The organism is Streptomyces sp. TSRI0281 (assembly GCF_001905125.1).
In the GTDB taxonomy this organism is placed as follows: Bacteria; Actinomycetota; Actinomycetes; order Streptomycetales; family Streptomycetaceae; genus Streptomyces.
The window spans coordinates 455,660-511,455 of sequence record NZ_LWLE01000001.1; the positions used below are offsets into that span (position 1 = coordinate 455,660).

A 55,796-nucleotide genomic window follows, 5' to 3' on the forward strand; every position below is an offset into this window, starting at 1 on the left:
CCCAGCGGGTGGCGACCTTGGCGAACAGCCGGAACGTGCCGCCGTACGCGTCGTTCGGGATGACGACATGGTCGCCGGGGGTCAGCAGCGTACGGAGCAGGCAGTCCTCGGCGGCGAGGCCGGAGGCGAAGGCCAGACCGCGCCGGCCGCCCTCCAGGGCCGCGAGGTTCTCCTCCAGGGCGGTACGGGTCGGGTTGGCGCTGCGGCTGTACTCGTAGCCGCCCCGCAGCCCGCCCACGCCGTCCTGCTTGTACGTGGACACCTGGTAAATGGGCGGAACTACGGCGCCGGTGAGGGGATCGGCGGTGTTCCCCGCGTGAATCGCGAGGGTCTCGAAGCTGTGCTGGTCGCTCATGAGGCCCGAGCGTAGTTCGTCACGAGGGCACGCACGGGTCACTGCGCCGTCCGGGGACAATGGAGCCATGGAGATTCTGTGGTTCCTGCTCGCGCTGTGCATGCTCGCCGCCGTGATCGGCCCGATCATGCTGCGCCGTCGCGGCGGCATCCGCCAGGTCGCCCCCGGTTCACCGGACGCGGCCGACCCGGACACGTACGGCTTTGTCCGCCAGGAGGATCTGGACGTCCGGATGCCGGGTCCCGACCAGGACCTGCTCGATGTCCTCGACGTCGTGCAGCGCACCCAGGACTGGCGGGCCGCGGCCCAGCTGCTGGCCGGTACGCCCAAGGAGGGCGAGGTGCGCTGGCAGCGGGTGCAGGCGTTCGCGGGCGCGGCCTCGCTGGAGCTGGCGCGGCAGCCGGGCGTGGGCGGGGCGTGGCTGCGCTCCTGGCGTGCGGAGTCCCCGAAGGACGCGGGCGGGGCGGCGGTGCACGCGGAGTTCCTGGTGCAGCAGGCGTGGCGGTCGTCCACCACGGGGTCGGACGACTTCCGGATCATCCTGGAGGAGGCCCGTACGGTCTGTGGCGAGGCGGCCCTGCTGGCGCCCGGCGACCCGGTGCCGTACCTCGTCGAACTGGCCGTGGCCCGTGGACTGGGCTACTCCCACGAGCAGTTCGACCAGCTCTGGGCGAAGATCATCGACCGGGGTCCGGCGCACATGGGGGCGCATATCGCCGCGCTGCACTTCTGGTGCGAGAAGTGGCACGGTTCGCGTGAGGAGGCCGAGCGGTTCGCCACCACGGCCGCCGCCCGCGCCCCGCAGGGCTCACTGCTCGCCGCGCTGCCGCTGTTCGCGGTGTACGAGCACCTGCCCGAGGTCAATCTGGTCCAGGGCTTCTACCGGGGCGTCGTGGTGGGGAAGGCGGTCGAGGGTGCGATGTTCGCGGTGCACGCGGCCCGTGCGGACGACCCGATGCTGGCCCATGTCCGCCATCTCCTGGTGCTGTTCCTGGTCCGGATGGAGCGCTGGTCGGAGGCGATGAACCAGCTGGTCCACATCGACGGGCACGTGGGCGCGCTGCCGTGGACGCAGGACCCCGATCCGGCCGCCGAGTACACGGTCTACCGGGCGCTCGCGGTCGCCGGGTACGAGGCGAACGGCGGCAGCCCGGCCACCCTGCCGCACTGACCCGCACCTTCCCGGAGCTCCCCCGCACCTCCCTCTCGGACTCCTCCTTTCGGATTGGACCGGTACCCCGCATGGCACGACTGATCCCGCTCGTCATGATCGCGCTCGCCGTCTGGCTGTGGCTCCGGGCGAGGCGGAAGACGGCCGCGTACATGGCGGCGCACGAGTCCGCCGCCGACGCCGGCGCACGGCGCGAGGGCAGGGACCCGTCGGCGGGCGGCCCCTCGGCGGGCGGCCCGGAATCCTGACCGCCGCCCCTTTGTTGTACGAAGCGACCCCGCACCCGGCCCCCGGAGGAGCCCCCGCATGTTCCTGAACAGCCGTACCCCCGAGCTCCCCACCCCCGAGCAGGCCCTGCGCGGCCGGTCCACCCCCGAATTCACGGTCCCCTCCCGCCACACGGTCCTGGGCAATCCGCTGCTGGGTCCGTACCCGGAGGGCCTGGAGACCGCGGACTTCGCGCTGGGCTGTTTCTGGGGCGCCGAGCGAAAGTTCTGGCAGACGGAGGGCGTCTGGACGACCCTCGTCGGCTACCAGGGCGGATACACCGAGAACCCCACGTACGAGGAGGCCTGCTCGGGTCTGACCGGCCACACCGAGGCCGTCCGTGTGGTCTTCGACCCGAAGGTGGTCACGTACGCGGAGCTGCTGAAGCTCTTCTGGGAGTCCCACAACCCGACCCAGGGCTTCCGCCAGGGCAACGACGTGGGCACCCAGTACCGCTCGGCGATCTACACCCACTCCCCCGAGCAGGCGGCGGCGGTGACCGCGTCCCGCGAGGCGTACCAGCAGGTCCTGACCGGCTCCGGCTTCGGCACGATCACCACCGAGATCCTCCCGGCGGAGGGCCGGCCGTTCTGGCCTGCCGAGGCATATCACCAGCAGTACTTGGACAAAAATCCGGCGGGTTACTGCGGGATCGGCGGAACGGGCGTCTCCTGCCCGATCGGGGTGGCTCCGGCGTCGACGGGCGAGTGACCGGGAGCCGGGGTGACCACCGGCCGAGGTGACCGTCGGCCGGGGTGACCACCGGTCGAGGTCACCTCGGTCGGAGTGACCACCGGTCGGAGTGACCGCTCGCGAACCGGACTGCGGCGGCGGGCCTTCGGGCCCGCCGCCGCTTTCGTGCTCAGGGGCCGCTCTGCCGTCGGCGAATCTGCCGTGGGCCGAGAAAACCCCGCGGCCGGTGCGGGCGGGGCAAGGGTGGAGGCAACGCGGCGGCAGCAGCCGCGCCACCCACCGGGAGGACCGCATGTCACCACACCTCGCCCCGTACCCGCGCGCCACCGACGAGGACACGCCCTCGACCCGGTTCGACGACCATCTGGCCGCGCAGCTCCTCACCCAGCGGATCGTCTTCCTCGGCACGCAGGTGGACGAGGTCTCCGCGAACCGGGTCTGCGCGCAGCTGCTCCTGCTGTCGGCGGAGGACCCGCGCACCGACATCAGCCTCTACATCAACAGCCCCGGCGGCTCCGTGACCGCCGGGCTCGCGATCTACGACACGATGCGGCTGATCCCCAACGACGTCTCCACCCTCGCCATGGGGTTCGCGGCGAGCATGGGGCAGTTCCTGCTCACCGTCGGGACGCCCGGGAAGCGCTTCGCGCTCCCCAACGCGCGGATCATGATGCATCAGCCGTCCGCCGGGATCGGCGGGACCGCGGCCGACATCGCGATCCAGGCGGAGAACCTGGAGTTCACCAAGCGGGCCGTCGAGCGGATCACCGCCGAGCACACGGGGCAGAGCGCGGAGACGATCTCCCGCGACGGTGACCGCGACCGGTGGTTCACGGCCGAGCAGGCAAAGGCGTACGGCATGGTCGACCGCGTCGTCGACGCGCTCGACGACGTACGGCCGGCGGGTTCACGACGACGGATCGGACTCTGATCATGGGCCAGTACACGATTCCGAACGTCGTCGAGCGCACCCCGCAGGGCGAGCGGTCCTACGACGTCTTCAGCCGGCTGCTGTCGGAGCGGATCATCTTCCTCGGTACGGAGATCGACGACGGGGTCGCCAACGTCGTCATCGCCCAGCTGCTCCACCTGGAGTCGTCGAGCCCGGACACGGAGATCGCGATCTACATCAACTCCCCCGGCGGCTCGTTCACTTCACTGATGGCCATCTACGACACCATGAGCTTCGTCGCCTCGCCGATCTCGACGTTCTGCGTGGGGCAGGCCGCCTCGACGGCGGCGGTGCTGCTGGCCGGGGGGAATCCGGGACGGCGGTTCGTGCTCGAACACTCCCGCGTGCTGCTGGGGCAGCCCGCGAGCGGTGGGCAGCAGGGGACGGTATCGGATCTGCGCGTGCACGCCGAGGAGATGCTCCGGATCCGTTCCGAGGTCGAGGAGGTCCTGTCCCGGCACACGGACCACGACCTCGCGACGCTCCGCGCGGACATGGACCGGGACAAGATCTTCACCCCGCACGAGGCGGTGGCGTACGGGCTCGCCGACGAGGTGCTCAGCCGGAGAGTCCCGGCGCGCGTCTGACGGCGGGGCGGGCGGCCGGAGGCGGGGGGCGCGGGGCCGGAGGCGGGGGGCGCGGGGGGCTCCCCGGCTTCAGGCCGCCAGGCGCACCTCTCCCCTCGTGGCCCTGGACGGGGCGGCGGCGCGGCCGAGGCGGGAGGTCAGGGGGCGCGCACCGGTCAGACGGACCAGATCGGCCCGGGCCAGACCGAGGACATCCGCGAGGCTGAGACCGAGCGCGTGCGCGGCGGCCGCGAGGACTTCCGACGACGCCTCCTTGCGGCCGCGCTCCACCTCGGAGAGATAGGCCATCGAGATCCGCGCCGCGTCGGCCACGTCCTTGAGCGTGCGCTCCTGGTCCAGTCGCTCGCGGCGCAGGACGTCACCGACGATGTCCCGCCAGAGCGGCTCTCTGGGCGCGGGGGCGGCGGGCGCGGCGGCGTCCGGCCGCGTCGCGGGGAACGGGCGCAGGGGGATGACGCGGGCTTGGTTCGTCGCATGGGTGCTCACCGCTCCAGACTAGGAGCGTCGCGCCCGGCGGGCGAGGTGCGGGCGTTGCGCCCGGGGCGGATCTGCTGTCGGCGAAGTCCCGTGACGCGCGGCCGTCCTGCGGGAAGGGGAAGGCCGTCCTGCGGGAAGGGCGGGCGGACACGGACGCGGGCGCCGTCGTGACGAACGGGCACCGGTCCGGTCGGAGGCCGACCGCACCGGTGCCCGCGGCGTCCACGGTCAGATCAGGCCCTGCGCGAGCATGGCCTCCGCGACCAGCTCGAAGCCCGCGATGTTGGCGCCCACCACGTAGTTGCCGGGGCTGCCGTAGCGCTCGGCGGTCGTGTAGCAGGAGTCGTGGATGTGGCGCATGATCTCCGCGAGCCGCTCCTCCGTGTGGGAGAAGGACCAGGAGTCGCGGGACGCGTTCTGCTGCATCTCCAGCGCGCTGGTGGCCACACCGCCCGCGTTGGCCGCCTTGCCGGGGGCGAACGCGACACCCGCCTCCTGGAGGACCCGGACCGCCTCCGGGGTGGTGGGCATGTTGGCGCCCTCCGCGACGGCCTTCACCCCGTTGCGTACGAGGGCGATGGCGTCGGCCTCGTGGAGTTCGTTCTGGGTGGCGCAGGGCAGGGCCACATCGACGGGCACGGACCACAGGCCCGTGCCGGGCACGAACCGCGCGTGCTCACCGCGGCGTTCGGCGTACTCGGAGACCCGGCCGCGGCCCGCTTCCTTGATCTCCTTGAGCAGGGCGAGGTCGATGCCCTTCTCGTCGACGACATAGCCGTCGGAGTCGGAACAGGTCACCACGGTCGCGCCGAGCTGCTGGGCCTTCTCGATGGCGTAGATCGCCACGTTGCCCGAGCCCGACACGGCGATGCGCTGACCGTCGAGGGAGTCGCCCCGGCTGCGCAGCATTTCGGCGGTGAACATGACGCAGCCGTAGCCGGTCGCCTCGGTGCGTGCCTGGGCGCCGCCCCAGCCGAGGCCCTTTCCGGTGAGGACACCGGACTCGTAGCGGTTGGTGATCCGCTTGTACTGGCCGAAGAGGTAGCCGATCTCCCGGCCACCCACACCGATGTCACCGGCGGGGACGTCGGTGTACTCGCCCAGGTGGCGGTGGAGTTCGGTCATGAAGGACTGGCAGAACCGCATGATCTCGGCGTCGGAACGGCCCTTGGGGTCGAAGTCCGCGCCGCCCTTGCCGCCGCCGATGGGCATGCCGGTGAGGGCGTTCTTGAAGATCTGCTCGAAGCCGAGGAACTTCACGATGCCGAGGTTGACCGAGGGGTGGAAACGCAGTCCGCCCTTGTACGGGCCGAGCGAGCTGGAGAACTCGACCCGGAAGCCCCGGTTCACATGGATGTCGCCGGAGTCGTCCGCCCACGGCACCCGGAAGATCAGCTGGCGCTCGGGCTCGCATATCCGCTCGATGATGCGGGCGTCGACGAACTCTGGCCGACGCGCCAGCACCGGACCGAGTGTTTCGAGGACCTCGCGTACCGCCTGGTGGAACTCGTGCTCGCCCTGGTTGCGCCGCAGGATCTCGGCGTAGAGCGGCTCGATGACACGGTGGTCGGCATCGTGCGGGCGTGAGGGGGCGGGGCTGGCCGGCATCTGATCAAGACCTTCCATGGGTCGGCGACATGCACGTCGACGCCCCCGTCCCGAGGGCTGACGCACGGACCGTTGTACGGCGCAATTGTCCCAGAGCGGTCTGATGATCTACGAAGGCATCCACATACTGGCCGCATACCGGCCCCGGTCGACATATCGACCTTGATCAACCGGTTCGGCCGGCGCCCGGATGACGCCCCCGCCTTCCCGGACCGGAGCGGCCCCGGAGCAGCCGCCCCGGAGCCTCCCCCGGCCGCCCTCAGGATTCGCGCGGCTCGCGCAGCATCCAGAGTCCGGCCCCGGAGCCGATCACCAGGACCCCCGCGACGACGCTCATCGCGATCTGCAGACCGCTTTCCTCCACCGCGAAGTTGATGAACACGTTCGCGACGAGCGAGACGGACAGTACGAGTCGGAGCAGGGCCTTCATGGTGTCCTCCGTTTGGGGTGATACGTCGAGTCTCCCGGCCGGAGCCGGCCGTCACGAGGGAGCCCTCACCCTGGTCCGGGGTGTACCCACCTACACCTCGCCCTTCGGGACGGGGGTGTCGCTCCACCGGAACCAGGCACGGCCGTCCTGGATGTGCAGCAGGAACTCGGCGACCGTCCCGCCCGTCGGCCGGGTCAGGGTCATCGTCCGGTTCACCTGGTCGTGGACCGTCTCCCAGGCTTCGGCGCTCTCGTCGCTCCCGTCCTCGTCCATCCGGTCGAGGAGGACCAGTTCACGCGCGAAGAGGTCGCGTACCTCCTCATGGGCGGGGCCGGCCAGGAACCGGCCGTGCAGCCAGGGGAAGTCGTGCTCGTCGACGGCGATGGCGCCGACCAGGTCCTCGCCCCGCCGTGAGGGCAGTCGCAGCCTCAGCCGCCAGATGGCGTCGTCGTTCTCCATAGCCGTACCCGGCCGCCCTTCGTGCCCGTTCGCGCATACGTTCCCCTCACCGTAAAGGGTGGCCCCGCCCCGTTAGGGTCGGTGCGCATGGGGATCACCGAGAGCGTCCGTACGCACACGCCCGGACCGGTCGCCACGGTGAGCGGCGACGGAAGCCGCGCCCTGTGGCAGGTGCCGCTCGTCGCGACGCTGGCGGTGGTGCCGTTGTACGTGGTGTGGGCGACGGTCCTGGCCACCGGCGGCGGGGATCTGGCGGCGCAGGTCGCCTGGGCCGACTTCGTCTCGCGGCACCCTTCGTCCGCGTACAACCTCTCCTGGTACGGCGGGACGCACCCCGCCAACTACAGCGTGCTGGCACCGCCGTTGATGGGGCTGGTGGGTGTGCGGGCGGTGTCCGTGGGCGCCGGGCTCCTGGGGTCGTGGGCGCTGGCCCGGCTGTGCGTGCGCGGCGGGACGCGGTGGCCACTGGCGCCCGCGGTGCTGGGGTCGTTGGTGCTCTGGTGCAATGTCGCGTCCGGGCGGACGACGTTCGCGCTGGGCGTGGCGTTCGGCCTGGTCGCGCTGCTGTACGTACGGAGCCGTCCGGCGCTCGCGGCGGTGTGCGGGGTACTGACGGCGGCCGCGAGCCCGGTGGCGGGGCTGTTCCTGGTGGTGGCGGGTGCGGCCTACGGGCTCGACCGCCAGTGGCACCGGGCCCTGGCGCTGGTGCTGCTGCCCTTCGCGGTGGTGGCGGTGACCACGGTGCTCTTCCCGTTCACGGGGGAGCAGCCGATGCCCTCCGGGAAGCTGTGGATGCCGCTCGCCACCTGCGCGGCCGTGTGGCTGGCGGCGCCGCGCGAGGGCGGCTGGCGGGTGGTGCGGTTCGCGGGCGCCGTGTACGCGGTCGGCGTCGTCCTGACCTTTCTGGTCTCCTCGCCCATCGGGACGAACGTGGAGCGGCTGGTGGGGGTCGCCGGTCCGCCCGTGCTGCTGGCCGCCCTGGCGGCACGCGGCGCCCTGCCGGCACGCGCCGTCCGGCGGGCGAGGGGCACGGTTCCGGTGCGCGGCGCGGTTCCGGTGGTGGTGCTGGCGGCGGTGCTGGCCGTCAACACCGGCTGGGTGGTGGACAAGACCAACGACGACCTGAAGGTCTCCAACGACGTGCCCGCCTGGGCCGCGCACACCGACGGGGTCGTCGCCGCCCTGCACCGCTTCGGCGCCGGCCGCACCCGGATCGAGGTCGTCCCGGCCCGCAACCACCGGGAGGCCGCCGCGCTCGCCCCGTACGCCTCCATGGCGCGCGGCTGGAACCGCCAACTGGACGTGGAGCGCGGGCGGCTGTTCTACGACGGCACCCTGACCCCGGCGGCCTACCGCGGCTGGCTCGACCGCTGGGGCGTCGGGCTGGTGGTCCTGCACAGCGGGAAACCGGACAGCCCGGCCGCGGCGGAGGCCGAGATCGTACGGCGCGGTACCGACTGGCTGGAGCCGGTGTGGCAGGACGAGGGGTGGCGGATCTACCGGGTCCGCGACGCCGTGCCGCTGGTGTCCGCGCCGGGTGCCGTGGTCCGCGGGGACGCGGCTTCGCTGGTGCTGCGGATGCCTGCGGCCGGTTCGGTACGGATCCGGATCGCGTACTCGCCGTGGCTGCGGGCGGACGGCGGTGGGTGCGTGCGCCGGGACGGCGAGTGGACGCGGCTCACGGTGGACCGGGGCGGTGAGTACCGGCTGGACGCGCGCTACCGGCTGCCGTGGACCGGCGACGGCTGTGGGTGATCCGGGGCCGGAGCCCGGCCCGATACGAAACCGGGGCCCGGCACGGAGCGGAGCCCGGTGGAGCGCACCGTACGGCGGCGGTGGTTCCCGTTGCCCTCCTGACCCCGTTGCACCGCCTTGCCCCTCCTTGCCCTTCTTGCCCCGGAGGCACGGAGGTCGGTGTGCCGGGCCGGGTTGTGCGAGGGTGATCCGATGAGCGAGTTCTTACCCTGCGGGAAGCGCGACACGGCACCTGACGGTCAGCCATGATGCCGTCATGACAACGCCATGGGGGTCACGGAGCGGTCAACGCCCTTGGGGAACAACGCCGTTGTACGCACACGCAGCCGCGCCGCACCAGGCGCGCCCGCACCAGCTCCCCTCGTATCCGCATCCGTATCCCTATGCGCCCGAAGCGCTGAGTCATCCGCATCCGTACCCGCCCGGAGCGCCGGTCCAACCGCCCCGCCTGCCCTCGGCGACCGGGGACATGCGGCGGTATCTGGCGATCGGGCTCGACTCCTACCTCTGTCTGCTGGCGGTCGGGTTGCTGGTCCGTGCCTATCTGAACGCGCCCGGCGCGGGCCGGACGGCCGTACTGCTCGTCGGTCTGGCACTGGCCCTGTCGTTCGTCAACCAGGTGCTGCTGACGATGGCCGTCCGAGCGAGCGCCGGAAAGCTGATCATGGGCGTCCGGGTGATCCGGCTGCCCGACGCGGGGCGGCCGGGTTTCCGCCTGCTGGTGCTGCGCTGGCTGTACGGGCTCCTCTGGCTGCCGTTCCAGCCCTGGCACGGGCTGCGCGCCCGTGTCACCGGTCGGGCCCCCGACCGGCCCGAGGGCGCACGCACGGGTACCGGCGCGGGAGCGAACCCGGGCGCGCGTGCGGGCGCCGGAGCCGGTGCGCTGTGCACCCTGACGGACGGCAGCCCCCACGAGGACCTGGCGGGGATTCGCCAGATCCGGCGCAGGGATCTGCTGTGCTACCGGGCCGCCGTGGCCGCACGGACGGGATGAAGCCGCACCGCCCTGTCGGACCGCACCACCCGGCCGGAGCGCTCCACACCGATGGGCCGCACCACATCGCCGGGCCGGCCCACCCCGACGGCACCCGTCTCAGGCCGAGGCGTTCTCCGTCACGGTGACGCGGCCCTGGCGGATGGTGGCGAGCCGGGGCGCTCTGCGGGCGATCGAACTGTCATGGGTGACCATCACGAAGGTCAGCCCGTGCTCCTTCCACAGTCCGTCGAGCAGTTCCATGATCTCGTCGCGCATGGACTCGTCGAGGTTGCCGGTGGGTTCGTCGGCGAGCAGTACCTTGGGCCGCTTCACCAGCGCCCGCGCGATCGCGACGCGCTGCTGCTGACCGCCGGACATCTCCCCCGGCAGATGGGCGGGCCGGTCGCCGAGCCCCACGGACTCCAGGGCCTCGAAGGCCCGTTCGCGGCGGGCCTTCGCCCCCAGGCCCAGGGGGACGAGAGCGGTCTCGACGTTCTCCTGGGCGGTGAGGGTGGGGATCAGGTTGAAGCTCTGGAAGACGAAGCCGATGGACTCCGCCCGGACCTTGGTGAGCCTGGCCTCGGGGAGCTTCGCCAGGTCGACCCCGTCGAGTTCGACGGAGCCCTCGGTCGGCCGGTCCAGACCGCCGAGCATCTGGAGGAGGGTGGACTTCCCGCCGCCTGTGGGCCCCTGGATGACGAGCCTGCCACCGTCCTCGATGGTCAGGTCGACACCGGCGAGCGCGTCGACGGTGGTCTTGCCGCGCCGGTAGCGCTTGGTGACGCCGCTGAGCTGGTACACGTGTGGACTCCTGCTGTACGTACGGAGGGTGAGGTCGGGAGCGGCACTGCTGGACGGGCGGCGCTGTGCGTATCGGCGGACCGCCGGGCGGGCGGCGCTGTTCGCACCGACCGACCGCGGGGCGGGGGCGCGTCCGGCGCGGGGGCGCTGTCCGTATCGGCGGACCGCTCGACGCTGCGCCGCTACTCGACGCTGCGCAGGGCGTCGGCCGGGCGCAGCCGCGAGGCGCGCCAGCCGCCGAAGGCGCCCGCGATCAGTCCGCCCGCGACGGCCAGCCCGACGGCGGTGACGATGGTGGTGAGGGAGACGGGTGCGGTCAGTGCGATGTCGAGGGTCCTGGCCGCGCCCTGGCCGCCGGGTCCTCCGACGAGCGCGCCGCCCATCCGGCCGCCGCCCCCGCCGCCGGTGGCGCCGAGCTGTGCGGTGAGGGTGGGGCTTATGGCGGTCACCAGGTAGGCGCCGCCGAGCCCGACGGCTATGCCGAGGACGCCGCCCATGAGCCCGTTGACGAGGGCCTCGCCGACGACCTGGCGGGTGACCCGGCCGCTCTTCCAGCCGAGCGCCTTGAGCGTGCCGAACTCCCGTACGCGACGGTTGACGGCGGCGGAGGTGAGCAGTCCGGCCACCAGGAAGGCGGCGACGAGTACGGCGATGGAGAGCCACTTGCCGACGTTGGAGGCCAGGTCGGAGGCGGTGGACAGGGAGCCGGAGACGGTGTCGGCGAGGTCTGCGGAGGTGGTGACGGTGGTGCCCGGGATGTTCTTCTGGATGGTGGACTTGACGCTGTCGATCGCCTGCGAGCCGGTGGCCTTGACATAGACCGTGGTGATCTCGTTCTTGGAGTCCGCGAGGGTCTGCGCCTGCTTCAGCGGGAGGTAGACGTTGGCCGCCGCGTCACCGCTGTCGGCCGTGGAGATACCGACAATCCTGTACGTGGTGCCGGATATCTTCACGGTCCTGTCGACCGCGAGCTTCTTCTCCTTGGCGTACGAGGCGTCGACGACCGCCACGTCGGCGTCGGTCTCGGTGGCCTTGAAGGTACGGCCCGCGGTGATGGTGGAGGAGGTCAGCGGGCCGAGATCCCGCCGGGTGACATCGGTGCCGTACACGGTGAAGGAGTTGACGTCGAAGGAGGCGCCGCCTCCCCTGACCTCGCCCTGCGGCATCCCGCCGCCGCCCTGGCCGCCGCCGGGGCCGGTCCGGCCGCCCTGGGCCTCTCCCGCTCCGTCGGACTGCTTGAACTCACCGCGCCTGAACTGTCCGTCGACCTTCATCACGACCAGGCTCAGCCCGCCGACGGAGTCCGCGACACCGTCCTGCTCGCCGACCTCGCCGACCGTGGTGGCGGCGAGCGTCTGGAGGCCCTGCACCATCACCCGGTCGGTGCTCTGGGTAGTGTCGTCGTCGCTGTCCTTGGCGTCGAACTCGAACCGGGGGCGCTCGGAGGCCGAGCCCGGAGCGGCGGCGGCCTTGGTCACGGTCATGTCCGTGCCGAGCCCGTACAGCGACTGCAGGACCTTGTCCTGTGCCTTGGTCATGCCGGAGGAGACCGAGCTGACGACGATGACCAGCGCAATGCCCAGGGCGAGCCCGGAGGCGACGACGAGCGCCGCCTTTCTGCGGCAGCGCAGCTCGCGCCGGAGGTAGGTGAAGAACATGGCGTGAAGCTATGGAGCGGGCGTGATGGGGAGATAAGGCCGCCATGAGAGCGGGATGAGAACGCCGGGGTGCGCACGCATCCGCCCGCGCTCCGCCGGGGCACGCGGTGCTACGCCCTACGTACGCCGGGGTACGCACGGGCACACCGGGGTTGCGCGGCTCCGCCCGCAGCAGGCCGGGGCACGCCCGGGGACGCCGAAGGCGGCGTACGACCGGATACGCCGAAGGCGGCGGCACCGGGGATCCGTGGGGATCCGGGTGCCGCCGCCTTCGTACGGGGATCGGGATGGAGCGGGAGCGCGTCAGGCGGCGGAGCCCGCCGTCCACTCGGCCCAGCTCATGTTCCAGCCGTTGAGGCCGTTGTCCGGGGTGATCGTCTTGTCCGGGGAGTTCTTGACGACGACCACGTCACCGATGAGCGAGTTGTTGTAGAACCAGGCGGCGGGCTGGCCGGCGTCGCCCGCGCCCTTCACATCGGCGAGGCCCACGCAGCCGTGGCTGGTGTTGGCCGTGCCGAAGATGCCCTTGCCCCAGTAGTTGCCGTGGATGAAGGTCCCCGAGGTCGACAGCCGCATGGCGTGCGGGACGTCCTTGATGTCGTACTCGCCCTTGCCGTCGTCGTCGGTGAAGCCGACGGTCGCACCGTTCATCCGGGTCTCCTTGTACTTCTCGGAGATCACCATCCGACCGTTGTACGTCGGGTTGTCGGGCGAACCGGCGGAGATCGGGATGGTCTTGATCGTCTTGCCGTCCTGGGTGACCGTCATGGTCTTGGTCTGGGCGTCGACGGTCGAGACCTGGTTGCGGCCGATCTTGAAGGTGACGGTCTTCTGCTGGACGCCGAAGACACCGTCCGCGCCCTCGACACCGTCCAGCGCCAGCTTCAGCGTGACGGTGGAGCCGCCCTGCCAGTAGTCCTCGGGGCGCAGGTCCAGGCGCTGCGAGTTGAACCAGTGACCGGCGACCTGCTGGCCGCTGCTCGATGTCACGGTGATGCCGTCCTGGACAGCCTTCTTGTCCGTGATCGCCTTGTTGAAGTTGATCGAGACCGGCATGCCGACGCCGACGGTGGAACCGTCCTCGGGGGTGAAGTTCCCGATGAAGCTGTTGGCGGGCGACACGGTGGTGAAGGAGCTGTTCTCGTGCGCCTCGCGGCCCTTCGAGTCCTTCGCCGTCGCGTTGATCTTGTACGAGGTGGAGCGCTCCAGCTGACCGGCGGGCCGCCAGCTCATGCCATCGGCCGCCAGGGTGCCCTTGACGGCGTCGCCGGCCGCGGTGGTCATGGTGACCTCGGTCAGCTTGCCCTTGGTGACGGTGACCTTGGCGTCGTTGTTGATGCCGGCGTTGGTGGCGGCGTTCTTCGGCTTGATCGTTATCTGCGCCTCGGAGGCGTCCTCGGCGGCCGCCTTGTCCACCTCCTGCGCCTGCGACGTCTTCGAGCTGTCGGCGCTCGCGCCCTTGTCACCGTCGCTACAGGCCGAAAGCACCAGCACGCCGCCGAGCAGTACGGACGCGGCCGCGAGGCCCCTGCGCCGCTTGCTGTCCGTCATCACACGCTTCTCCATCGTTGCCGATTCCCCAAAATCCCCGAACGGGTCCGCCGGACGGCGATTACCCGTCAATGTTCCAAGAACACCCGGAACGGGTGCTCGGTTCCTCATCCGTGACAGATGTGGGGAACACCACTCATCGACGCGGCGGTGGCAGCGGTGGTTCCCGGCCCGCCTGTGCTTGTACGGCCGGGACACAGTGCGGCCCCGGTCCGCGGGTGAGCGGGCCGGGGCCGGTGTCCTCACACGTCAGCCCTGCCGTACCGCGCCGCTGTTCTCGTCTTCTTCCTTCCCATTGTGCGCGACCTCGCCCGCGGCGTCGTCGCCGTCCTCCTCCGGCTCGTGCTCGTAGAGGATGTCCTCGCCGAGGTAGTCCTCGTCCTCGTCGTCGTCCCAGCCCTCCGCGTCGGGGTCGTAGTCGACGGTCTCGCTGCTCCAGGACGCCTGGGCGAGTTCGATCCCCGGTACCTCGCTGACCAGGTCGAACGGGTCCACCAGCGAGGCGAGGGCCTCCGCCGGGTCGGTCCGGACGGTGGCCTCGGCACGGAGGCGTTCCTCGGCGGTGTCCCCCTCGGCGATCCCGGCGACGGGCTCCCCGTACTCGGCGGCGATGCTTTCGAGGGCGGTGCCGGTCAGGGCGTCGGGGTCGGTGATCTCCAGCACCATCTCCACACGAAGACGAACAAATCTGGATGTCTCTGAAGTGCTCATAAGCCGGAGCGTAAGGCTCCTTCCGTCCGCGACTTTCCTCCGACCCGCTGCTTTGCTTAGCATCGGCCCACGGGGCTAACTCATGGTTGTCGCAAGGGGATCGATTCTGTGTCCGTCGCTCGTCGCACACTGCTGACCACCACCGCCGCAGGGACCCTGCTCGGCGCTCTCTGGTTCGTCCCCTCGGCCAACGCGACCGTCGACGGGACGGCGCGGCAGACCGGGGCGAACGGATCCGCACACCTGGCGCCACAGCCCGCGACCGCGGGGGACGACGGCTCCGGCGAGACCCTCGCCGACACCGGCACGGGGGTCGACACCACGCCGTACCTGATCGGTGGTACGGCACTGCTGGGGATCGGCGCGGGTTTCGTCACATACTCGGTGCGCCGCGGCGTGGTACGCCCGGCGCTCTGACCCGGCACCCGCACGAAGGGAGGGCTGCCGCACCGGACGGTGCGGCAGCCCTCCCTTCATGGGTACGGGGACGTGTGCGACGGCGGGTGACGGTGGCCGTACGCGCGTCGGCTCAGGCCAGCGGCCCGGTGACCGGTTCCACGGCCTCCACCAGCTTCCCCTCGCGTACGAAGGTGTCGGCGGCGGCCAGGTCCGGGGAGAGGTAGCGGTCCGGGCCGGGCCCCTGGACCCCGGCGGCGCGCAGCGCGGCGATGGCCGCCCGCGAGGCGGGGGCCGGGGTGAGACCCCCGGCGGCGCGCAGCTCGACGGCGCGGGTCGCCGCGTACAGCTCGACGGCGACGATCCGGGCGAGGTTGTCGACGGCCGTACGGAGCTTGCGCGCCGCCGACCAGCCCATGGAGACGTGGTCCTCCTGCATCGCGGAGGACGGGATCGAGTCGGCGGACGCGGGGACCGCGAGCCGCTTCATCTCGCTGACCAGGGCCGCCTGGGTGTACTGGGCGATCATCAGGCCCGAGTCCACCCCGGGGTCGTCGGCGAGGAACGGCGGCAGCCCGTGCGAGCGGTTCTTGTCCAGGAGCCGGTCGGTGCGGCGCTCGGCGATCGAGCCGAGGTCGGCGGCGACGATGGCGAGGAAGTCGAGGACGTACGCGACGGGGGCGCCGTGGAAGTTGCCGTTGGACTCCACCCGGCCGTCGGGGAGCACCACCGGGTTGTCGACGGCGGAGGCCAGTTCACGGCCGGCGACCACGGCCGCGTACGCGAGGGTGTCCCGGCCCGCGCCGTTGACCTGCGGGGCGCAGCGCACGGAGTAGGCGTCCTGGACGCGGGGCGCGTCATCCTGATGGTGACCGGTGAGGCCCGAACCCGCCAGCACCCGCAGCATGTTGTCGGCGCTGGCGCCCTGGCCCGGGTGCGGGCGGATGGCGTGCAGTTCCGGGGCGAGGACCTTGTCGGTGCCGAGCAGCGCCTCCAGCGAGAGGGCGGCGGTGATGTCGGCCGAGGTGTAGAGGTTCTTCAGGTCGGCGAGGGCCATGACGAGCATGCCGAGCATGCCGTCGGTGCCGTTGAGGAGGGCGAGGCCCTCCTTCTCGCGCAGTTCGACCGGTGCGATGCCGTGGGCGGCCAGCAGTTCGCCCGCGGGGCGCATGGTGCCGTCGGGGCCTTCCGCGTCGCCCTCGCCCATCAGCGTCAGGGCGCAGTGCGAGAGCGGGGCCAGGTCGCCGGAGCAGCCGAGCGAGCCGTATTCGTGCACGACGGGTGTGATGCCCGCGTTGAGCACGTCGGCCATGGCCTGCGCGACCTCGGGGCGTACGCCGGTGTGGCCGGAGGCGACCGTCTTCAGCCGGAGGAACATCAGGGCGCGGACGACCTCGCGCTCGACGCGGGGGCCCATGCCCGCGGCGTGCGAGCGGACGATGTTGCGCTGGAGCTGGGCGCGCAGTTCGGGGCTGATGTGGCGGCTGGCGAGGGCGCCGAAGCCGGTGGAGACGCCGTAGACCGGCTCGGGCTTCGCGGCGAGCGCGTCCACGATCCGGCGGGCGGCGGCCAGGGCTTCCACGGCGGCTGCGGAGAGCTCGACCCGGGCGCCCCCGCGGGCCACGGCGATGACGTCCTCGGCGGTGGTACCGGACGTCCCCACCACGACTGTATGCATATCCATATTCAGAAGCGTACGGACTGAAAGCCCACCTGTCACTAGTGGTCGCCGGGTTGACCCCTTACCGGCCGTCGCGGCCCGGCGCCGGTCAGGGGCGCTGACCGCGCAGCCTGCGCCGGTCGTGGGCGGACTTCGGCGGCGAGTCGGCCAGCCGGATCACCTCGCCGTCGCGCCCGGCCACCACCGGCCCCACCGAGCGCGCCGCCTTGGCCCGGTACTGCGCCGCGTCCGCCAGCCGGAACAGGCGGCGGGCCGAGCGCACCGGGCCGATCGGGTCGCCGGTCGACGCGACCCCGCAGGCCACCCCGTCGCCGAGTTCGAGCACCTCCGCGCGCTCGCACAGCTCCGTGGCGACCCGGACCACGTCGTCCGCGCCGGGCCCCACGGCGAGCAGGCAGAACTCATCGCCGCCGAGCCGGGCCGCGAGGGCGTCCGGCAGCATGGCCCCGCACAGGGACAGCACCGAGCCGAAACGTTCCAGCAGACGATCGCCGACGGCATGGCCATGCGTGTCGTTGACCGCTTTGAGGCCGTTGAGATCGCAGACCACCAGGCTGACGACGGCGCCTTCCGTGCGGTGGCGCTCCACCGCCTCGTCGAGCCGGATGTCGACGGCGCGACGGTTGGCGAGCCCGGTCAGCGGGTCACTGAAGGCGAGTTTGCGGACCTCCTCCAGACGCTCCGTCTGGGCGATCCCGGCCGCGACGACGGCGGCCAGCACGGTCGCGAAGTTCGCGTCGTCCCGGTCGAACACCGGCTCCCCCATCTGGCGCGCCACATACAGCTCGCCCCAGGCCCGCCCGTGCAGCACGATCGGCGCGACCACACAGCAGCCGCGCCCGCGCCGCCGCAGGGCCGCGACCCGCTGACGGCAGTACGGGCGGGCGCCGCGGGCCGGGCCGCCCGCACCCGGCAGACCGTCGGCGGTCTCCACCCACGCGTCGGGCTCACCGCCGCCCGCCCACCGCTCGTGCAGGAACTCGGTGATCTCCGGGAACTGGTGCACCGGGTACACCTCGCCCTCGGGGAACTCCTCCTCCGCCTCGTCACGCCGCCCCGCGTTCACCAGCACCCTCAGCCTGCCCCGGTCGCGCTCCCACACGGAGAGCGCGGCGAAGCTGCCGCCCAGCGCCTCACAGGCCCCCAACGCCGCAGCCCGCCACGATTCGCGCGGGGTGTAGGCAGCCGCCATCGTCTGCGCCAGCAAAACCACGGCCCTCAGGCGCGCATCGTCACCACCCATTTGAACAGCTTATGTAGATTTGTTCCATTTTGATCATCTTGAGGGCTTAACAATCTTCAGCGCGCCCCACCTGACGTCACCGCCGATCACGGAACGTCATGTCGTCACTCCCCGGGCCAGTTCGGCCGGCGCTTCTCGTTGAAGGCGGCCACACCCTCCACCCGGTCCCCGGAGAAGGCCACCGACCGCCAGGCCGCGTCCTCCACCTCCAGCCCCGTCCGCAGATCCAGCCCGTGCCCCAGCCGCAGCGCCCGCTTGGCCGCGCGCAGCCCGACCGGGGAGTTGGCCGCGATCCGGCCGCCGAGCGCCAGCGCCTCCGCCCGGTCCCGGCCCGCGTCGACCAGTTCGTCGACCAGCCCCAGCTCGCGGGCCTCGGCCGCCTCCACCCGGCGCGCGGTGAAGACCAGCTCCGCGGCGCGTGCCGCTCCGACCCGGCGGGGCAGCAGCTGCGTACCGCCGCCGCCCGGGATCACTCCGACCGACACCTCGGGCAGGCCCACCACGGCGGTGCTGTCGGCCACGATCAGGTCGCAGGCCAGGGCGAGTTCGAAGCCGCCACCGAGCGCGAAGCCGTGCACGGCGGCGATCGTCGGCATCGGCAGTTCGAGCACCCCGGTGTACGCGGCCCGCGCGGTGGGGCGCTGCCGCATCAGCTCGGCATCGGTGAAGGAGTTCCGCTCCTTGAGGTCCGCGCCCACGCAGAAGGCCCGGTCATGGCTGGAGGTGAGGACGGTGACGCGTACGTCCCGGTCGGCGCCCAGCGCCTCGCAGGCGGCCCCGAGGGAGCGGGCCATCTCCGTGGACACCGCGTTCATGGCCTTGGGCCGGTCGAGCACCAGCTCGGCGACGTGCTCCTGGCCCTCGTGCCGCCGTACGACGACGAACTCCCCGAACCGCTGCTCCGACGTGACGGTCATGACTGCACCCCTCCGGTTAACGAGCGTTACCGGAGGGATCCTAGACAGGACCGGCCGACACCGTAAGAATGCCCGCGGCGCCGGGCAGCGCACGGGGCGGCGTCGGGACACCGCCCGGCGCGGAGCGCGTCAGCTCCCGCTCTTGCCCCGCCGGGCCAGCAGCCACGGCTCCACGACCCCGAGTCCGCGCACCGGACGCTGCCACATCGGCTGGAGTCCGAAGCGGTACGTGGGCAGGGGCGGGGCGTCCTCGGCCACCCGGCCCTCCTTCTCGGCCAGCCGGGCCCGCTCGGCGTGGGCCGCGACCTCCTCGGCGGCCTGCGCCTCGGACGCGGGCGCGTCACCGGTGCGGGTCAGCTCCTTGGCGAACGCCCCGTCGACCAGCACGGCGTCCTTCGGGGCTATCGAGGTGAGCCGGCTGGCCAGGTTCACCGTCGTACCGAAGACATCGCCCATCCGGGTGGTGACCGTGCCGAACGCGATGCCGACCCGCAGCGCCGGCATCGTCTCGTCCTGCGACATGGCCTCGATCAGCCGCAGCGCTATCTCGGCCGCCGTGCCCGCGTCGTCGGCGGCGAACAGCACCTCGTCGCCCAGGGTCTTGATGAGCCGCCCGCCGTGGGCCGCGACCAGGTCGGCGGAGGTGGTCTCGAACGCCTCGACGAGTTCGCCGAGCTCCTCCTCCTCCAGCCGCCGGGTCAGCCGGGTGAAGCCCACCAGGTCGGCGAAGCCGACGGCGAGCCGCCGGTCGACCATCTCGTCGTCGTCGGCCGCCTGCACGACCCGGCCGGTGGCCGCGGCGAGCTGACGCCGCCACACATAGACGAGGAACTCCTCCAGCTCCGGCAGCAGCAGCTCGATCAGCGGATACGTGACCTCGGTACGGGTCATCCCCGGCTCGGGCGGCTCGGTCAGCCCCGCCAGGAACGAATCGATCTGCCACTCCGCCAGCCGGGCGGTGGTCTGCCCGGTCGACCGGGCCACCTGGATCGCCATCGGCTCGCTCAGCAGCCCCGCCTCCACCAGACCGGCGAGCCGGCGCAGCGCCAGCACATCGGCCTCGGTGAGCGCCCTGGCCTGCCCGATGTCGGCGAAGCCCATGGCCCGCCAGAACCGGGACGCCAGGTCCATGGAGACTCCGGCGGTGCGGGCCGCCTGGAAGGGGGTGTAGCGGCGGTCGGCCCCCAGGATCAGCTGTTCGAGCCGGATCGCGAGGGGGTCGTCGGTCGGTTCGACCGTGTGATCGACCTCGTGATGCGGTGTGGCGTGGACCGAGGGTTCCGAAGGGGGCTCCGCGCCCTCGCCGGAGGTCGTGTCGTCGACGGTCACCAGCCGCCTCCTGCCCGTTCCCTGCGCACTGCCCTGCCGATCTGTCGCTGGATCGCCTCAACGATACGGCAGATGTGCCCTAGCTCACGTCCCCGGTTGCCCGGTACGGGTGCGTCGCACGTGACATCTCCCGTATTTGCAGTATTCCGCCGCGGCCCGCACCGCACCGATTTCACCCGTTCTCAGGTCAGACCGCCCTCCGCGCCGCGCAGGTGCACGATGTCGCCCGCGGACACCGGTTCCATGAGCCCCCCGCCGGTGGACAGCACGAGGCGGCCGTCGCCGTCGATCGCCACGGCCTCGCCGACGATCGACCGGTCGCCGGGCAGCTGGGCCCGTACGGTCCGGTCCAGGGTCGCGCAGCCCGCCGCGTACGCCTCCTGGAGTCCGCTCGCGGCGGCGTCCCCGCCCGCCGCGCGCCATGTCCCGTACCACTCCTCCAGCGACCGCAGGACGGCCCGCAGCAGGGTCTCCCGGTCGGTGGAGACCGCGCCGGCCAGCGCCAGCGAGCCCGCGGTCGGGGCGGGCAGTTCCGCCGCGCGGAGCGAGACGTTGATCCCCATGCCGATGACGACACCGGCCCCGGCGCGCTCGGCGAGGATGCCGCCCGCCTTGCGTTCCGCCCCCGCCGGTGCCACCCCCGGCCGGGGGTGGCCGGAGTCCCCGGGGACGGTGACCAGGAGGTCGTTGGGCCATTTCAGTGCCAGGTCGACGCCCGCGGACCTGGCGAGCCCGGTCGCGGCGGCGACCCCGGCCAGCAGCGGCAGCCAGCCCCAGCGCTCCACGGGTACCTCACGCGGCGTCAGGAAGACGGAGAAGAACAGCCCCGAGCGCGACGGCGCCGTCCAGGCCCGGTCCAGACGCCCGCGCCCCGCGGTCTGCTCCTCGGCGACCAGGACCGTGCCCTCGGCCAGGTCATCGGCGCGCCCGGCGAGGTCGGAGTTGGTCGAGCCGGTCGACTCCACCACGTCCAGTGAGCTCCACAGCCCGCCGGGCCGCAGCAGTCCGCGGCGCAGCGCGGCGACGTTCAGGGGCGGCCGGTCCAGGTCCGACCAGCGGTTGTGTGGCGCATCCGGTGATGTCATGCAAGCCAGCCTAGGTGTGGCAAACGACGCACTGCCGAACCGTATCGGCGCCGATACGCTACGAGTCAGTAGCTATGACGAGTCAGTAGCTATACGGAGTGCTGGCCCGTTAGCTGTACGGAGTACTGGCCCGTTCCCCGTGACCGGTACTAGTCGTCCCCGTGACCAGGCAGGGAGCCGCCACCCGATGTCCGAGCCGCAGAGCGACATCCACACCACCGCGGGCAAGATCGCGGACCTGCAGCGCCGCATTGACGAAGCGACGCACGCCGGCTCCGCCCGCGCGGTCGAGAAGCAGCACGCCAAGGGCAAGTTGACCGCCCGCGAGCGGGTCGATCTCCTGCTCGACGAGGGTTCCTTCGTGGAGCTCGACGAGTTCGCCCGGCACCGCTCCACCAATTTCGGCATCGAGAAGAACCGCCCGTACGGAGACGGTGTCGTCACCGGCTACGGCACGGTCGACGGCCGCCCCGTCTGCGTGTATTCGCAGGATTTCACGATCTTCGGCGGCTCGCTCGGTGAGGTCTACGGCGAGAAGATCGTCAAGGTCATGGACTTCGCCCTGAAGACCGGCTGTCCGGTCATCGGCATCAACGACGGCGGTGGCGCCCGCATCCAGGAGGGGGTGGCCGCCCTCGGCCTGTTCGCCGAGATCTTCCGCCGCAATGTGCACGCCTCGGGTGTGATCCCGCAGATCTCGCTGATCGTCGGTCCGTGCGCGGGCGGCGCCGTCTACTCCCCCGCGATCACCGACTTCACGGTGATGGTCGACCAGACCTCCCACATGTTCATCACCGGACCCGACGTCATCAAGACGGTCACCGGTGAGGACGTCGGCTTCGAGGAGCTGGGCGGCGCCCGTACGCACAACACCACGTCCGGTGTGGCGCACCACATGGCGGGTGACGAGAAGGACGCGATCGAGTACGTCAAGTCCCTGCTCTCGTACCTCCCTTCGAACAACCTCTCCGAGGCGCCCGCCTTCCCGGAGGAGGCCGATCTCGCCACCACGGACGAGGACCGCGAGCTGGACACCCTCATCCCGGACTCGGCGAACCAGCCGTACGACATGCACACCGCCATCGAGCATGTGCTGGACGACGGCGAGTTCCTGGAGACCCAGGCCCTGTTCGCGCCGAACATCATCACCGGCTTCGGCCGCGTCGAGGGCTACCCGGTCGGCATCGTCGCCAACCAGCCGATGCAGTTCGCCGGCTGCCTGGACATCAACGCGAGCGAGAAGGCGGCCCGCTTCGTCCGTACCTGCGACGCGTTCAACGTGCCGGTGCTGACCTTCGTCGACGTGCCGGGCTTCCTGCCGGGCGTGGACCAGGAGTACGGCGGCATCATCCGCCGCGGCGCCAAGCTGATCTACGCGTACGCGGAGGCCACCGTCCCGCTGATCACGGTGATCACCCGCAAGGCGTTCGGCGGGGCCTACGACGTCATGGGCTCCAAGCACCTGGGCGCCGACATCAATGTCGCCTGGCCGACCGCGCAGATCGCGGTGATGGGCGCCCAGGGCGCGGTGAACATCCTGCACCGCCGCACCATCGCGGCCGTCACGGACCCCGACGAGGCGGAAGCCACCCGCGCCGGACTCATCGCCGACTACGAGGACGCCCTGCTGAACCCGTACGTGGCGGCCGAGCGCGGATACGTCGACGCGGTGATCATGCCGTCCGACACCCGGGCCCACATCGTCAAGGGACTGCGGCAGCTGCGGACGAAGCGGGAGTCGCTGCCCCCGAAGAAGCACGGCAACATCCCCCTCTAGAAAGGGCCCTGGTCATGATCAAGGTCGTACGGGGCAACCCGACCCCGGAGGAGCTGGCCGCCGCCCTCGCGGTGGTCCAGGCACGCGCGGCGGCGACGGCGGCCGTCTCCTCGGGCGCGCCGGTACCGCCCGAGCAGTGGTCCGACCCGGGCCGCATCGCCCGCCGCGGGCGCCCGCAGCCGGGTCCGCGGTCCTGGGCGCGGACGTACTGGCCCGCCTGAGCCGCACCGCGTACGTACGGACGCCACCCCAGGTACGGCCGGAATTAATTAGTCCGTACGTACGGGGGTGGCTGAGTATCCGTACTCAGGCGTAGAGGCGGACTCCGCAGCAGGATCGGAACATGCTGTGGTCCGACCCCGAGAACAAGCCGCCGAAAGAACTGCGCGACGCCCAGGACATGATGCGTCGCGCGGGCCTGGTGCTCGCGCTCGCCATGGTGGTCGCGATGTTCGCCCTGGGCATCCGCTGAGCTTCCCCGGCGGCCGACTTCTGCCCCCGGGGGCCGAGCTCTCCCCGGCGGGGGCACGGGGCCGCCGCCGGTCCTTCTACGATGGCCGGTATGACTGATCAGCGCCGCCTCGTGCTCGCCTCCGCCTCGCCCGCCCGCCTCGGCCTCCTGCGCCAGGCCGGTTTCGCGCCCGAGGTGATCGTCAGCGGCGTGGACGAGGACGCCCTGACCGCCCCGACCCCGGCCGAACTGGCGCTCGTGCTGGCCGAGGCCAAGGCCGCGGCCGTCGCCGCCCGCCCCGAGGCCGGGGGCGCCCTGGTCATCGGCTGCGACTCGGTGCTCGAACTGGACGGCCGGGCGCTCGGCAAGCCCGCCGACGCCGAGGAGGCCACCGCGCGCTGGAAGTCCATGCGCGGCCGGGCGGGCGTCCTGCGGACCGGGCACAGCGTGATCGACACCGCGTCCGGCCGTACGGCTTCCGCGACCGCCTCCACCGTCGTCCGGTTCGGCGAGCCGACCGACGCCGAGGTCGCCGCCTACGTCGCCTCGGGCGAGCCCCTCCATGTCGCGGGGGCGTTCACCCTGGACGGCCGCTCGGCTCCGTTCGTGGACTCCATCGAGGGCGACCACGGCAACGTCATCGGGCTCTCCCTGCCGCTGCTGCGCCGGCTCCTCGGGGAACTCGACATCTCCGTGACGGAGTTGTGGGTCTGATCCGGGACGGCCCTCAGACGGGCGCGGGGGCGGACGCGTCGCCGCCGTTCCCGTTCCCGCCGCCGCCCGCGCCCCGGCCCTCGGGGCCGTACGCCAGCAGTGTCAGCACGAGCAGGGCCAGCACGGCCATCATGACCGCGAACGCGGTCCAGCCGACCAGGCCCACCGTCACGGCGCCCAGCACCCCGTGCACGACCGCGCACCCGATGAGGGCGATACGGCCCACCCGGCCCGGCGAGCGGTCCCGTATCCCGGCCACCAGCGCGACCAGACCGCACAGCGCCAGCAGGAACCCGGAGACACCGCCCATCACCCAGGTGCCGGTGGACATGGCATCCGGGTCCAGGCCGGCCAGCGACATGTTCTGGTTCTCCGTGAGCGTCGCGAGTACGGCGTTGATGAGCACGATGCCCACGGCTTCCCCGAACAGCACGAGCGCGGTCACGACCGCCACCGGCCTGCGCACCACGGCGCCACCCCCTGTTACCTGTAGTACGTGTGATATCGCGGACCCTACTAATGGGTAATCCTTCGGACAAGGGGTCGCACGCCCTCGCCCGACGGGCAAAGAATCCACCGGCCGTTCGTAGGGAGTCCACAAAGAAATGCCCTGCGGCGTTGGCCCTGATTACAGAGACCTGCACCACACCTCGTGGCTACTGTGCGCTTGGGGAACGCGGCGTACCGTGGTGCGACAAGGGATTTCACGACTCAAGCAAGCCTCGAATCACACTCCGTGTGGGCAAGCTCACTATTGGGGACGGGTCGTACGGCCGTGTCGGTAGTCCCTAAACTCAGCTTGTTTCAAGGAGGGAGTCATCGTGCGCAAGGTGCTCATCGCCAACCGTGGCGAAATCGCTGTCCGCGTTGCTCGGGCGTGCCGGGATGCGGGGATCGCGAGCGTCGCGGTCTACGCGGATCCGGACCGGGATGCTTTGCACGTCCGGGCGGCCGATGAGGCGTTCGCTCTGGGCGGTGACACCCCGGGTGCGAGCTATCTGGATATGGCCAAGGTGCTCCGGGCCGCCGCGGACTCGGGCGCGGACGCGATTCATCCGGGGTACGGGTTCCTGTCGGAGAACGCGGAGTTCGCCCAGGCGGTGCTGGACGCGGGGCTGACCTGGATCGGTCCGCCGCCGCAGGCGATCCGCGATCTGGGGGACAAGGTCGCCGCCCGGCACATCGCGCAGCGTGCGGGTGCTCCGCTGGTCGCGGGGACCCCGGACCCGGTGTCCGGGTCCGACGAGGTCGTGGAGTTCGCCCGGGAGAACGGGCTGCCGGTCGCGATCAAGGCGGCGTTCGGCGGCGGCGGCCGTGGGCTGAAGGTGGCCCGCACGCTGGAGGAGATCCCGGAGCTGTACGACTCCGCGGTCCGCGAGGCCGTCGCGGCGTTCGGCCGGGGCGAGTGCTTCGTCGAGCGCTACCTCGACAAGCCGCGGCACGTGGAGACGCAGTGCCTGGCCGACACCCACGGCAATGTCGTGGTCGTCTCGACGCGTGACTGCTCGTTGCAGCGCCGCCACCAGAAGCTGGTCGAGGAGGCCCCGGCCCCGTTCCTGTCGGACGCGCAGAACGCCCAGCTGTACGCGGCGTCGAAGGCGATCCTGAAGGAAGCCGGCTACGTCGGCGCCGGGACGGTCGAGTTCCTCGTGGGGGTGGACGGCACGATCTCGTTCCTGGAGGTCAACACCCGTCTTCAGGTCGAGCACCCGGTGACCGAGGAGGTCACGGGCCTCGACCTGGTCCGCGAGATGTTCCGGATCGCCGACGGCGAGGAGCTCGGCTACGGGGACCCCGCGGTGCGCGGGCACTCCTTCGAGTTCCGGATCAATGGCGAGGACCCGGGCCGCGGGTTCCTCCCCGCCCCCGGAACCGTCACCACCTTCGCGCCGCCGTCGGGTCCGGGAGTCCGTCTGGACGCCGGGGTCGAGTCGGGCAGCGTGATCGGCCCGGCGTGGGACTCGCTGCTGGCGAAGCTCATCGTGACCGGTGCGACCCGTGAGCAGGCGCTCCAGCGGGCCGCCCGTGCGCTGGGCGAGTTCACGATCGAGGGAATGGCGACCGCGATCCCGTTCCACCGCGCGGTCGTGGTCGATCCGGCGTTCACCGCGGACCCGTTCCGTGTGCACACCCGCTGGATCGAGACGGAGTTCGTCAACGAGATCAAGCCGTTCGCCGCTCCCGCGGACGCGGACACGGACGACGAGTCGGGCCGCGAGACGGTCGTCGTCGAGGTCGGCGGGAAGCGGCTGGAGGTCTCGCTGCCGTCGTCGCTGGGCATGAGCCTGGCCCGGACCGGGCTGGCCGCGGGTGCGAAGCCGAAGCGGCGGGCGGCCAAGAAGGCCGGTTCCGCGGCGTCGGGCGACAACCTCGCCTCCCCGATGCAGGGCACGATCGTGAAGGTCGCGGTCGAGGAGGGCCAGGAGGTCAAGGAGGGCGACCTCGTCGTCGTCCTGGAAGCCATGAAGATGGAGCAGCCTCTCAACGCCCACCGCTCCGGCACCGTCAAGGGCCTCACCGCCGAGGTCGGCGGCTCGGTCTCCTCCGGCGCCCTGATCTGCGAGATCAAGGACTGACGGCACCGCCGCTTTCCTGAGGGCCCGGTCCGGGTCGAGCGACTCGGACCGGGCCCTTCGCCGTGCGGTGGCATCCTGGACCCAGGGATTCCGGGAGGACGGCGCGATGGCAGGGGCGATCTCGATGTCGATGAGCACGACGCAGGTGCCGGGCCGGCCGATGCGCGCGGACGCGCGGCGGAACCATGACCGGCTGCTGGGCGAAGCCCGTACGTCGTTCGCGGAGCACGGAACCGATGCCTCGCTGGAGGACATCGCGCGGCGGGCGGGGGTGGGCATCGGCACGCTGTACCGGCACTTCCCCAACCGGCACGCCCTGATGAACGCGGTGTTCCAGGAGGCCCTGAGCGCGCTCCTGGAGCGCTCCCGGGAGCTGGCGGGCGCGGAGCAGCCGTGCCGGGCGCTGGTGGAGTGGCTGGGGGCGATTGTCACTCATGCGGGTGAGTACCGCGGGCTTGCCCAGGCCCTCATGTCGGCCTCGCGGGACGAGACTTCGGCGCTGGCCCAGTGCCATACGCCGCTGCGGGAGGCGGGGGCCGGGCTGCTGTCGCGGGCGCAGGAGAGCGGGGCGGTGCGGGCGGACGTCTCGATCGGCGATCTGTTGCAGCTGACGAACGCGATCGCGCTGGCGGCGGAGCAGACGCCGGACGACCCGGCGCTGGCGGACCGGCTGCTGCTCCTGACGCTTCAGGGTCTGAAGGGCCGGGCCGACCCCTCGGGCGACTGACGAGGCCGGGGCCGGAGGAAAGCAGCGGGGCCGGGGCTGTCACCCCGAGGGCCGGGGGTATCGGCCGGGACCGGGGACCGCCACCCAGGGGTCGGGGGTATCGGGCCGGGGTCCGGGACCGCCACCCCAGGGGTCGGGGGTATCGGCCGGGGTCCGGGATATCAGCCGGAGCTCCGGGGAATCAGCGGCGGCGCAGGTCCGCCACCCGGGCCCGTTCGCCCTGGTCCGCCATGGCCGCCGCACTGCGCAGCGGCGAGCCCATCGCGCCGTTCTGCGTGCGGCGTTGCCCCGGCAGCGGCATGTCGCGCCGGGGCTGACGTCCCGACGGCACACCGTCCCCGCCGGGGGCGCCCGCTTCCGGCCCCGCCACCGTGATCTCCACGCCCTGATCCGCCAGGGCCTGCATTTCGGTGGCGGCGCGCTCGTCGTGGAGCGGTGGTTCGTCCGTGACCAGCCGGGTGATGAGGTCCGTCGGCACCGTCTGGAACATGGTGTCCGAGCCCAGCTTGGTGTGGTCCGCGAGGACGACCACCTCCGCGGCGGCCTGCACCAGGGCGCGGTCGACGCTCGCCGAGAGCATGTTGGAGGTGGACAGGCCCCGTTCGGCCGTGAGTCCGCTCCCGGACAGGAACGCCCGGGAGACCCGCAGCCCCTGGAGGGACTGCTCGGCCCCACTGCCCACGAGGGCGTAGTTGCTCCCGCGCAGGGTGCCGCCGGTCATCACGACTTCCACCCGGTTGGCATGGGCCAACGCCTGGGCGACCAGCAGCGAGTTGGTGACCACGGTCAGACCGGGGACCCGCGCGAGCCGGCGGGCCAGCTCCTGCGTGGTCGTACCGGCGCCGACCACGATGGCCTCGCCCTCGCCGACAAGACCGGCCGCCACATCGGCGATGGCCGTCTTCTCCGCGGTGGAGAGATGGGATTTCTGCGGGAAGCCGGACTCGCGCGTGAAACCGCCCGGCAAGACCGCACCGCCGTGCCGGCGGTCGAGGAGTCCTTCTGCCTCCAACGCCCGCACGTCCCGCCGTACGGTCACTTCGGAGGTCTGGACGACGCGGGCGAGCTCACGGAGCGATACCGCCCCGTTGGCGCGCACCATTTCGAGGATCAACTGACGACGTTCTGCAGCGAACACGAAACTGACAGTAACGTGGCTGCCCGTGAGTTTTCAGCAGTTTGCGCCGAATAGCAGAAGTTGTACACAGACGAGGCCGCCAAGTGATATAGGCGGCCTCGTTGTTGTCGCGAAGTGATCGCGGGGTACCCCCGGTATGCCTGAGTTGACAGGGGTTGCCGGGGATTGCCGGGTTCTACGCCTCGCCCGTGAGCTTACGGGTGTGCAACTGCCGGGCCACTTCCGCGATCGATCCGGACAGGGACGGGTACACGGTGAAAGCTTTTGCGATCTGTTCCACCGTCAAGTTGTTGTCGACCGCGAGCGAGATCGGATGGATCAGCTCGCTGGCGCGCGGTGCGACGACGCAGCCGCCGACCACGATGCCGGTGCCGGGCCGGCAGAAGATCTTGACGAAGCCGTCCCGGATGCCCTGCATCTTGGCGCGCGGATTGCGCAGCAGCGGCAGCTTCACCACGCGGGCGTCGATCTTGCCCGCGTCGACGTCGGCCTGGCTGTAGCCGACGGTGGCGATCTCGGGGTCGGTGAAGACGTTCGAGGAGACCGTCTTCAGGTTCAGCGGGGCCACCGCGTCGCCGAGGAAGTGGTACATCGCGATCCGGCCCTGCATCGCGGCCACCGAGGCCAGCGCGAAGATCCCGGTGACGTCACCGGCCGCGTAGACGCCGGGGGCGCTGGTGCGGGAGACCCGGTCGGTCATGATGTGGCCGGACTCCTTGAGCCGGACCCCGGACTCCTCCAGGCCCATGCCCGCCGTGTTCGGGATCGCGCCGACCGCCATCAGACAGTGCGAACCGGAGATGACACGGCCGTCGGCGAGCGTGACCTCGACCCGGTCGCCGACCCGCTTGGCGGACTGGGCGCGGGAGCGGGCCATGACGTTCATGCCCCGGCGCCGGAAGACGTCCTCCAGGACGGCGGCGGCGTCCGGGTCCTCACCGGGCAGCACCCGGTCGCGGGAGGAGACGAGGGTGACGCGCGAGCCGAGGGCCTGGTAGGCACCCGCGAACTCGGCGCCCGTGACACCGGAGCCGACCACGATGAGCTCCTCGGGCAGCTCGTCGAGGTCGTAGACCTGGGTCCAGTTCAGGATGCGCTCGCCGTCGGGGAGCGCGTCCGGGATCTCCCGGGGGTGGCCGCCGGTCGCGACCAGTACGGCGTCGGCGGTGAGCCGCTCCTCCGTACCGTCGGCGGCGGTCACCACGACCTGGCGGGAGCCGTCGGCGGCCTGGAGACCTTCGAGCCGGCCCCGGCCGCGCATGACCCGGGCACCCGCACGGGTGACGGAGGCGGTGATGTCGTGGGACTGGGCGAGCGCGAGGCGCTTGACCCGTCGGTTGACCTTGCCGAGGTCGACCCCGACCACGCGCGCCGCCTGTTCGAGGTGCGGCGTGTCGTCGGCGACGATGATGCCCAGCTCCTCGTACGAGGAGTCGAAGGTGGTCATCACCTCTGCCGTCGCGATCAGGGTCTTCGAGGGCACACAGTCGGTGAGTACCGAGGCTCCGCCGAGGCCGTCGCAGTCGACGACGGTCACCTCCGCGCCGAGCTGGGCGCCCACCAGTGCCGCCTCGTAGCCGCCGGGGCCGCCGCCGATGATCACGATCCGGGTCACGAAAAGTCCGCCTCGCGTGGTGTCATCCCACGGCCGTCTGCCGCCCCGGCCGGGGGTCCGGGGGATCGCCCCGGGGGAATGCAGTACGTACTCCATTGTCCCGCACGCGCCAAAGTGCTTCGCCCCGGGGCCCTCCATACGGGAGAGAGGGCTTTCGCCGCACGGCGGGAACTCCCCGAGCGGGGGCTTCCCTCACCGGAATCGGCACTCCCGCGGTCACCTCCCGTACCCTCGACCACATGTCGCTCTACGCCGCGTACGCCGGCAACCTCGACGCGCGGCTGATGACGCGCCGCGCCCCGCATTCGCCGCTGCGCGGTACCGGCTGGCTCAACGGCTGGCGGCTGACGTTCGGCGGGGAGCAGATGGGCTGGGAGGGCGCGCTGGCCACCGTGGTGGAGGCGCCGCGTTCCCAGGTCTTCGTGGCGCTGTACGACCTCGCGCCGATGGACGAGGACTCCATGGACCGCTGGGAGGGTGTCGGGCTCGACATCTACCGGCGGATGCGCGTGCGGGTGCACACCCTGGACGGCGAGGAGCCGGCCTGGATGTATGTGCTGAACGGGTACGAGGGCGGGCTGCCCTCGGCGCGCTATCTGGGCGAACTGGCCGATGCCGCGGAGTCGGCGGGCGCCCCGCACGACTATGTGATGGAGCTGCGCAAGCGGCCCTGCTGAGCCCCGGCCGGCCCGCCTTCCGCACCCCGTCGAACCCCGTCACGCCCTTCCGGCAGCCCGTTTTCGTACGAAAGTACGAACATGACCGGACAGACTCTGCGCATGGGCATCTACGCGCGTAGGGAATCAGCGGTTACGCTCATCCGCGTGAACGCATCAGTTATTCCGGACAACATCCAGGGCGACCCGCACGCCGCCGCTGCCGGGGCCGCCGCCCGCCTGCGCGAGCTGACCGGCGCCGACACCCACGACGTCGCCCTGGTCATGGGCTCCGGGTGGGCTCCCGCGGGCGACGCACTCGGCGCTCCGGAGGCCGAGTTCCCGGTGACCGAGCTGCCCGGGTTCCCCGCTCCCGCCGTCCAGGGCCACGGCGGCACGATCCGCTCGTACCGGATCGGCGACAAGCGCGCGCTGGTCTTCCTCGGACGTACGCACTACTACGAGGGCCGTGGTGTCGCCGCCGTCGCGCACGGGGTCCGTACGGCGGTCGCCGCGGGCTGCAGGACCGTGATCCTCACCAACGGCTGCGGCGGGCTGCGCGAAGGCATGCGCCCCGGCCAGCCGGTGCTGATCAGCGACCACATCAACCTCACGGCGGCGTCCCCGATCATCGGCGCCAACTTCGTCGACCTGACCGACCTGTACTCGCCGCGGCTGCGCGCGCTGTGCAAGGAGATCGACGACACCCTCGAAGAGGGCGTGTACGTGCAGTTCCCCGGCCCGCACTACGAGACCCCGGCCGAGATCAACATGGTCCGGGTCATGGGCGGCGACCTGGTCGGCATGTCCACCGTCCTCGAAGCCATCGCGGCGCGGGAGGCGGGTGCGGAGGTGCTGGGCATCTCGCTCGTCACGAACCTCGCCGCCGGGCTGTCGGGCGAGCCGCTCAACCACGAAGAGGTCCTCCAGGCGGGGCGCGACTCCGCGACCCGCATGGGGGCGCTGCTGGCACGGGTGCTGGACCGGATCTGAGCGGACGCCGGACCGGACCTGAGCGGACGCCGGACCGGACCCGACGTGTGCGGCGGGTGGGGCGCGGGCGCCCGCTGAGGGTCTGTTCCCTTGCCCGCCCCTTTCCGGGACCGTGGGTCGCGGCCCCGGCCCCCGCGCCCGCCACACCGGCGAGGCGTCGTCGGCCCGCTCCCCCGCACCCCCGTACTTCCCCCGTACCCCCTTCCCCCAGAGAGGCGGACCCCGTGCAGCACGACCTCATCGCGCAGGCCAGGACCTGGCTGGCCGAGGACCCGGACCCCGAGACCCGTGACGAGCTCGGACGGCTCATCGACGCCGGGGATCTCGACGAGCTCGCCGTGCGCTTCGCCGGCACGCTCCAGTTCGGCACCGCCGGACTGCGCGGCGAGATCGGGGCCGGGCCGATGCGGATGAACCGGTCCGTCGTGATCCGCGCCGCGGCGGGCCTCGCCGCCTACCTCAAGGCGCGGGGGCAGGAGGGCGGGCTCGTCGTCATCGGGTACGACGCCCGCTACAGGTCGGCCGACTTCGCCCGGGACACCGCGGCCGTGATGACCGGCGCCGGACTGCGGGCCGCCGTGCTCCCCCGGCCCCTGCCGACCCCGGTCCTGGCGTACGCCATAAGGCATCTGGGCGCCGTCGCCGGGGTCGAGGTCACCGCCAGCCACAACCCGCCGCGCGACAACGGCTACAAGGTCTATCTCGGCGACGGCTCGCAGATCGTGCCCCCGGCCGACGGCGAGATCGCCGCCGCGATCGACGCGGTCGGCCCGCTGGACGGCGTGCCCCGCCCGGAGTCCGGCTGGGACGTGCTCGGCGAGGAGGTGCTGGACGCCTATCTCGCGCGGACGGACAGCGTGCTCGGCGCCGGGAGCCCCCGTACCGCCCGGGTCGTGTACACGGCGATGCACGGCGTCGGCACCTCGGTGCTGACGGCCGCGTTCGCCCGCGCCGGATTCCCCGAGCCGGTGCTCGTGGCCGAGCAGGCGGAGCCGGACCCCGCGTTCCCCACCGTCGCCTTCCCCAACCCGGAAGAGCCCGGCGCGATGGATCTCGCCTTCGCGACCGCACGCCGGGCCGGCCCCGATCTGATCATCGCGAACGACCCCGACGCCGACCGCTGCGCCGTCGCCGTCCCCGACCCGACGGCCGCGGGCGGCTGGCGGATGCTGCGCGGCGACGAGGTCGGCGCGCTGCTCGCCGCCCATCTGGTGGACCGCGGCGCGACGGGTGTCTTCGCCGAGTCGATCGTGTCGTCCTCGCTGCTCGGCCGGATCGCCGAGAAGGCGGGGCTCGGCTACGAGGAGACGCTGACCGGCTTCAAGTGGATCGCCCGCGTCGACGGGCTGCGGTACGGGTACGAGGAGGCGCTCGGCTACTGCGTCGACCCCGAGGGCGTGCGCGACAAGGACGGCATCACGGCCGCCCTGCTCGTCGCCGAACTGGCCTCCGTGCTCAAGGAACAGGGGCGTACGCTCCTGGATCTCCTCGACGACCTCGCCCTCGCCCACGGGCTGCACGCCACCGACCAGCTCTCCGTCCGGGTCGAGGACCTGTCGGTCATCGCGGACGCCATGCGGCGCCTGCGCGAGCGTCCGCCGGCCGCGCTGGCCGGACTCGCCGTCACCTCGGCCGAGGACCTCTCCCGGGGCACCGCGCAGCTGCCGCCCACCGACGGGCTGCGCTACCACCTGACGGGCGCCCGGGTGATCGTCCGCCCGAGCGGCACCGAGCCGAAGCTCAAGTGCTACCTGGAGGTCGTGGTGCCGGTCGGCTCGGCGCGGGAGCTGCCCGCCGCGCGGGCCAGGGGCGCCGAACTGCTCGCCGGGATCAAGCGGGACCTGGCGGCGGCCGCCGGTATCTGATCCGGCACCCGCACGTTCACCGGCCCCCGTTCCCCTTCCCGGGGGACGGGGGCCGGTGCGTCATCCGAAGCGGCCGTTCACGTAGTCGGCGGTCCGGCGGTCCTGCGGGGAGCCGAACATGTCCTCGGTCGGGCCGTGTTCGACGATCAGCCCGGGGGTGCCCTGTTCCGCGAGGAAGAACGCGCAGCCGTCGGAGACCCGGGCCGCCTGCTGCATGTTGTGCGTGACGATGACGATCGTGACCTCGTCCTTGAGGTCGTGGACGGTCTCCTCGATCCGCCGGGTCGAGGTCGGGTCGAGGGCCGAGCACGGTTCGTCCATCAGCAGGACCCGGGGGCGCACCGCCAGCGACCTGGCGATGCACAGGCGTTGCTGCTGCCCTCCGGAGAGCGCGCCGCCGGGCTGGCGCAGCCGGTCCCGGACCTCCTTCCACAGGCCCGCCTTGGTGAGGCACTCCTCCACGAGGTCGTCGCGCCCGCCCCTGGACACCTTGAGGCCGTTCAGCTTCAGGCCCGCGAGGACGTTGTCGTACAGGGACATCGCGGGGAACGGGTTCGGCTTCTGGAAGACCATGCCGATCTCGCGGCGGGCATGGGTGATCCGACGGCCCCGGTCGTAGATGTCCTCGCCGTCGAGGAGCACCCGGCCCGCCAGCGAGGCCGAGCCGATCAGTTCGTGCATCCGGTTCAGGATGCGCAGGAAGGTCGACTTGCCGCAGCCCGAGGGGCCGATGAGGGCGGTCACCTGACGTGCGGGCATGGTCAGCGAGACCCGGTCGAGGACCTTGTGGTCGCCGAACCAGGCGGAGATCGCGTCCGCTTCGAGCGTCGCGGCGAGGGGAGCGGCAAGGACCGGGGCGGAGGGCGCGGCGCCCGGACCGGTGACCGTGCGGGGCTGGACGGCGGTGTCGATGAGGTCGGTCATGGGGCGGGTGACTCCTCGGCTCTCGGGGCGGATCGGTGTTCGTCGGCTCGGCGGCGGTTCGGGGCGGCTCGTAGCCGCTCGTAGCCGCTCTGTGCGGCTCGAAAGCAGCACGTCGCGGCTCTGTGCAGTGCGAAAGCGGCTCGCTGCGGCTCGTCGCGGCTCAGAGCAGGTTGGGAAGCAGACGGGTGGCGGCCGAGGCGAGCGCGACCCCCAGGGCGCCGAGCACCGGGACCGCGGTGATCCACGTCTGCCAGACGCCCCAGACGCGCAGCGCCCAGGCGGCGAGCAGCGCGGCCGCCAGCAGCGCCTGCGACCAGAGGAAGACGGTGAGCCAGGCACCGTTCTCGCCCGCCAGGGCCTCCTCGGCCGGGCTGATCCAGCCGCCGCGCGTCTCGCGGGGCGGATGCGGCTGTACGGGGGTGGTGAGCGCGGCGTCGACGCGCAGGACGCCCGCGGGTGTGTAGGGGCCGCCGGTCGCGGTGATGAGGGTGAGCCGGCCCTGGTCCCGGCCCGGCCGGGCGGGCAGGCCGTCGCCGGGGCGACGGACGCCGGTGACCCGGTACACCGCCTTCGTCTGGCCGGTGGTGACCTCGATGCTCGCCCCGACGGGAAGCCTGTGCAGGCCGTGGAAGGGGCTGCCGTACCCCCATTGGCGGCCCATGACCACGGAGGTGCCCGCCTGGCCGGGCAGCGGGGTGTCGCGGCGGTGGCCGGGCCCGGACATCAGCACCCCGGACGTGGTGCCCTCGCCGACGACCTCCCGCAGGCCGAGCGCGGGGATGCGCAGGAGCGCCACCGGGGCGCCCGCCGCGAGGGGTCTGCCGTCGTAGGTGCGCTGCCCCACGGGGGCGGTGCCGAGGGCGAGTTGCCTGCGCAGCTCGTCGTAGGCGGTCTGCTGGTCCCGGGAGTGCTGGAGGTGGCCGACGAGCGTCAGGTTCGCGGTGAAGCCGAGGAGTACGGCGGCCAGGACGCACAGGGCCGCCCCGGCCAGGGCGAGGCCCGGACGGGCGGCGGCCGGCGCGGGGGGCGGGGAGGCGGGAGCCGGGGGCTCGGGAGGCGCGGCCGGCGCCGGGGCGTGGGGTGCCGCCACCATGGACGGTGGCGGGGGTGGTGGCGGGGTCAGCACGGTCACGGTGGCTGCGCTCCTGGCTGCGGAGGGGTGGTGGCGGTGCCCGGGGTCCGGAGGGGGTGACGGCCCGCCTCCGGACCCCGGGGGGGGGTCGGTGCGCCGGGTGGCCCGGTGGGTCAGTGCGCCGGGCGGCCGAACGTGAGCAGGCCCCTGCGGCGGACGTGGATCACGATCGCCGCGCCGAGGCTGATCAGCGCGGCGGCGGCGAGGCCGATCGCGCCCGCCTCGCTGCCGGTCGAGGCGAGGGGCCCGGCGGACCGACCGCCGGAACCGCCGCCGCCCGCGGCGCCCGCGGCGTCACCCGCGTCACCGCCCGTGCCGCCGGAGGTCGTACCGCCGTCGTCGGTGCCCGCGGTGTCGCTCGGGTCGGGGGTGGGACTCGGCTGTTCGCCGGTGACGAAGGCGAAGACGACGCTGTGCCCGTCGGCCTTGTCCTCGGCGAGGGTGAGCGTGTGGTCGCCGTCCTCGATCCCGGCGGGGACGGTGAACGCGTACGCGTCGACGGTGCCTTCGGCGTCGGCGGTCGCGTCCGCGAGCGTGGCCCCGCTGTCGGCGAGGGTGACCTTCACCGTGGCGCCCTTGGTGTAGCCGCGGGCGGTGACCAGGACCTTCTGGCCGGCTTCCAGGGCGGGGTTGGCGTCGAGCGGCTTCCCGTCGGCGTCGGTGACATCGAGGTCGGCGGGCTCGGTGGGGCCGTCCGTGGGCTTGCCGGTGGGGTCGGTGGCGCTCGGGTCGGGGCTCGGCGCCGCGTCCGTGACGGTCACGGCCAGGAGGTCCGACGTACCGCTGAACGCCTCCGGGTCCGTGGGGGTGAAGGTGGCGTTGTAGTAGGCGAGGCCGGGCTTCGCCGGTGCCGTGACGGTCAGTTCGGCCTTGCCCCCGGTCAGGTCCACGGCTCCGACCTCGGTGAACGGGCCGGCGGCGGACGTACCGGCGCCGAAGCTCACCCGGCCCGCCGCCGCTGCCGGGGTGAGGTCCGCCGTCAGCTTCAGCGGCGCGCCGGCCGCCGTGGCGGGCCCGGTGAGCTCCATCGTGGTCGCCTGTGCCCGGACCAGGGCCCAGCTCTCGCCGGTGACCCGGACGCTCGCCGAGAAGTGGTCGAAGGCGCCCACGCTCGTCGCCGTGTCGCAGTGCAGCCGTATCTCGTAGGTGCCGTCCAGCGGACCGGTCTTGACGTACTTGCGCAGGACCGTCTCCAGCGAGGCCCCGGCGGGGAGCGTCGCGGTGAAGGGCCCGGAGTCGAGCGGCGCACCCTCGGCCGAGGTGGTGAGGGCGTACGAGGCCAGCCCCCCGGTCGCGGCGGCCGGCTTGGGCAGGCGGAGCCCGGCCCTGACGTAGGGCGCCTTCGGGTCGGCGGGGGCCGGGCAGGCGGCGTCCGTGGTGGCCGAGGTGGCGAGCTGGGCATCCTTGATGCTCCCGGCGGCGGGCTCCAGGGTGAACGTCCCGATCCGCGCCGACGCGGCGTGCGCCTCGGTGGACAGAGCCAGAACGGCGGCCGCCAGACCGCACAGCAGCGCGCAGACGCCGAGCAGCGCCACGGGTGATCCGAACAGCAGCGCCGCGGGCGATCTGCGTGGTGCGAGGCGATTCATCGCGTTTCTCCCCAGGGGGTGGTGGTGGACTTCGGGTACGCCGTGGGGCCGGGCACCCCCATGGGTGCCCGGCTGTCGCACGGTTACGGGGTGGCGATGATCAGCGCTCACCCTTGAGGACGGTCGCGCCGCAGTTGGCGATGGTGGTGAAGCCGTAGAACTCGATGACGTCGGTCTCGGCGCAGACCTTGGAGTCGGAGCCGGTGAACGTGGCGTCGATGGTCGCGTCGTTCAGCTTCGCGGTCGGGACGACGTTGTAGACGTCGCGGCTGAACGCGCCGCCGTTGACCTTGCCGAGCACGGTGGCACCGTGCCGGTCGTTGACCGCGCCGCTGACCTGGGCGTTGTACTGGGAGACGGAGTACGGGGCGATGTCGCCCGCGGTGTCGAGCTGCACGCCGTTGTGCTCCTGCATCGTGCCGACACAGGCACCCACGACGGGGTTGCCGATCTCACCGAGGAAGAAGGTGAGCGTCCCGGAACCGGCCTGCGGCAGCAGCGGGGTCAGCGGGACACCGTTGAGCGTGGTCAGCGTGCATTCGTAGATGGACTTGAGCTGGGCGGTGGTGAGGTTCAGGTTCGCGTTGAGCGGGCTGTCCCCGCGGACGGCGACGGTCACCTGGTCCTGCGCGAACGGGATCCAGGTCAGGTCGGTGCCGGCGGCGGCCGGTCCGCGCGAGGAGCGGGCGAAGTCCAGACAGCCGGTGGCGCCGTCGATGCTGCTGTTCAGGGCGTTGATTCCGGCCGAGGAACCGTTCGGGCGGGTGAGGGCACAGTTGGCCGCCCGGGTCTTTACCGTGCTCGAACCGGTCGCGTCGTACGAGGCGATCAGCGTGCCGCCGTCGATGGACTCACCGAGACCGTTGACCACGTCCTGCGTCGTGTCCGAGCCGGCACCGGCGAGGACGCGGTAGTCGGTCGGGGTGGCCGGGTCGGCGGAGGCGACGGGGGCCATGATGCCGAGGCCGAGAGCGGCGGCGCCGACAGCGGCACCCAGACGAACACGAGTCTTGACGTTCACTTCTGTTCTCCTCCGTGGATACGGAATGCAAGGAATGGACGCACAAGGACAATCCGGATTCTGTTACCGCCGACCCGTCGGCCGGCCACCGCAAACAATTCCGCAGAGCGGCCTCCCCGGCCACCAAATCCACTTGCTGATCAGGTTACGTATGGATTTACTGGGCGACACCAAGAGAATTTCCCGAGGACCAGAGCGATTCCCCGGATTCGCCGGGGGCGGAGAATCCGGGGAATCCGGGGAATCCGGGGAATCCGGGGAATCGCACCGAGCCGGAGGACGTCGAACGGAAGGCTCCGGCCGAGGACTCAGCCGGAGCCGGCCGCCGCCTTCCGGGCCGACAGCCGCACCATCACCGGGCCCGCCAGCGCCGCCGCGCCGCCCGCGATCAGCACCCCCAGCAGCACCCACCGGATCAGCCCGAGGACCTGCGAGGGGGTCGGTGCGCCGGACGCGGTCGCGGCCACCTCCGTCGCGTCGTCGGCGCCCGCCGCGGTCCCCGGCGATCCGTCGGGGTCCGGGCCGTCCGCCGAGCCGCCACCGGCCGCCGCGCCGTCCCCCGTACCGCCGGAGTCCGCACCGGAGTCCGCACCGGATGCCGGTCCGCCCGCGGTGCCCTCGCCGCCCGGTCCTGCGCTCCGGCCGCCGCCCGCCGCCCCGGCGCCGGGCGGGGTCGCGGCGCCGCGTTCCAGCAGGCCCGCCGCGTCCCTCGCCTGTGCGCGCAGCGCCGCGGGCAGGGGGGCGTACCCGTGCGGCAGCTGTCCGGGGGTGAGGCCCACGGTCTGGCCCGCCCCGGCCGCGTACCGGATCATCCGCGCGTAGTCCCGGCGGGCGGCGGCGGGCTGGTCCGTGGTGGCGGCGGCGTAGGCGACCGCCGTCAGCGGATACGCGCCGTTCCTCGCCCGTGCCGGATCGGGCGCCTTCACCCCGGCCACGGCCGAGTCCTTCATCTGCGCGACGGCCGCGAGCAGGGACTTCTCGGTGGGCACGACGAACTCACCGTCGGCGTTCGGCAGGGCCGCGATGTCCAGCTGATAGCGGTCGGCCGAGGGGGCGTCGACCAGTCCGGCCACCTGGCGCATGCCCTGCGGGCTGCGCTCCCCGGTCAGCTTGCCGCCCGTGGCGCACTCGGCGCAGACCTCGAAGTTCGTCGTCTGACCGCTGTATCCGCGGCGCACGCGCAGCGCCCCGTCGTGCAGGTTCTCGGCGTACGGCACGACCTCGGCACCGGTGTAGACGGCCCACTCCGTGGGTCCTGCGGAGGCCCTGGTCTCCGTCGGATCCGCCTTCGGGAAGTAGTCCGGCGCCTCTTTGTCGAGCGCCATGTCCCGGTAGAAGGGATTGAGTTTCATTCCCCAGGGATCGGGCTTTCCCGAAAGGAATGCACGGGCGTCCCGGTCGGACTGCAGATAGCGCCACAGCAGTCGGCTCGTATCGGAGTTCTCGCTCGGTGCGACCATTCCGAGCGGACCGCTGCGAGCCGCTCTGCCCGCCATGGCGGGGTTGAGCTCCACGAATTCCGGATCGCTGACCAGCGCTTCGGGATTTCCCGCCAGATGCGCCGGCTTCGGGCTGTCGACGCTCCAGAGGCTGACGCCCGCGACATAGGACTGGGTCAGCATCTTGGCCAGCAGCCGTGGACTGAGCCGCAGATCGCGCACCCACTCGTTCGGCGCCCCCGCGTGCTCCCAGAGGAATCCCACGCTCAGCCCGCTCACCGCGAGGGGGGCGTGCACGACCGGCGGGGCGCCTTCGGCCGTCTCGACGGGGTCGACCGTGACGGCCATCCCGGGCGAGGTGGCCGAGGGGTTGCGGATCAGGGAGCGGGCGTGGTCCTCGCCCGACTGGCTGAAGGTGAAGCGGGCGTCCAGGCCGTCGCACAGGACGGTCTGCCACGACGAGACGGCGTCGGTGAGCAGTTCGGAGCCGATGATGCGGCGCTCCGGCCGGTCCGGGTCACAGGTCTCGCCGACCGGATCGAACCGCAGCGGGAAGACCATCCGGCGGTCCCAGTTCGACCGGCTCAGCGGGGAGGTGTCCAGGTTGCCGTTGGCCGGCGCCTCGGTCTCGTGCTCGCCGCGCGGCACCACGACCAGCCAGCAGGAGCGCGGGTTCGCGCCGCTGCCGCTCACTTCGCCGCAGCCCAGGTGCGGGGCCTGGAGCGCGGTCTGCACCTCGAAGACCGCCTCGCCGGTGCCGTCCGGCTGGGTCTTGCGCAGGGGTTCCGCGTTCGAGTCGTTCGGGCCGAAGTACGTGAAGTCGTAGGCGTCCTCGGTCGGCCTGCCCGTGACGGGCCGGAACGGCACGAAGGGGCTGAAGTTGCCTTCGCCCTGGGTGTATTCGGACTCCTGCGGGTCCCATCCCTCGGGCAGCACCCGGCTCCCGTTGTAGCTCCCCCCGGCCCTGACCGCGCCGAAGTCGCAGCTCTCCCGGTCGGGGCCACCGGAGCTGTCGCCCCAGCACTGCATGATCTGGAGGTAGTTGACGAACTTTCCGCCCAGCGGGGTCGGCCTCCCCCCGGTCCAGGTCACCTTCACGCCCTGGGCCCGCAGGTGTTCTGTCTGGTGCACGGTCACCCTGAGGCCGGAGAAGTCGTCGTACGGTCCCTTGGTACCGCTCCTGGTGACCGCCGATCCGGCGTCCGCCGCACGGCCCGCGGAAGCCGCCCGCGCCGTCTGTGCCGTGGATGCCGCCCGGGCAGTCTGTGCCGTGGATGCCGGGGATGCTGCCTGGGCCGTCTGTGCCTTCTGTGCCATGGATGCCGCCTGGGCCGCCCGCGCCTGGTCGGCGCCGCTCGGCAGCGGGACCAGGGCGAGCAGTACGGCGGCGAGGAGCGCTCCGGCACCGGCGGCCGTACGCCTCCCGGGGCGGACACGGACACGTGGGTGTCTCACGACAGGTCTCCCTTGCGGCGGGACCGCGCGGCGAGCGCGCGGGCGGCGAGCGGCGGGCCGACGACCACACCGGCGAGCAGCAGGGCGGACAGCGCCATCAGGGCACCGCGCAGCCCCACCGCGTCGTCGGACGCGAGATTGACGGGGTTGGCGACGACCGAGGCGTCACCGGAGCCGGAGCCGCCGCCGTCGATCGGTTCGCCGGTGTCGGGGTCGACCGCGCCTCCCCCGCCCGCGGCGGCCTCCTGGGCGTCCGGAGTGCCGTCACCGTCGATGTCGGCACCGCCCGTCGTACCGGCGCTTCCCGTGCCGCCGGAGCCGGTCGCCCCGCCGGAACCGCCGGAACCGCCCGTGCCACCGCTGCCGCCCGAACCGCCGTTGCCGGAACCGCCGTTGGATCCCTGCGCCGCGGGCTTCACCGGGGTCTGCTCGTTCTTGGCTCCGGCGGTGCCGTTGGAGCACTGCCGCGGGCCCCGCTTGTCGCACGCCTTCGGGTACGGCGCGTTCTTGGCGAGGGTGTTGCCGCCGTTCTTCGAGAAGGTGGGGTTGCGGCAGCCGTTGATGTCGACCTTGCCGGTGGGCGCGCCGGGGATCCGCCGTACCTGGTCGAATCCCGCGAGCACCAGGTTCTTGGGCAGCGGTGAGTAGCCGAGCTCCTCCGCCTGCTGCTGGCCGTCGCAGAGGAAGTAGTTGGCGAAGGCGCCGAGGGTCTTGCCCTTCGCCTCCGTCATGGGGTTCTTCTCACCGTCCAGCGAGGTCGGCACGATCATGTAGCTGTAGCTGGACAGCGGGTAGGTACGCCGGTCGCCCGAGCGGTAGACCCCGTCGAGGATCTGCGTCAGGTAGTCGGAGGACCCCTTGTCGTTGTTGATCCGTGCCGCCATCAGCCCCACGGCGACGCTGGAGGCGGTCGGTTCCACGTAGTACCCGGCCCGGTTGAGCATCTTGGCGACCGGGAAGCCGGTCTTGATGGCGTACGAGTACTCGACGTAGGTGATGGCGCCCTCGGCGTGGTTCTGCCGCACATAGCCGGAGACGCCCAGCGAACCGGACTTGGCGATCTGGGAGGAGCCCGAGGCGCTGGGGAAGTACGACGTCATGCCGCAGGGCGTGGACTTCCCGGCCCGTCGGCAGAAGTCGTTCCAGGTCGCGCCCTGCTCCTTGGCCAGCCAGGTGGTGAACTGCGCCGTGGTGCCGGAGCCGTCGGAGCGTACGACGGGCACGATCTGGCGGCTCGGCAGGTTCAGGCCCGGGTTGTCCGCCCTGATCTCGGGCGCGTTCCACCGGGTGATCCGCGAGGTGAAGATCTTGGCCAGGACATCGCCGGACAGCCGCAGGTTGGTGACCTTCTTGCCACCGATCCTGAGGTTGTACATGAACGCGGTGCCACCGGCCACGATCGGCATGTACGCGTAGCCGCGCTTCGGCGGCACGTCCGTGACGCCGCCCTCCTTGAGCCCGTACGGAATCTCCGAGACGCCGAAGTCGACCGTGCCGTTCTTGAACTGCTCCCGGCCGTTGGACGAGCCGGTGGCCGCGAAGTTGACGGTCATCCCGAGGTTGGAGGCGACATTGCGGCGCCACTGGTCGAGCGCGTTGGAACTCCAGGTGGAGCCCGCGCCGGTGATCTTGCTGTACGAGGCCGCCAGGGCGGGCGGCTGACCGGTGGCCAGCAGCGCGCAGAGCAGCGCGGCCAGCCCCATGGCCAGACGGGACACGGTCGCGGGTCTCACGGGGTACTCCCGGGTGTGGTGGTGGCGCCGCCGGACGGGGTGCCCGACGGTGTCGTACGGGTGGCCTCACCAGCCGCGGAACGAGCTTCGGCACGGCCTTCGGCACCGGCTTCGGCAGGGCCTTCGGCATGGGCTTCGGCATGGGCTTCGGCATGGGCTTCGGCATGGGCCGGGGACCCAGCGGCGGCGCGGGCTGCGGTACGGGCCGTGAAGCGGGCGGCGTCGCGGCGCGAGGCGAGGACCCGCCGATGGGTCCGGGCCTTCGTCAGCTGCCCCGGATCGCGGCCGCCGATGAGCCGGGCGATCACGAAGAGGAGCAGCACCAGCGCCATGAGCGTCGCCGCGGTGCCGAACCCGCGGGCGATCATGTCGGGCTCGGGCGACTTGACGAACTCGAAGGTGGCCAGCGGCAGTGAGACCTGCGGCCCGGACAGCGGATCGGCGTTCAGCTCGGCCGTGAAGCCCGCGGTGAGCAGCACCGGCGATGTCTCGCCCACCCCGCGGGCGGTGCCGAGGATGACCGACGTGGTCAGTCCGGACCGGGCGGTGGGCAGCACGACGTGCCGGACGGTGCGCCAGCGCGAGGTCCCCAGCGCGTACGAGGCTTCGCGCAGCGTGCCGGGTACCAGGCGGATGACGACGTCCGAGGCCCTGATGATGATCGGCAGCATCATCACGGCCAGGGCGAGGGAGGCGGCGAGCCCGGACTTGTCGAAGCCGACGGCGAGGATGACGGTCGCGTAGATGAACAGACCGGCGACGATCGAGGGCAGCGCGGTCATCGCCTCGACGATGGTGCGGACGAAGCGGGCGAAGCGGCCCGGGACCTCGTTGAGGAACACCGCGCAGACCAGCCCGGTCGGCACGGTGACCAGGAGCGCGAGGGTGATCTGCTGGAGCGTGCCGACGATGGCGTGCAGGATGCCGCCGACACCGAGGCCGTCCAGCGGGCCCGCGAGCTTCATGTCCTGGGTGAAGAAGTTGCCGTGGGGCAGCGCCTTGCGGCCTTCCCAGAGCGTGAAGACGATCACGAAGGCCAGCGCGACGAGCATGACCAGTCCCATGCTGCGGACGACGATGCCGGCCAGCCGGTCCCTGATCGCCGGCCCGTCCTCGTCGAACGAGACCAGCAGCGCGTACAGCCCGAGGAAGAGCACGTACGCGACGAAGAGGAAGCCCACCGCGCCGTTGAACGGCAGCAGGCGGACGAAGAGCAGTGCGGTCACGCTCAGCGCCGCGGCCGCCGCACCGGCCAGGGCGAAGGTGTCCGAGGGGCGGGTCAGCTTCAGGGAGCGCCGGACCTCGCCGCCCGCCCGCCGCCGTTCAGCGGTGCGGGCGGGCAGCACGGTGCGCGACGCGGCCTCGGGGGCGTGGTCCGGGGCGGCTTCCGGGACGTCCTTCGGCGAGGACACCGACGAGGGCGCGGACTCGCCTACGGTCCGCGGCGGTTCGGGTGCGAGTGTCATGACGGGCGGGCACCCTTCTAGGCGTCGCTGGAGGCGCCGGAGCGGCTGCGGGCGACGATCGACGAGGCGGCGAAGTTGACGACGAGGGTCATGAGGAAGAGCGCGAGACCGGCGGCCATCAGCGCGGACATGCCGAACGGGCTGGCCTCGCCGTAGCGCAGGGCGATCAGTGCGGCGACCGAGCTGGTGCCGTTCTGCAGGACATGCCACTGGATCTCGAAGACGGGCGAGATGATCAGGTAGACGGCGATGGTCTCGCCGAGCGCCCGGCCGAGCCCGAGCATCGTGCCGCCGATCATGCCGCCCTTGCCGAAGGGCAGGACGACGCTGCGGATCATGCCCCAGCGGGTGGCGCCCAGGGCGTACGCGCCCTCGCGCTCGCCGGCGGGTGCCTGCGAGAACACCTCGCGCATCACCGAGCAGATGATGGGCGCCACCATCAGGGCGACCACGATGCCCGCGATCAGGGTGGAGGAGGTGTAGACGGTCTCGGGGGCGAGCGGGTCGCGGGGGTCGGCCCCGTCGACCGTGAAGAGCGGGAACCACCCGAAGTAGGCGGCGATCCAGCGGGCGGTGGGCAGGACGGCGCCCTCGAAGAAGAAGAGCCCCCACAGCCCGTAGACCACGGAGGGCACGGCGGCCATCAGGTCGACGACGCTGATCAGGGTCCGGCGCAGCCCCGGCGGCGCGTACTCGGAGATGTAGAGGGCGCCGCCGATGGCGAGCGGAACCGCCACGGTGATCGCGGTCAGCGCGATGAGCACCGTGCCGATGAGCACCGCGGCGATGCCGAACCGTCCGGCGTCCGGTTCCCACGCCTGGGTCGTGAGGAACGCCCAGCCGGCCCGTTCGAGCGCCTGCCAGGCCCGGTAGAGGAGGAATCCGCCGACCAGGAGCATCACGGCCAGCACGAAGCCCCCGCCGCCCCGGGCCACCGCGCGGAACACCCGGTCGGGCAGCCCGGGGTCCGCGTACAGCCGCCGGGGCCCTTCGGATACGGCGCCGGGCTCGTCCGATGCGCCGGTGCGTGTCCCGGCGGGCGGGGGTCGCTCCTTTGTTCGTGTCATCACGCGGCCGACGCTCGCGGGACGCGATGAACCCGTGCGCCCCGAGATGTGAATGAGGTGTGCCCTAAAGGCAACTTCCGGTGACGTCCCCCATCTCGGCGAGGAGCGCGCGGAACCGTTCGTAGGCGGCCCGGCAGGTCGAGTGCCGTTCGTACGCCCGTGCGGAGACGGCCGTGGCGCGGCCGTCCGCTTCCCTCAGCAGCCAGATCCAGCCGTTGCCCGAAGGTGTGTGCTGGACGGCACCGGTCTGTTCCCGGTGGCTCTCGCGCAGTTCGTCGAAGGCGCGACGGCAGTCGCCGTACGCGCCGAACGCATGGGCGGACACCGCGACCACGCGTCCGTTCTGCGCGATCATCCGCCAGCCGTATCCCCCGTCCGTGTCGATGTCGATCCGACATCGTGCCCGTACCGCTTCCGCTCTGCCGGCACCATCAGCACCATCCGTACGCGTCATGTCGCCCCACCCCCCGCCGCCCCCTTCGGAAGTCGGGCGGCAGGCGCAATTTATTGAGCGGGGGGCGCGACCGGGGGCGCAAACCAGTCATCCGGTCGGTTTTCATCGCGATGTAGTCCGTAGGGCGTCCGCCATACACCGGAACGGCCCGCCGCCCGACGATCACCCGGTCCGGCGGTACGTGGCTTCCCGCAGGCCGGCGGACGCCGGGGTGCGGGCCCACGGGAAGGCACGCACCGCTCACGAACCGAGGAGCGGCGGACCCGACGCCCCGGCAACCCGGCGTCCGCCGGTCACCCGCCGGAACGCCGTCCTCACGTCACCTCACGTCACGCCACGGCGAGCAGCACGATGAGCGCCACCGCGCCCACCGCGGCCGGGGCGATCACCTCGTACGCCCAGCGCACCGGGGACGCCACGCCCGCCCCGCTCTTCCCGGTCGCCCCGCTCTCCGCGGCCCCCACGCTCTTCCCGCTCTCCCCGTGGCCCGCCCGCTCGGCCAGATCCCGCAGGTCCAGCACGGTCTGGTCGGCCGCCGCGACGCGCGCCTGCCTGTCGCGGACGTCGGCGTTGACCGAGGTCCGGCCGTACGGGTCGTCCAGGGACTGCCGCGAGGCCTTGCGGGCCGCCCGCTTGCGCTCCCGCAGCGAGACCGGCACCGCCCACAGCTGGAAGGTGGCGCCGTCCCGGGCGATCAGCTCGGTGGAGTACCCGGCGCGCACGTCGGCGACCGCGCTCCACGGCAGCTCGACCGTCCGGAACGGGTTGCGGATCCGGATCCGCGTGTCGTTCGCGAACACCGCGGGCCGCAGCGTGAACGCCACGATCAGCGGCACGGCGGTCAGCAGCCCGGCGAGCGCCACCCACGGCACCCGGCCGTCCCCCTGGAACATGGCATCACCGGCGAGCCAGGCGACCAGCAGAAGCAGCAGGACACCGCAGACCAGCCCGGCGCCCGACCGGTAGGTCCGGTCGGCATAGGTCGGCTCTGCGGGGGGTGTGGGGCTCGTCATAGGGCCGATTCTGCCTGACCGGAGCCCACGACGGCGGGGCGGCCGTGCGCCCGGCGCACGCCGCTCGGCGAATACGCACAGTCGGCCGGGTCCCCTGTACAGGTCGCTACGCGCGTAGATATGCTCATCTGGTGACCATGCCCACCACTGCTCCCGCATTCTCCGACGCGACCGCGTCCGACAGTGCGCTGCGCCGCTTCCTGTTCGGGCTGCCCGGCGTCGACGCCGTCGGCCTCGAAGCGCGCGCCGCGTCCCTCGGAACCCGTTCGATCAAGACGACGGCCAAGGCGTACGCCATCGATCTCGCCATCTCGATGATCGACCTGACGACGCTGGAAGGCGCGGACACCCCGGGCAAGGTCCGGGCACTCGCCGCCAAGGCCGTCAACCCCGACCCCACCGACCGCACGGCTCCGCGCACCGCGGCGGTCTGCGTCTACCCCGACATGGCGGCGACCGCCGTCGCCGCGCTGGCGGGTTCCGGAGTGAAGGTGGCGTCCGTCGCGACGGCCTTCCCCGCCGGACGCGCCGCGCTGGACGTCAAGCTCGCGGACGTCCGCGACGCCGTGGCGGCCGGGGCCGACGAGATCGACATGGTGATCGACCGCGGCGCCTTCCTCTCCGGCCGTTTCCTGAAGGTGTACGAGGAGATCCTCGCCGTGAAGGCGGAGTGCGGCTCCGCGCGCCTGAAGGTGATCTTCGAGACCGGCGAGCTGTCCACGTACGACAACATCCGCCGCGCCTCCTGGCTCGGGATGCTGGCGGGCGCGGACTTCATCAAGACGTCGACCGGCAAGGTCGGGGTCAACGCCACCCCGGCGAACACGCTCCTCATGCTGGAGGCCGTGCGCGACTTCCGGGCGCAGACCGGCGTACAGATCGGCGTGAAGCCCGCCGGTGGCATCCGCACCTCCAAGGACGCCATCAAGTTCCTGGTGCTGGTGAACGAGACCGCGGGCGAGGACTGGCTGGACAACCACTGGTTCCGGTTCGGCGCCTCCAGCCTGCTCAACGACCTGCTGATGCAGCGCCAGAAGCTCAGCACCGGCCGTTACTCCGGCCCCGATTACGTGACGGTGGACTGATCCCCATGGCATCTGCATTCGAGTACGCACCGGCGCCGGAATCCCGTTCCGTCGTCGACATCGCTCCGTCGTACGGCCTGTTCATCGACGGTGAGTTCACCGAGGCCGCCGACGGCAAGGTCTTCAAGACCGTCTCGCCGAGCAGCGAGGAGGTGCTCTCCGAGGTCGCGCAGGCGGGCGAGGCGGACGTCGACCGGGCCGTCAAGGCGGCCCGCAGGGCGTTCGAGAAGTGGTCCGCGCTGCCCGGCTCCGAGCGCGCCAAGTACCTGTTCCGGATCGCCCGGATCATCCAGGAGCGCAGCCGCGAGCTCGCCGTCCTCGAAACCCTCGACAACGGCAAGCCGATCAAGGAGACCCGCGACGCGGACCTCCCCCTGGTCGCGGCGCACTTCTTCTACTACGCGGGCTGGGCCGACAAGCTGGACCACGCGGGCTACGGCGCGAACCCGCGCCCGCTCGGCGTGGCCGGCCAGATCATCCCGTGGAACTTCCCGCTGCTGATGCTCGCGTGGAAGATCGCCCCGGCGCTCGCCACCGGCAACACGGTGGTCCTGAAGCCCGCCGAGACGACCCCGCTCTCCGCGCTCTTCTTCGCGGACATCTGCCGCCAGGCGGGGCTCCCCAAGGGCGTCGTCAACATCCTCACGGGCTACGGCGACGCGGGCGCCGCCCTCGTCGGGCACCCGGACGTCAACAAGGTCGCCTTCACCGGCTCGACCGCGGTCGGCAAGGCCATCGCCCGCCAGATCGCCGGTACGGACAAGCGGGCCACCCTGGAACTGGGCGGCAAGGGCGCCAACATCGTCTTCGACGACGCCCCGATCGACCAGGCCGTCGAGGGCATCGTCACCGGGATCTTCTTCAACCAGGGCCAGGTCTGCTGCGCGGGCTCCCGGCTCCTCGTGCAGGAGTCGATCCAGGACGAGCTGCTGGACTCCCTGAAGCGCCGGCTGTCCACGCTGCGCCTGGGCGACCCGCTGGACAAGAACACCGACATCGGTGCGATCAACTCCCAGGAGCAGCTCGCCCGGATCACCTCGCTCGTCGAGACGGGCGAGGCGGAGGGCGCCGAGCGCTGGTCCGCCCCCTGCGAGCTCCCCTCGGCCGGCTACTGGTTCGCGCCGACGCTGTTCACCGGCGTCACCCAGGCGCACACCGTCGCCCGCGACGAGATCTTCGGCCCCGTGCTGTCCGTCCTCTCCTTCCGCACCCCGGACGAGGCGGTCGCCAAGGCCAACAACAGTCAGTACGGCCTCTCGGCCGGCATCTGGACGGAGAAGGGCTCCCGCATCCTCGCGGTGGCGGGCAAGCTCCGGGCGGGCGTCGTCTGGGCCAACACGTTCAACAAGTTCGACCCGACGTCGCCGTTCGGCGGCTACAAGGAGTCGGGCTTCGGCCGCGAGGGCGGCCGCCACGGCCTGGAGGCATACCTCGATGTCCGATAACCGTCTGAGTGTCTTCAAGACCTACAAGCTGTACGTCGGGGGCAAGTTCCCCCGCTCCGAGAGCGGCCGGGTGTACGAGGTGACGGACTCCAAGGGCAACTGGCTGGCGAACGCCCCACAGTCCTCCCGCAAGGACGCCCGCGACGCGGTCGTGGCCGCCCGCAAGGCGTTCGGTGGCTGGTCGGGCGCGACCGCGTACAACCGCGGCCAGGTCCTCTACCGCGTCGCCGAGATGCTGGAGGGCCGCAGGGACCAGTTCGTACGGGAAGTGGCGGACGCGGAGGGCCTGTCGAAGTCCAAGGCGGCGGCCGTCGTGGACGCGGCCGTCGACCGCTGGGTCTGGTACGCGGGCTGGACCGACAAGATCGGCCAGATCGTCGGCGGGGCGAACCCGGTGGCCGGCCCGTTCTTCAACCTCTCCACCCCCGAGCCGACGGGTGTGGTGACGGTCCTCGCACCGCGGAAGTCGTCGTTCCTGGGGCTGATCTCGGTGATCGCCCCGGTGATCGCGACCGGCAACACCGCGGTGGTCATCGCCTCGGCCGACGCACCGCTGCCCGCGCTCTCCCTGGGCGAGGTGCTGGCCACCTCCGACCTGCCCGGCGGTGTGGTGAACATCCTGTCCGGGCGGACCGCGGAGCTCGCGGCCCCGCTCGCCTCCCACCAGGACGTCAACGCGATCGACCTGACGGGCGCCGACCCGGCGCTGGCGAAGGAGCTGGAGATCGCGGCGGCGGACAACCTGAAGCGGGTACTGCGTCCCCAGCCTGTGGACGCGGACGGCGACGGCGCCTCCACCGACTGGTCGGCCGACCCCGGTACGCACCGGCTGACGGCCTTCCTGGAGACCAAGACGGTGTGGCACCCCACGGGTTCCCTGGGCGCCTCCGGCTCCTCGTACTGACCCGCCGCACTCCCGGTACGCACTCCCGCAGGGCCGCCCCTCACCCGAGGGGTGGCCCTGCGCCGCGCCGTCGGCCGCGATCAGCCGTCGGCCGGCCCGTGATCAGCCGGTGATGAACCCGGTGACCTCGCCCACCACGGGCAGATCGTTCAGCGCGCCGCCGCTGGTCAGCGGGTCGGTGACGACAGCCGTGGTCACCGGCGCGAAGTCGGCGATCTGGGTGCCCACGGCGTTGTCCAGCGGGTCCACTCCGGTCCCGGCCAGCGGGTCGAGCTGAAGATCCGTGATGGGCGCGACGGCCCCGGCGAGCGAGTACCCGAGCGCCCCGGTCAGCGCGGGCGCGGCGGCGTCGGTGATCGCCCCGAAGGTGCTGTCGGCCTCGCTGGCGGGGGCGGAGGGCGGCGGTGCCGCCTGGGCGGCCGTGGCTCCGGCGCCGAGTGCGGCGCCCATCGCGGTGATGGTCAGACCGGCGCGCAGCAGAACGCGACGTGCGGGCTTGCGTGCATGAAGTCCCATGATTTTCCCACCTGATCGAGTCCGGATGTGTGATCGTCCGTGCGCGCAGAGTAGTTGAGGTGTGATGCTCGATACCAACAAGACCTCCGAGGGATCCCCTACGCGGGTCAATGCCTCACACTTCTGTTCTGTGAGTTCCCAACCGATCCCGACCCGCGTCGTGCTGCTCGCGGGCCCCTCCGGCTCCGGAAAGTCGTCCCTCGCCGCCCGCACCGGTCTGCCGGTGCTGCGTCTGGACGACTTCTACAAGGAGGGTGACGACCCCTCGCTGCCCCAGGTCCCGGGCAGCCCGGACATCGACTGGGACTCCGCGCAGTCCTGGGACGCGGACGCGGCGGTGACCGCCATCACGGAGCTGTGCCGCACGGGCCGCACGGAAGTGCCGGTGTACGACATCGCCACCAGCGCCCGCACGGACCAGGAGGCGTTCCACATAGAGCGTTCGCCCCTGTTCGTGGCCGAGGGCATCTTCGCGGCGGACATCGTCGGACGCTGCCAGGAGCTGGGGCTGCTGGCCGACGCGCTGTGCCTGCGCGGCCGTCCGTCGACGACCTTCCGGCGACGGCTGCTGCGGGATCTGCGCGAGGGACGCAAGTCGGTGCCGTTCCTGGTGCGGCGCGGGTGGCGTCTGATGCGGGCCGAGCGGCGCATCGTGGCCCGGCAGGCGGCACTGGGCGCGTATCCGTGCGGCAAGGACGAGGCCCTGGGCCGGCTGGCCGCGGCGGCTGCGGGCCGCTGCCGACGCGGAGCGTCCGCGGGAAGGTGAAGCGCGTCAGGGCGTCCGCGGGAAGGTGAAGCACCGCGGGGCGTCCGCGGGGGCCCCTCCGCGCCGCACTCGCGGCAGCCTCCTGGTCAGGCGCCGCTCTGCGCGGGACGGTCCCGGTGCACCGCATCGGCGGCGGGACACGCGAACGGGGCCGGACAGGACCCCCCGGCCCGTCCGACCCCGCTGCGTTCCCCGTACCGTCGCCTCCCCCGAAGCGCCGGCCTGTTCCCCCGTGTCCCCCGTATCCCCGTACCGTCGCCTCCCCCGAAGCGCCGGCCGTTTCCCCCGTATCCCCGTGTCCCCCGTTGCCTCAGGCCACCAGCTCGCCGAAGGACTCTTCCTCGTCACGGCCGAAGCTGAGGACCTCGTCCTCGCGCAGCCGGCGGAGCGACCGCCAGATGCTCGACTTCACCGTGCCGACACTGATGTCGAGGATCGACGCGATCTCCGGATCGGTGCGGCCCTCGTAGTACCGCAGGACCAGCATCGTGCGCTGGAGTTCCGGCAGCCGTGCGAGCGCCTGCCAGAGCACCGCACGCAGTTCCGTTCCGCGCATCGCGTCCGTGTCGCCCACCGTCTCCGGCAGCTCCTCGGTCGGATACTCGTTGAGCTTGCGCCTGCGCCAGGCGCTGATGTGCAGATTGGTCATGGTGCGGCGGAGATACCCGCCGACCGCCGCCTTGTCGCTGATCCTGTCCCACGCCCGGTACGTCGAGAAGAGGGCGCTCTGCAGCAGATCCTCGGCCTCGAACCGGTCGCCGGTCAGGTGATAGGCGGTTGCGTACAGGGAGGCGCGGCGCTCCCGGACGTAGGCCGTGAACGCCGCTTCGGCGTCCTCGGTCTCCGCCGCGGTCTTCCGCTCCCCCGTGACCTCCCCGTACGCGGTTCCCCCGTGCTTTCCCCCGTTGGCCCCGATGGGCGCGTCAACAACCGTTATGTACGACGGATGCTGACGCCCGGTGCCGCGAACGCACCCCCGCCCTCCCCCGAGCTCTCGACTCCGCTCGACCAGGGAGGTACCCCCTGTTGCACCGGACTTCTCCAGGCTCCGGCCGACGTCGTGGAGACGCGTGACAACTGCGCTTGAGCTGGTGCTGTGCAGTGCGTTCATCTCGCGCCCCCTCATCGGTGGAGTCCGTTCGTTCCCTGTGCCAACGAGCTTGCCCGGCCAGTTTCATCACGTTGTCCTGCGACTGTCACAGGGCTGTCACAGGGCCTGTTGGGCCGTGTCGGAACGATGGGAGGACTCCAACTGTCGAACTGAGGCGCCACCATGGGTCAGAATGACCCACGTGCCTTTCCTGTTGCTGATCGAGGACGACGACGCCATCCGCACGGCCCTCGAACTCTCGCTGTCACGCCAGGGCCACCGTGTGGCCACCGCGGCGACGGGAGAGGACGGCCTGAACCTGCTGCGGGAGCAGCGGCCCGACCTGGTCGTGCTGGATGTGATGCTGCCCGGGATCGACGGTTTCGAGGTGTGCCGGCGTATCCGCCGCACCGACCAACTGCCGATCATTCTGCTGACCGCGCGCAGCGACGACATCGACGTCGTGGTGGGACTGGAGTCCGGCGCGGACGACTATGTGGTGAAACCCGTACAGGGCCGGGTGCTGGACGCCCGTATCCGTGCGGTGCTGCGCCGGGGCGAGCGCGAGTCCACCGACTCGGCGACCTTCGGGACCGTGGTCATCGACCGTTCCGCGATGACGGTCACCAAGGACGGTGAGGATCTTCAGCTCACGCCGACCGAGCTGCGGCTCCTGCTGGAGCTGAGCCGCCGGCCCGGCCAGGCGCTGTCCCGGCAGCAGTTGCTGCGGCTGGTCTGGGAGCACGACTATCTCGGTGACTCCCGGCTGGTGGACGCCTGTGTGCAGCGGCTGCGCGCGAAGGTGGAGGACGTGCCGTCCTCGCCGACCCTGATCCGTACGGTGCGGGGAGTGGGCTACCGGCTGGACTCGCCTCAGTGAGTGAATCCGCAAAACGGTCACTCCGCGCGGGTCTTCGGTGGACCAGTCTGCGGCTGCGGCTCGTCGTCGTGTTCGCCGTGGTCGCGCTGACCGCCGCGGTGTCCGCGTCGGGGATCGCCTACTGGCTGAACCGCGAGGCGGTGCTGAACCGCACCCAGGACACGGCGCTCGGGGACTTCCGGCGGCAGATGCAGAGCACGGCGGCCACGCTGCCGGTGCGGCCCACCAAGGACGATCTGCAGAGCGCCGCCGTACGGATGGCGAGCAGCAGTCCGGGCTACAGCGTGCTGCTGGTGGACGAGCGCGACAGCGGCAAGCCGATCGTGGGCTACTCCGATCTGGACACGTTCACCCGGGTCAGTGTGCCGGACTCGCTGCAGAAGCAGGTGAGCCGGAAGCAGCAGCTGACGTCGGGCAACAAGTTTGAGTACCACCTGTTCTGGCAGCGTACGAAGATCGCGGGCAAGCCGTATCTGGTGGCCGGTACGAAGATCATCGGCGGCGGTCCGACGGGGTACATGCTGAAGTCGCTCGACCAGGAGCGTGCGGATCTGAACTCGCTGGCCTGGTCGCTGGGGATCGCCACCGGTCTGGCGCTGGTCGGTTCGGCACTGCTCGCGCAGGCGGCGGCGACGACCGTGCTGCGGCCCGTGCAGCGGCTCGGTGACGCGGCCCGCAAGCTCGGCGAGGGCAAGCTCGACACCCGGCTCGTGGTCTCCGGTACGGACGAGCTGGCCGATCTGTCCCGTACGTTCAACAGGACCGCGCATTCGCTGGAGAAGAAGGTCGCGGACATGACCGCGCGGGAGGAGGCGAGCCGCCGCTTCGTCGCCGACATGTCCCATGAGCTGCGGACCCCGCTGACCGCGATCACCGCGGTGGCGGAGGTGCTGGAGGACGAGGCCGACAGCCTCGACCCGATGATCGCGCCCGCCGTACATCTGGTGGTGAGCGAGACCCGGCGGCTGAACGACCTGGTGGAGAATCTGATGGAGGTCACCCGGTTCGACGCGGGTACGGCCCGGCTCGTCCTGGACACGGTCGATGTCGCCGACCAGGTCACCGCGTGCATCGACGCCCGTGCCTGGCTGGACGCGGTGGATCTGGACGCGGAGCGCGGCATGATGGTGCGGCTCGATCCGCGTCGCCTCGATGTGATCCTGGCGAATCTGATCGGCAACGCGCTCAAGCACGGCGGTTCGCCGGTGCGGGTGGCGGTGCGGACCGAGGGCGAGGAACTGGTCATCGAGGTGCGCGACCACGGCCCCGGCATCCCACAGGACGTCCTGCCGCATGTCTTCGACCGGTTCTACAAGGCCAGCGCCTCCCGGCCGCGCTCCGAGGGCAGTGGCCTCGGGCTGTCCATCGCCATGGAGAATGCCCATATCCACGGTGGTGACATCACGGCCGCGAACTCTCCGGACGGTGACGGCGCCGTGTTCGTCCTCAGACTGCCGCGCGACGCGGAGGAGCTCGCCGGGCCCGACCGGTCCCTCGGGGCCGACGGGACCGGAACCGACACACACGGCGCGCAAGGCCGGAACGAGGAGGGTGAGGCGACGTGAGGCGCAGCGAGCGCACGTCCCGTGCACCCCGCACGGGGCGCACGGGCGGCCCGCGGCGGCCCGCCGTCGTGCTGGCCGCCGCCCTGGCCGGGGTGGCCCTGCTCTCCGGCTGCGGAATCCGGACCACGTCGGTGCCGGTGGACGCCGGGGCGGCACCGTCGCGGGTGCCGTGCCGCCTCTCCTCGCCGGACTCCGCCACGAAGGCGCTGGACGGCATCGAGGTCGACGTCTATCTGGTGTGCGCCTCGCAGCTGGTGACGGTCGACCGCACCGTGCCGGTCCCCGCGACGACGTCCGACCGTCTGCTGGTCGCGCGGGCCCTCCTGGACGAGGTGCGGTCCCCGCCGCCCGCCGACGAGCGCCGGGCCGGGTTCTCCACTGCGGTGCCGACGAGCCTGCGGGTCACCGAGGGGCACAAGAGCGACCCGCAGGGCACGCTGAGGCTCAGTACGCAGCCCGAGGACCTGTCGGCGGAGGCGCTGGCCCAGCTCGTCTGCACGTACGCGGAGAGCGACGTGCTCGTCTCCGCGGGCACCGTCGTCCTGGGCGGCCCCGGGAACTACGCGCCGCGGGGCTATCTGTGCACGACGGAGACGAAGGCGCGGCCTCAGGCCGTACCGACGCTCGGCGCGGTCGAA

53 protein-coding genes (2 of these 53 running past the window's edge) are annotated in these 55,796 nt (G+C 71.9%); 24 read left to right on the forward strand and 29 right to left on the reverse strand.

What is annotated here, in order from left to right; all coding sequences use genetic code 11:
• Nucleotides 1-355, reverse strand: partial view of a cystathionine gamma-synthase gene (locus A6A29_RS02025; RefSeq protein ID WP_073718163.1) — the 5' portion only. The gene continues 791 nt to the left of window position 1, outside the view; only the first 355 of its 1,146 coding nucleotides appear in the window; its start codon is at nucleotides 353-355; the stop codon falls past the left edge of the window.
• 67 nt (nucleotides 356-422) lie between these two features.
• On the opposite strand from A6A29_RS02025, the gene A6A29_RS02030 reads away from it, so the two are divergent.
• From A6A29_RS02030 to A6A29_RS02045, 5 genes are all read left to right on the forward strand, one after another.
• Nucleotides 423-1,526 (forward strand): hypothetical protein, encoded by a 1,104-nt coding sequence (locus A6A29_RS02030; RefSeq protein WP_073718164.1) that lies wholly within the window; start codon nucleotides 423-425, stop codon nucleotides 1,524-1,526.
• A 71-nt stretch (nucleotides 1,527-1,597) separates the two neighbouring features.
• Nucleotides 1,598-1,774 carry a hypothetical protein gene (locus tag A6A29_RS45680; protein WP_198952973.1) on the forward strand — a complete coding sequence of 59 codons (177 nt, stop codon included), beginning with the start codon at nucleotides 1,598-1,600 and terminating at the stop codon, nucleotides 1,772-1,774.
• Between the two features lie 58 nt (nucleotides 1,775-1,832).
• On the forward strand, nucleotides 1,833-2,504 hold the full coding sequence (gene msrA / locus A6A29_RS02035; protein WP_073718165.1) for a peptide-methionine (S)-S-oxide reductase MsrA: 672 nt from the start codon (nucleotides 1,833-1,835) through the stop codon (nucleotides 2,502-2,504).
• Nucleotides 2,505-2,778: 274 nt separating this feature from the next.
• Entirely contained in the window at nucleotides 2,779-3,417 is a 639-nt protein-coding gene (locus A6A29_RS02040) for an ATP-dependent Clp protease proteolytic subunit (RefSeq protein ID WP_073718166.1), read from the forward strand.
• 2 nt (nucleotides 3,418-3,419) lie between these two features.
• On the forward strand, nucleotides 3,420-4,025 hold the full coding sequence (locus A6A29_RS02045; protein WP_073718167.1) for a ClpP family protease: 606 nt from the start codon (nucleotides 3,420-3,422) through the stop codon (nucleotides 4,023-4,025).
• A 69-nt stretch (nucleotides 4,026-4,094) separates the two neighbouring features.
• On the opposite strand, the gene A6A29_RS02050 is transcribed toward A6A29_RS02045, so the two are convergent.
• The 4 genes from A6A29_RS02050 to A6A29_RS02060 all read right to left on the reverse strand — a co-directional run bounded on the left by A6A29_RS02050 (nucleotide 4,095) and on the right by A6A29_RS02060 (nucleotide 6,999).
• Entirely contained in the window at nucleotides 4,095-4,511 is a 417-nt protein-coding gene (locus A6A29_RS02050; protein WP_073718168.1) for a helix-turn-helix domain-containing protein, read from the reverse strand.
• Between the two features lie 219 nt (nucleotides 4,512-4,730).
• Nucleotides 4,731-6,110 (reverse strand): NADP-specific glutamate dehydrogenase, encoded by a 1,380-nt coding sequence (gene gdhA / locus A6A29_RS02055; RefSeq protein ID WP_073718169.1) that lies wholly within the window; start codon nucleotides 6,108-6,110, stop codon nucleotides 4,731-4,733.
• A gap of 259 nt (nucleotides 6,111-6,369) precedes the next feature.
• Nucleotides 6,370-6,540 carry a hypothetical protein gene (locus A6A29_RS45685; protein ID WP_198952974.1) on the reverse strand — a complete coding sequence of 57 codons (171 nt, stop codon included), beginning with the start codon at nucleotides 6,538-6,540 and terminating at the stop codon, nucleotides 6,370-6,372.
• Between the two features lie 90 nt (nucleotides 6,541-6,630).
• Nucleotides 6,631-6,999, reverse strand: coding sequence for a hypothetical protein (locus tag A6A29_RS02060; RefSeq protein ID WP_073718170.1), 369 nt, complete (start codon nucleotides 6,997-6,999; stop codon nucleotides 6,631-6,633).
• A gap of 87 nt (nucleotides 7,000-7,086) precedes the next feature.
• Here A6A29_RS02060 and A6A29_RS02065 point away from each other — a divergent pair, with 87 nt between their 5' ends.
• Complete coding sequence (locus A6A29_RS02065; RefSeq protein ID WP_385732923.1) at nucleotides 7,087-8,754, forward strand: hypothetical protein; 1,668 nt, start codon at nucleotides 7,087-7,089, stop codon at nucleotides 8,752-8,754.
• A 469-nt stretch (nucleotides 8,755-9,223) separates the two neighbouring features.
• Nucleotides 9,224-9,748, forward strand: a complete 525-nt coding sequence (locus tag A6A29_RS02070; RefSeq protein WP_073718944.1) for an RDD family protein — start codon at nucleotides 9,224-9,226, stop codon at nucleotides 9,746-9,748.
• 99 nt (nucleotides 9,749-9,847) lie between these two features.
• On the opposite strand, the gene A6A29_RS02075 is transcribed toward A6A29_RS02070, so the two are convergent.
• From A6A29_RS02075 to A6A29_RS02090, 4 genes are all read right to left on the reverse strand, one after another.
• Complete coding sequence (locus A6A29_RS02075; protein WP_073718171.1) at nucleotides 9,848-10,531, reverse strand: ABC transporter ATP-binding protein; 684 nt, start codon at nucleotides 10,529-10,531, stop codon at nucleotides 9,848-9,850.
• Nucleotides 10,532-10,713: 182 nt separating this feature from the next.
• The gene (locus tag A6A29_RS02080) at nucleotides 10,714-12,189 is read right to left on the reverse strand and encodes an ABC transporter permease (RefSeq protein ID WP_073718172.1); all 1,476 of its coding nucleotides are present in this window, start codon (nucleotides 12,187-12,189) and stop codon (nucleotides 10,714-10,716) included.
• 303 nt (nucleotides 12,190-12,492) lie between these two features.
• Nucleotides 12,493-13,755 (reverse strand): L,D-transpeptidase, encoded by a 1,263-nt coding sequence (locus A6A29_RS02085; RefSeq protein WP_073718173.1) that lies wholly within the window; start codon nucleotides 13,753-13,755, stop codon nucleotides 12,493-12,495.
• A gap of 234 nt (nucleotides 13,756-13,989) precedes the next feature.
• Entirely contained in the window at nucleotides 13,990-14,451 is a 462-nt protein-coding gene (locus tag A6A29_RS02090) for a hypothetical protein (protein ID WP_241838294.1), read from the reverse strand.
• Between the two features lie 108 nt (nucleotides 14,452-14,559).
• Here A6A29_RS02090 and A6A29_RS02095 point away from each other — a divergent pair, with 108 nt between their 5' ends.
• Entirely contained in the window at nucleotides 14,560-14,868 is a 309-nt protein-coding gene (locus A6A29_RS02095) for a hypothetical protein (RefSeq protein ID WP_073718174.1), read from the forward strand.
• Nucleotides 14,869-14,980: 112 nt separating this feature from the next.
• Here the strand turns inward: A6A29_RS02095 and hutH are convergent, their stop codons facing one another.
• The 5 genes from hutH to A6A29_RS02120 form a co-directional block, all read right to left on the reverse strand.
• Nucleotides 14,981-16,531, reverse strand: a complete 1,551-nt coding sequence (gene hutH, locus A6A29_RS02100) for a histidine ammonia-lyase (RefSeq protein WP_073718175.1) — start codon at nucleotides 16,529-16,531, stop codon at nucleotides 14,981-14,983.
• 85 nt (nucleotides 16,532-16,616) lie between these two features.
• Nucleotides 16,617-17,771, reverse strand: a complete 1,155-nt coding sequence (locus tag A6A29_RS02105; protein WP_073718176.1) for a GGDEF domain-containing protein — start codon at nucleotides 17,769-17,771, stop codon at nucleotides 16,617-16,619.
• Nucleotides 17,772-17,875: 104 nt separating this feature from the next.
• Nucleotides 17,876-18,688: an enoyl-CoA hydratase/isomerase family protein gene (locus A6A29_RS02110; RefSeq protein ID WP_073718177.1), complete on the reverse strand. Its 813-nt coding sequence runs from the start codon at nucleotides 18,686-18,688 to the stop codon at nucleotides 17,876-17,878.
• A 129-nt stretch (nucleotides 18,689-18,817) separates the two neighbouring features.
• Entirely contained in the window at nucleotides 18,818-20,017 is a 1,200-nt protein-coding gene (locus A6A29_RS02115; RefSeq protein WP_073718178.1) for an adenylate/guanylate cyclase domain-containing protein, read from the reverse strand.
• Between the two features lie 182 nt (nucleotides 20,018-20,199).
• Entirely contained in the window at nucleotides 20,200-21,102 is a 903-nt protein-coding gene (locus A6A29_RS02120) for a biotin--[acetyl-CoA-carboxylase] ligase (protein ID WP_073718179.1), read from the reverse strand.
• Nucleotides 21,103-21,289: 187 nt separating this feature from the next.
• Between A6A29_RS02120 and A6A29_RS02125 the strand changes: the two genes are divergently transcribed.
• The 4 genes from A6A29_RS02125 (at nucleotide 21,290) to A6A29_RS02135 (ending at nucleotide 24,044) form a co-directional block, all read left to right on the forward strand.
• The gene (locus tag A6A29_RS02125) at nucleotides 21,290-22,879 is read left to right on the forward strand and encodes an acyl-CoA carboxylase subunit beta (RefSeq protein ID WP_073718180.1); all 1,590 of its coding nucleotides are present in this window, start codon (nucleotides 21,290-21,292) and stop codon (nucleotides 22,877-22,879) included.
• Nucleotides 22,880-22,893: 14 nt separating this feature from the next.
• Complete coding sequence (locus A6A29_RS02130; RefSeq protein WP_073718181.1) at nucleotides 22,894-23,100, forward strand: acyl-CoA carboxylase subunit epsilon; 207 nt, start codon at nucleotides 22,894-22,896, stop codon at nucleotides 23,098-23,100.
• A gap of 122 nt (nucleotides 23,101-23,222) precedes the next feature.
• Nucleotides 23,223-23,351 (forward strand): morphogenic membrane protein MmpB, encoded by a 129-nt coding sequence (gene mmpB / locus A6A29_RS47430; protein WP_274535783.1) that lies wholly within the window; start codon nucleotides 23,223-23,225, stop codon nucleotides 23,349-23,351.
• An 81-nt stretch (nucleotides 23,352-23,432) separates the two neighbouring features.
• Nucleotides 23,433-24,044 (forward strand): nucleoside triphosphate pyrophosphatase, encoded by a 612-nt coding sequence (locus tag A6A29_RS02135; protein ID WP_073718182.1) that lies wholly within the window; start codon nucleotides 23,433-23,435, stop codon nucleotides 24,042-24,044.
• Nucleotides 24,045-24,057: 13 nt separating this feature from the next.
• Here the strand turns inward: A6A29_RS02135 and A6A29_RS02140 are convergent, their stop codons facing one another.
• Nucleotides 24,058-24,510, reverse strand: a complete 453-nt coding sequence (locus A6A29_RS02140; protein ID WP_073718946.1) for a hypothetical protein — start codon at nucleotides 24,508-24,510, stop codon at nucleotides 24,058-24,060.
• Between the two features lie 355 nt (nucleotides 24,511-24,865).
• Here A6A29_RS02140 and A6A29_RS02145 point away from each other — a divergent pair, with 355 nt between their 5' ends.
• Nucleotides 24,866-26,620, forward strand: coding sequence for an acetyl/propionyl/methylcrotonyl-CoA carboxylase subunit alpha (locus tag A6A29_RS02145; protein ID WP_073718183.1), 1,755 nt, complete (start codon nucleotides 24,866-24,868; stop codon nucleotides 26,618-26,620).
• Between the two features lie 160 nt (nucleotides 26,621-26,780).
• On the forward strand, nucleotides 26,781-27,347 hold the full coding sequence (locus tag A6A29_RS02150) for a TetR/AcrR family transcriptional regulator (protein ID WP_443333350.1): 567 nt from the start codon (nucleotides 26,781-26,783) through the stop codon (nucleotides 27,345-27,347).
• 181 nt (nucleotides 27,348-27,528) lie between these two features.
• Here A6A29_RS02150 and A6A29_RS02155 read toward each other — a convergent pair whose 3' ends face one another.
• Nucleotides 27,529-28,485, reverse strand: a complete 957-nt coding sequence (locus A6A29_RS02155; RefSeq protein ID WP_073718185.1) for a DeoR/GlpR family DNA-binding transcription regulator — start codon at nucleotides 28,483-28,485, stop codon at nucleotides 27,529-27,531.
• Nucleotides 28,486-28,660: 175 nt separating this feature from the next.
• Nucleotides 28,661-30,100 carry an NAD(P)H-quinone dehydrogenase gene (locus A6A29_RS02160; protein ID WP_073718186.1) on the reverse strand — a complete coding sequence of 480 codons (1,440 nt, stop codon included), beginning with the start codon at nucleotides 30,098-30,100 and terminating at the stop codon, nucleotides 28,661-28,663.
• Between the two features lie 239 nt (nucleotides 30,101-30,339).
• Between A6A29_RS02160 and A6A29_RS02165 the strand changes: the two genes are divergently transcribed.
• The 3 genes from A6A29_RS02165 to A6A29_RS02175 all read left to right on the forward strand — a co-directional run bounded on the left by A6A29_RS02165 (nucleotide 30,340) and on the right by A6A29_RS02175 (nucleotide 33,614).
• Nucleotides 30,340-30,777 (forward strand): gamma-glutamylcyclotransferase, encoded by a 438-nt coding sequence (locus A6A29_RS02165; RefSeq protein ID WP_073718187.1) that lies wholly within the window; start codon nucleotides 30,340-30,342, stop codon nucleotides 30,775-30,777.
• Nucleotides 30,778-30,924: 147 nt separating this feature from the next.
• A complete protein-coding gene (locus A6A29_RS02170; RefSeq protein WP_073718188.1) occupies nucleotides 30,925-31,749 on the forward strand; it encodes a purine-nucleoside phosphorylase in 825 nt (274 codons plus the stop codon).
• A 224-nt stretch (nucleotides 31,750-31,973) separates the two neighbouring features.
• A complete protein-coding gene (locus A6A29_RS02175; RefSeq protein ID WP_073718189.1) occupies nucleotides 31,974-33,614 on the forward strand; it encodes a phospho-sugar mutase in 1,641 nt (546 codons plus the stop codon).
• 60 nt (nucleotides 33,615-33,674) lie between these two features.
• Here the strand turns inward: A6A29_RS02175 and A6A29_RS02180 are convergent, their stop codons facing one another.
• The 10 genes from A6A29_RS02180 to A6A29_RS02225 all read right to left on the reverse strand — a co-directional run bounded on the left by A6A29_RS02180 (nucleotide 33,675) and on the right by A6A29_RS02225 (nucleotide 46,907).
• A complete protein-coding gene (locus A6A29_RS02180; protein WP_073718190.1) occupies nucleotides 33,675-34,538 on the reverse strand; it encodes a phosphate ABC transporter ATP-binding protein in 864 nt (287 codons plus the stop codon).
• A 160-nt stretch (nucleotides 34,539-34,698) separates the two neighbouring features.
• The gene (locus A6A29_RS02185) at nucleotides 34,699-35,670 is read right to left on the reverse strand and encodes a sortase (RefSeq protein WP_143196943.1); all 972 of its coding nucleotides are present in this window, start codon (nucleotides 35,668-35,670) and stop codon (nucleotides 34,699-34,701) included.
• A 113-nt stretch (nucleotides 35,671-35,783) separates the two neighbouring features.
• Nucleotides 35,784-37,259, reverse strand: coding sequence for a hypothetical protein (locus tag A6A29_RS02190; protein WP_073718192.1), 1,476 nt, complete (start codon nucleotides 37,257-37,259; stop codon nucleotides 35,784-35,786).
• Nucleotides 37,260-37,359: 100 nt separating this feature from the next.
• On the reverse strand, nucleotides 37,360-38,280 hold the full coding sequence (locus tag A6A29_RS02195) for a substrate-binding domain-containing protein (RefSeq protein ID WP_079182536.1): 921 nt from the start codon (nucleotides 38,278-38,280) through the stop codon (nucleotides 37,360-37,362).
• 308 nt (nucleotides 38,281-38,588) lie between these two features.
• Nucleotides 38,589-41,174, reverse strand: coding sequence for a hypothetical protein (locus tag A6A29_RS02200; protein ID WP_079182537.1), 2,586 nt, complete (start codon nucleotides 41,172-41,174; stop codon nucleotides 38,589-38,591).
• The gene (pstS, locus tag A6A29_RS47435) at nucleotides 41,171-42,907 is read right to left on the reverse strand and encodes a phosphate ABC transporter substrate-binding protein PstS (protein WP_198952975.1); all 1,737 of its coding nucleotides are present in this window, start codon (nucleotides 42,905-42,907) and stop codon (nucleotides 41,171-41,173) included. Before pstS ends, A6A29_RS02200 begins: the two co-directional genes overlap by 4 nt.
• Nucleotides 42,904-44,373 (reverse strand): phosphate ABC transporter permease PstA, encoded by a 1,470-nt coding sequence (gene pstA / locus A6A29_RS02210; RefSeq protein WP_079182538.1) that lies wholly within the window; start codon nucleotides 44,371-44,373, stop codon nucleotides 42,904-42,906. The genes pstS and pstA overlap by 4 nt, the downstream gene beginning before the upstream one ends.
• A 17-nt stretch (nucleotides 44,374-44,390) precedes the next feature.
• Nucleotides 44,391-45,440, reverse strand: a complete 1,050-nt coding sequence (gene pstC, locus A6A29_RS02215) for a phosphate ABC transporter permease subunit PstC (protein WP_079182539.1) — start codon at nucleotides 45,438-45,440, stop codon at nucleotides 44,391-44,393.
• A 64-nt stretch (nucleotides 45,441-45,504) separates the two neighbouring features.
• Complete coding sequence (locus A6A29_RS02220; RefSeq protein ID WP_143196944.1) at nucleotides 45,505-45,894, reverse strand: hypothetical protein; 390 nt, start codon at nucleotides 45,892-45,894, stop codon at nucleotides 45,505-45,507.
• Nucleotides 45,895-46,223: 329 nt separating this feature from the next.
• Nucleotides 46,224-46,907 carry a PH domain-containing protein gene (locus A6A29_RS02225; RefSeq protein ID WP_073718194.1) on the reverse strand — a complete coding sequence of 228 codons (684 nt, stop codon included), beginning with the start codon at nucleotides 46,905-46,907 and terminating at the stop codon, nucleotides 46,224-46,226.
• Between the two features lie 137 nt (nucleotides 46,908-47,044).
• Here A6A29_RS02225 and deoC point away from each other — a divergent pair, with 137 nt between their 5' ends.
• The 3 genes from deoC to A6A29_RS02240 are packed head-to-tail and all read left to right on the forward strand — an operon-like array spanning nucleotide 47,045 to nucleotide 50,341.
• Nucleotides 47,045-47,992 carry a deoxyribose-phosphate aldolase gene (gene deoC / locus A6A29_RS02230; protein ID WP_073718951.1) on the forward strand — a complete coding sequence of 316 codons (948 nt, stop codon included), beginning with the start codon at nucleotides 47,045-47,047 and terminating at the stop codon, nucleotides 47,990-47,992.
• 5 nt (nucleotides 47,993-47,997) lie between these two features.
• A complete protein-coding gene (locus A6A29_RS02235; RefSeq protein ID WP_073718195.1) occupies nucleotides 47,998-49,437 on the forward strand; it encodes an aldehyde dehydrogenase family protein in 1,440 nt (479 codons plus the stop codon).
• A complete protein-coding gene (locus A6A29_RS02240) occupies nucleotides 49,427-50,341 on the forward strand; it encodes an aldehyde dehydrogenase family protein (RefSeq protein ID WP_073718196.1) in 915 nt (304 codons plus the stop codon). Before A6A29_RS02235 ends, A6A29_RS02240 begins: the two co-directional genes overlap by 11 nt.
• A 102-nt stretch (nucleotides 50,342-50,443) precedes the next feature.
• On the opposite strand, the gene A6A29_RS02245 is transcribed toward A6A29_RS02240, so the two are convergent.
• Nucleotides 50,444-50,857 (reverse strand): hypothetical protein, encoded by a 414-nt coding sequence (locus A6A29_RS02245; protein ID WP_073718197.1) that lies wholly within the window; start codon nucleotides 50,855-50,857, stop codon nucleotides 50,444-50,446.
• Between the two features lie 64 nt (nucleotides 50,858-50,921).
• On the opposite strand from A6A29_RS02245, the gene A6A29_RS02250 reads away from it, so the two are divergent.
• Complete coding sequence (locus A6A29_RS02250; protein WP_073718198.1) at nucleotides 50,922-51,623, forward strand: uridine kinase family protein; 702 nt, start codon at nucleotides 50,922-50,924, stop codon at nucleotides 51,621-51,623.
• 310 nt (nucleotides 51,624-51,933) lie between these two features.
• Here the strand turns inward: A6A29_RS02250 and A6A29_RS02255 are convergent, their stop codons facing one another.
• Nucleotides 51,934-52,734, reverse strand: coding sequence for a SigE family RNA polymerase sigma factor (locus A6A29_RS02255; protein WP_073718199.1), 801 nt, complete (start codon nucleotides 52,732-52,734; stop codon nucleotides 51,934-51,936).
• 181 nt (nucleotides 52,735-52,915) lie between these two features.
• Between A6A29_RS02255 and afsQ1 the strand changes: the two genes are divergently transcribed.
• The 3 genes in view from afsQ1 to A6A29_RS02270 are tightly spaced (each overlapping or abutting the next) and all read left to right on the forward strand, a layout consistent with a single transcriptional unit that may run on beyond the window.
• On the forward strand, nucleotides 52,916-53,593 hold the full coding sequence (gene afsQ1 / locus A6A29_RS02260) for a two-component system response regulator AfsQ1 (RefSeq protein ID WP_073718952.1): 678 nt from the start codon (nucleotides 52,916-52,918) through the stop codon (nucleotides 53,591-53,593).
• A complete protein-coding gene (locus A6A29_RS02265) occupies nucleotides 53,590-55,158 on the forward strand; it encodes a sensor histidine kinase (protein ID WP_073718200.1) in 1,569 nt (522 codons plus the stop codon). Before afsQ1 ends, A6A29_RS02265 begins: the two co-directional genes overlap by 4 nt.
• On the forward strand, nucleotides 55,155-55,796 hold the 5' portion of the coding sequence (locus A6A29_RS02270; RefSeq protein ID WP_385731289.1) for a hypothetical protein. Its footprint extends 9 nt past the window's final position; only the first 642 of its 651 coding nucleotides appear in the window; the start codon lies at nucleotides 55,155-55,157; the stop codon falls past the right edge of the window. Before A6A29_RS02265 ends, A6A29_RS02270 begins: the two co-directional genes overlap by 4 nt.

Bases quoted from the DNA above. Each gene is read 5' to 3' on its own strand.
- A6A29_RS02045 (WP_073718167.1), top strand. From the start codon at position 3,420: ATGGGCCAGTACACGATTCCGAACGTCGTCGAGCGCACCCCGCAGGGC.
- A6A29_RS02120 (WP_073718179.1), bottom strand. From the start codon at position 21,102: ATGACATCACCGGATGCGCCACACAACCGCTGGTCGGACCTGGACCGG.
- A6A29_RS02065 (WP_385732923.1), top strand. From the start codon at position 7,087: ATGGGGATCACCGAGAGCGTCCGTACGCACACGCCCGGACCGGTCGCC.
- mmpB (WP_274535783.1), top strand. From the start codon at position 23,223: ATGCTGTGGTCCGACCCCGAGAACAAGCCGCCGAAAGAACTGCGCGAC.
- A6A29_RS02240 (WP_073718196.1), top strand. From the start codon at position 49,427: ATGTCCGATAACCGTCTGAGTGTCTTCAAGACCTACAAGCTGTACGTC.
- pstC (WP_079182539.1), bottom strand. From the start codon at position 45,440: ATGACACGAACAAAGGAGCGACCCCCGCCCGCCGGGACACGCACCGGC.
- A6A29_RS02190 (WP_073718192.1), bottom strand. From the start codon at position 37,259: ATGAATCGCCTCGCACCACGCAGATCGCCCGCGGCGCTGCTGTTCGGA.
- A6A29_RS02135 (WP_073718182.1), top strand. From the start codon at position 23,433: ATGGCCGGTATGACTGATCAGCGCCGCCTCGTGCTCGCCTCCGCCTCG.
- A6A29_RS02250 (WP_073718198.1), top strand. From the start codon at position 50,922: ATGCTCGATACCAACAAGACCTCCGAGGGATCCCCTACGCGGGTCAAT.
- A6A29_RS02040 (WP_073718166.1), top strand. From the start codon at position 2,779: ATGTCACCACACCTCGCCCCGTACCCGCGCGCCACCGACGAGGACACG.
- A6A29_RS02130 (WP_073718181.1), top strand. From the start codon at position 22,894: ATGATCAAGGTCGTACGGGGCAACCCGACCCCGGAGGAGCTGGCCGCC.
- A6A29_RS02125 (WP_073718180.1), top strand. From the start codon at position 21,290: ATGTCCGAGCCGCAGAGCGACATCCACACCACCGCGGGCAAGATCGCG.
- A6A29_RS02150 (WP_443333350.1), top strand. From the start codon at position 26,781: ATGCGCGCGGACGCGCGGCGGAACCATGACCGGCTGCTGGGCGAAGCC.
- hutH (WP_073718175.1), bottom strand. From the start codon at position 16,531: ATGGATATGCATACAGTCGTGGTGGGGACGTCCGGTACCACCGCCGAG.
- pstA (WP_079182538.1), bottom strand. From the start codon at position 44,373: ATGACACTCGCACCCGAACCGCCGCGGACCGTAGGCGAGTCCGCGCCC.
- deoC (WP_073718951.1), top strand. From the start codon at position 47,045: ATGCCCACCACTGCTCCCGCATTCTCCGACGCGACCGCGTCCGACAGT.
- gdhA (WP_073718169.1), bottom strand. From the start codon at position 6,110: ATGCCGGCCAGCCCCGCCCCCTCACGCCCGCACGATGCCGACCACCGT.
- A6A29_RS02070 (WP_073718944.1), top strand. From the start codon at position 9,224: ATGCGGCGGTATCTGGCGATCGGGCTCGACTCCTACCTCTGTCTGCTG.
- A6A29_RS02180 (WP_073718190.1), bottom strand. From the start codon at position 34,538: ATGACCGACCTCATCGACACCGCCGTCCAGCCCCGCACGGTCACCGGT.
- A6A29_RS02090 (WP_241838294.1), bottom strand. From the start codon at position 14,451: ATGAGCACTTCAGAGACATCCAGATTTGTTCGTCTTCGTGTGGAGATG.
- A6A29_RS02235 (WP_073718195.1), top strand. From the start codon at position 47,998: ATGGCATCTGCATTCGAGTACGCACCGGCGCCGGAATCCCGTTCCGTC.
- A6A29_RS02105 (WP_073718176.1), bottom strand. From the start codon at position 17,771: ATGGGTGGTGACGATGCGCGCCTGAGGGCCGTGGTTTTGCTGGCGCAG.
- A6A29_RS02030 (WP_073718164.1), top strand. From the start codon at position 423: ATGGAGATTCTGTGGTTCCTGCTCGCGCTGTGCATGCTCGCCGCCGTG.
- A6A29_RS02165 (WP_073718187.1), top strand. From the start codon at position 30,340: ATGTCGCTCTACGCCGCGTACGCCGGCAACCTCGACGCGCGGCTGATG.
- A6A29_RS02225 (WP_073718194.1), bottom strand. From the start codon at position 46,907: ATGACGAGCCCCACACCCCCCGCAGAGCCGACCTATGCCGACCGGACC.
- msrA (WP_073718165.1), top strand. From the start codon at position 1,833: ATGTTCCTGAACAGCCGTACCCCCGAGCTCCCCACCCCCGAGCAGGCC.
- A6A29_RS02085 (WP_073718173.1), bottom strand. From the start codon at position 13,755: ATGGAGAAGCGTGTGATGACGGACAGCAAGCGGCGCAGGGGCCTCGCG.
- A6A29_RS02060 (WP_073718170.1), bottom strand. From the start codon at position 6,999: ATGGAGAACGACGACGCCATCTGGCGGCTGAGGCTGCGACTGCCCTCA.
- A6A29_RS45680 (WP_198952973.1), top strand. From the start codon at position 1,598: ATGGCACGACTGATCCCGCTCGTCATGATCGCGCTCGCCGTCTGGCTG.
- A6A29_RS02255 (WP_073718199.1), bottom strand. From the start codon at position 52,734: ATGAACGCACTGCACAGCACCAGCTCAAGCGCAGTTGTCACGCGTCTC.
- A6A29_RS45685 (WP_198952974.1), bottom strand. From the start codon at position 6,540: ATGAAGGCCCTGCTCCGACTCGTACTGTCCGTCTCGCTCGTCGCGAAC.
- A6A29_RS02220 (WP_143196944.1), bottom strand. From the start codon at position 45,894: ATGACGCGTACGGATGGTGCTGATGGTGCCGGCAGAGCGGAAGCGGTA.
- A6A29_RS02110 (WP_073718177.1), bottom strand. From the start codon at position 18,688: ATGACCGTCACGTCGGAGCAGCGGTTCGGGGAGTTCGTCGTCGTACGG.
- A6A29_RS02080 (WP_073718172.1), bottom strand. From the start codon at position 12,189: ATGTTCTTCACCTACCTCCGGCGCGAGCTGCGCTGCCGCAGAAAGGCG.
- A6A29_RS02245 (WP_073718197.1), bottom strand. From the start codon at position 50,857: ATGGGACTTCATGCACGCAAGCCCGCACGTCGCGTTCTGCTGCGCGCC.